The sequence below is a fragment of the Rhizobium sp. BK512 genome, assembly GCF_014194915.1.
Lineage (GTDB): Bacteria > Pseudomonadota > Alphaproteobacteria > Rhizobiales > Rhizobiaceae > Rhizobium.
Genome location: NZ_JACIAS010000013.1, coordinates 57672 through 115045 on the forward strand (window position 1 = coordinate 57672; position 57374 = coordinate 115045).

Annotated in this window: 56 protein-coding genes (2 of these 56 cut by a window edge); 34 read left to right on the forward strand and 22 right to left on the reverse strand. The window is 58.8% G+C overall.

The genetic code is table 11. The features are described from left to right. Both FHX06_RS32955 and FHX06_RS32960 read left to right on the forward strand, forming a co-directional pair. A protein-coding gene (locus FHX06_RS32955) for an ABC transporter substrate-binding protein (RefSeq protein ID WP_112545497.1) crosses the window boundary here: on the forward strand, window positions 1–74 show its 3' end. The gene continues 1132 nt to the left of window position 1, outside the view; only the last 74 of its 1206 coding nucleotides appear in the window; the start codon falls outside the window, past its left edge; it ends in the stop codon at window positions 72–74. A gap of 86 nt (window positions 75–160) precedes the next feature. Then, window positions 161–1294: an ABC transporter ATP-binding protein gene (locus tag FHX06_RS32960; protein ID WP_112970370.1), complete on the forward strand. Its 1134-nt coding sequence runs from the start codon at window positions 161–163 to the stop codon at window positions 1292–1294. Between the two features lie 16 nt (window positions 1295–1310). On the opposite strand, the gene FHX06_RS32965 is transcribed toward FHX06_RS32960, so the two are convergent. From FHX06_RS32965 to FHX06_RS32975, 3 genes are read right to left on the reverse strand one after another with little or no spacing between them, the layout of a single operon-like run. Then, window positions 1311–2411, reverse strand: a complete 1101-nt coding sequence (locus FHX06_RS32965; RefSeq protein WP_183882419.1) for a D-TA family PLP-dependent enzyme — start codon at window positions 2409–2411, stop codon at window positions 1311–1313. Between the two features lies 1 nt (window position 2412). Beyond that, on the reverse strand, window positions 2413–3888 hold the full coding sequence (locus FHX06_RS32970; protein ID WP_183882421.1) for a M81 family metallopeptidase: 1476 nt from the start codon (window positions 3886–3888) through the stop codon (window positions 2413–2415). A gap of 29 nt (window positions 3889–3917) precedes the next feature. After that, window positions 3918–4403, reverse strand: a complete 486-nt coding sequence (locus FHX06_RS32975) for a hypothetical protein (RefSeq protein WP_112545405.1) — start codon at window positions 4401–4403, stop codon at window positions 3918–3920. Between the two features lie 111 nt (window positions 4404–4514). Between FHX06_RS32975 and FHX06_RS32980 the strand changes: the two genes are divergently transcribed. The 5 genes from FHX06_RS32980 (at window position 4515) to FHX06_RS33000 (ending at window position 9972) form a co-directional block, all read left to right on the forward strand. Continuing rightward, a complete protein-coding gene (locus FHX06_RS32980) occupies window positions 4515–4901 on the forward strand; it encodes a RidA family protein (RefSeq protein WP_037108793.1) in 387 nt (128 codons plus the stop codon). 25 nt (window positions 4902–4926) lie between these two features. Next, window positions 4927–5790: a MurR/RpiR family transcriptional regulator gene (locus tag FHX06_RS32985; RefSeq protein WP_183882423.1), complete on the forward strand. Its 864-nt coding sequence runs from the start codon at window positions 4927–4929 to the stop codon at window positions 5788–5790. 19 nt (window positions 5791–5809) lie between these two features. After that, window positions 5810–6586 carry an SDR family oxidoreductase gene (locus tag FHX06_RS32990; RefSeq protein WP_183882424.1) on the forward strand — a complete coding sequence of 259 codons (777 nt, stop codon included), beginning with the start codon at window positions 5810–5812 and terminating at the stop codon, window positions 6584–6586. A gap of 30 nt (window positions 6587–6616) precedes the next feature. Then, window positions 6617–8533, forward strand: coding sequence for a beta-N-acetylhexosaminidase (locus FHX06_RS32995; RefSeq protein WP_183882426.1), 1917 nt, complete (start codon window positions 6617–6619; stop codon window positions 8531–8533). A gap of 236 nt (window positions 8534–8769) precedes the next feature. Continuing rightward, the gene (locus FHX06_RS33000; RefSeq protein ID WP_183882427.1) at window positions 8770–9972 is read left to right on the forward strand and encodes an MFS transporter; all 1203 of its coding nucleotides are present in this window, start codon (window positions 8770–8772) and stop codon (window positions 9970–9972) included. A 113-nt stretch (window positions 9973–10085) separates the two neighbouring features. On the opposite strand, the gene FHX06_RS33005 is transcribed toward FHX06_RS33000, so the two are convergent. Together FHX06_RS33005 and FHX06_RS33010 are read right to left on the reverse strand one after the other, a co-directional pair. Next, window positions 10086–10793, reverse strand: coding sequence for a helix-turn-helix transcriptional regulator (locus FHX06_RS33005; protein WP_183882467.1), 708 nt, complete (start codon window positions 10791–10793; stop codon window positions 10086–10088). Between the two features lie 891 nt (window positions 10794–11684). After that, complete coding sequence (locus FHX06_RS33010; RefSeq protein ID WP_113201787.1) at window positions 11685–12770, reverse strand: hypothetical protein; 1086 nt, start codon at window positions 12768–12770, stop codon at window positions 11685–11687. Between the two features lie 625 nt (window positions 12771–13395). Here FHX06_RS33010 and FHX06_RS33015 point away from each other — a divergent pair. The 10 genes from FHX06_RS33015 (at window position 13396) to FHX06_RS33060 (ending at window position 24591) form a co-directional block, all read left to right on the forward strand. Beyond that, window positions 13396–13968, forward strand: a complete 573-nt coding sequence (locus FHX06_RS33015) for a PE-PGRS family protein (protein WP_112970376.1) — start codon at window positions 13396–13398, stop codon at window positions 13966–13968. Between the two features lie 104 nt (window positions 13969–14072). After that, window positions 14073–15788 carry a type I secretion system permease/ATPase gene (locus FHX06_RS33020; protein WP_113209133.1) on the forward strand — a complete coding sequence of 572 codons (1716 nt, stop codon included), beginning with the start codon at window positions 14073–14075 and terminating at the stop codon, window positions 15786–15788. A 14-nt stretch (window positions 15789–15802) separates the two neighbouring features. Then, window positions 15803–17248 carry an HlyD family type I secretion periplasmic adaptor subunit gene (locus FHX06_RS33025; protein ID WP_113146465.1) on the forward strand — a complete coding sequence of 482 codons (1446 nt, stop codon included), beginning with the start codon at window positions 15803–15805 and terminating at the stop codon, window positions 17246–17248. Between the two features lie 6 nt (window positions 17249–17254). Next, complete coding sequence (locus FHX06_RS33030; protein ID WP_112545414.1) at window positions 17255–17527, forward strand: transposase; 273 nt, start codon at window positions 17255–17257, stop codon at window positions 17525–17527. A gap of 403 nt (window positions 17528–17930) precedes the next feature. Beyond that, window positions 17931–19583, forward strand: a complete 1653-nt coding sequence (locus FHX06_RS33035) for a putative bifunctional diguanylate cyclase/phosphodiesterase (protein WP_113210374.1) — start codon at window positions 17931–17933, stop codon at window positions 19581–19583. A 62-nt stretch (window positions 19584–19645) separates the two neighbouring features. Then, window positions 19646–20158, forward strand: coding sequence for a hypothetical protein (locus FHX06_RS33040; protein ID WP_113146466.1), 513 nt, complete (start codon window positions 19646–19648; stop codon window positions 20156–20158). Continuing rightward, complete coding sequence (locus FHX06_RS33045) at window positions 20155–21324, forward strand: class I SAM-dependent methyltransferase (protein WP_113210286.1); 1170 nt, start codon at window positions 20155–20157, stop codon at window positions 21322–21324. The genes FHX06_RS33040 and FHX06_RS33045 overlap by 4 nt, the downstream gene beginning before the upstream one ends. Further along, entirely contained in the window at window positions 21321–23681 is a 2361-nt protein-coding gene (locus tag FHX06_RS33050; RefSeq protein ID WP_183882428.1) for a SpoIIE family protein phosphatase, read from the forward strand. Before FHX06_RS33045 ends, FHX06_RS33050 begins: the two co-directional genes overlap by 4 nt. 3 nt (window positions 23682–23684) lie before the next feature. Continuing rightward, a complete protein-coding gene (locus FHX06_RS33055; RefSeq protein ID WP_112545417.1) occupies window positions 23685–24245 on the forward strand; it encodes a slr1658 superfamily regulator in 561 nt (186 codons plus the stop codon). A gap of 7 nt (window positions 24246–24252) precedes the next feature. Next, window positions 24253–24591, forward strand: a complete 339-nt coding sequence (locus tag FHX06_RS33060; RefSeq protein ID WP_112545418.1) for a slr1659 superfamily regulator — start codon at window positions 24253–24255, stop codon at window positions 24589–24591. Between the two features lie 334 nt (window positions 24592–24925). Here FHX06_RS33060 and FHX06_RS33065 read toward each other — a convergent pair whose 3' ends face one another. Further along, entirely contained in the window at window positions 24926–26320 is a 1395-nt protein-coding gene (locus FHX06_RS33065) for a mercuric reductase (protein ID WP_113210284.1), read from the reverse strand. Between the two features lie 151 nt (window positions 26321–26471). Here FHX06_RS33065 and FHX06_RS33070 point away from each other — a divergent pair, with 151 nt between their 5' ends. Further along, entirely contained in the window at window positions 26472–27509 is a 1038-nt protein-coding gene (locus FHX06_RS33070) for an AraC family transcriptional regulator (RefSeq protein WP_113210283.1), read from the forward strand. Window positions 27510–27628: 119 nt separating this feature from the next. On the opposite strand, the gene FHX06_RS33075 is transcribed toward FHX06_RS33070, so the two are convergent. From FHX06_RS33075 to FHX06_RS33115, 9 genes are read right to left on the reverse strand one after another with little or no spacing between them, the layout of a single operon-like run. Then, window positions 27629–28513, reverse strand: a complete 885-nt coding sequence (locus FHX06_RS33075) for an intradiol ring-cleavage dioxygenase (RefSeq protein WP_113210282.1) — start codon at window positions 28511–28513, stop codon at window positions 27629–27631. A gap of 7 nt (window positions 28514–28520) precedes the next feature. Continuing rightward, complete coding sequence (locus tag FHX06_RS33080) at window positions 28521–30275, reverse strand: FAD-dependent oxidoreductase (RefSeq protein WP_113210281.1); 1755 nt, start codon at window positions 30273–30275, stop codon at window positions 28521–28523. Further along, a complete protein-coding gene (locus tag FHX06_RS33085; protein ID WP_113210280.1) occupies window positions 30268–31383 on the reverse strand; it encodes a branched-chain amino acid ABC transporter permease in 1116 nt (371 codons plus the stop codon). Before FHX06_RS33085 ends, FHX06_RS33080 begins: the two co-directional genes overlap by 8 nt. A gap of 9 nt (window positions 31384–31392) precedes the next feature. Then, window positions 31393–32256 carry a branched-chain amino acid ABC transporter permease gene (locus FHX06_RS33090; RefSeq protein WP_183882429.1) on the reverse strand — a complete coding sequence of 288 codons (864 nt, stop codon included), beginning with the start codon at window positions 32254–32256 and terminating at the stop codon, window positions 31393–31395. After that, a complete protein-coding gene (locus FHX06_RS33095) occupies window positions 32243–32965 on the reverse strand; it encodes an ABC transporter ATP-binding protein (RefSeq protein WP_113210278.1) in 723 nt (240 codons plus the stop codon). The genes FHX06_RS33090 and FHX06_RS33095 overlap by 14 nt, the downstream gene beginning before the upstream one ends. Beyond that, a complete protein-coding gene (locus FHX06_RS33100) occupies window positions 32965–33684 on the reverse strand; it encodes an ABC transporter ATP-binding protein (protein ID WP_113210277.1) in 720 nt (239 codons plus the stop codon). The genes FHX06_RS33095 and FHX06_RS33100 overlap by 1 nt, the downstream gene beginning before the upstream one ends. A gap of 53 nt (window positions 33685–33737) precedes the next feature. After that, window positions 33738–35018 carry an ABC transporter substrate-binding protein gene (locus FHX06_RS33105; RefSeq protein ID WP_113210276.1) on the reverse strand — a complete coding sequence of 427 codons (1281 nt, stop codon included), beginning with the start codon at window positions 35016–35018 and terminating at the stop codon, window positions 33738–33740. 51 nt (window positions 35019–35069) lie between these two features. After that, a complete protein-coding gene (locus FHX06_RS33110; protein WP_113210275.1) occupies window positions 35070–36131 on the reverse strand; it encodes a maleylacetate reductase in 1062 nt (353 codons plus the stop codon). After that, the gene (locus tag FHX06_RS33115) at window positions 36128–37003 is read right to left on the reverse strand and encodes a dioxygenase (RefSeq protein WP_113210274.1); all 876 of its coding nucleotides are present in this window, start codon (window positions 37001–37003) and stop codon (window positions 36128–36130) included. The genes FHX06_RS33110 and FHX06_RS33115 overlap by 4 nt, the downstream gene beginning before the upstream one ends. 98 nt (window positions 37004–37101) lie before the next feature. Between FHX06_RS33115 and FHX06_RS33120 the strand changes: the two genes are divergently transcribed. Then, the gene (locus tag FHX06_RS33120; RefSeq protein ID WP_112545429.1) at window positions 37102–38052 is read left to right on the forward strand and encodes a LysR family transcriptional regulator; all 951 of its coding nucleotides are present in this window, start codon (window positions 37102–37104) and stop codon (window positions 38050–38052) included. 74 nt (window positions 38053–38126) lie between these two features. Here FHX06_RS33120 and FHX06_RS33125 read toward each other — a convergent pair whose 3' ends face one another. Beyond that, window positions 38127–38987, reverse strand: a complete 861-nt coding sequence (locus FHX06_RS33125; protein WP_246715748.1) for a helix-turn-helix transcriptional regulator — start codon at window positions 38985–38987, stop codon at window positions 38127–38129. A gap of 135 nt (window positions 38988–39122) precedes the next feature. Here FHX06_RS33125 and FHX06_RS33130 point away from each other — a divergent pair, with 135 nt between their 5' ends. Both FHX06_RS33130 and FHX06_RS33135 read left to right on the forward strand, forming a co-directional pair. Further along, entirely contained in the window at window positions 39123–39971 is an 849-nt protein-coding gene (locus FHX06_RS33130) for an N-acyl homoserine lactonase family protein (protein ID WP_112545430.1), read from the forward strand. Window positions 39972–40413: 442 nt separating this feature from the next. Beyond that, on the forward strand, window positions 40414–40725 hold the full coding sequence (locus FHX06_RS33135; protein ID WP_113210273.1) for a hypothetical protein: 312 nt from the start codon (window positions 40414–40416) through the stop codon (window positions 40723–40725). Window positions 40726–40866: 141 nt separating this feature from the next. Here FHX06_RS33135 and FHX06_RS33140 read toward each other — a convergent pair whose 3' ends face one another. After that, window positions 40867–41247 carry a response regulator gene (locus FHX06_RS33140; protein WP_112545432.1) on the reverse strand — a complete coding sequence of 127 codons (381 nt, stop codon included), beginning with the start codon at window positions 41245–41247 and terminating at the stop codon, window positions 40867–40869. A 344-nt stretch (window positions 41248–41591) separates the two neighbouring features. On the opposite strand from FHX06_RS33140, the gene FHX06_RS33145 reads away from it, so the two are divergent. The 9 genes from FHX06_RS33145 (at window position 41592) to FHX06_RS33185 (ending at window position 49304) form a co-directional block, all read left to right on the forward strand. After that, entirely contained in the window at window positions 41592–41921 is a 330-nt protein-coding gene (locus FHX06_RS33145; protein ID WP_112970396.1) for an ArsR/SmtB family transcription factor, read from the forward strand. Beyond that, the gene (locus tag FHX06_RS33150; protein ID WP_113210272.1) at window positions 41918–42415 is read left to right on the forward strand and encodes an SRPBCC family protein; all 498 of its coding nucleotides are present in this window, start codon (window positions 41918–41920) and stop codon (window positions 42413–42415) included. Before FHX06_RS33145 ends, FHX06_RS33150 begins: the two co-directional genes overlap by 4 nt. Window positions 42416–42432: 17 nt before the next feature. Beyond that, complete coding sequence (locus tag FHX06_RS33155) at window positions 42433–42846, forward strand: GFA family protein (RefSeq protein WP_113210271.1); 414 nt, start codon at window positions 42433–42435, stop codon at window positions 42844–42846. Between the two features lie 375 nt (window positions 42847–43221). Continuing rightward, window positions 43222–43527 carry a hypothetical protein gene (locus FHX06_RS33160; protein WP_112545436.1) on the forward strand — a complete coding sequence of 102 codons (306 nt, stop codon included), beginning with the start codon at window positions 43222–43224 and terminating at the stop codon, window positions 43525–43527. 367 nt (window positions 43528–43894) lie between these two features. Beyond that, on the forward strand, window positions 43895–44488 hold the full coding sequence (locus FHX06_RS33165) for a flavin reductase family protein (RefSeq protein WP_112545437.1): 594 nt from the start codon (window positions 43895–43897) through the stop codon (window positions 44486–44488). 653 nt (window positions 44489–45141) lie between these two features. Beyond that, window positions 45142–46017, forward strand: a complete 876-nt coding sequence (locus FHX06_RS33170) for a carbohydrate ABC transporter permease (RefSeq protein WP_112545438.1) — start codon at window positions 45142–45144, stop codon at window positions 46015–46017. Next, window positions 46014–46922, forward strand: coding sequence for a carbohydrate ABC transporter permease (locus FHX06_RS33175; RefSeq protein ID WP_112545439.1), 909 nt, complete (start codon window positions 46014–46016; stop codon window positions 46920–46922). The genes FHX06_RS33170 and FHX06_RS33175 overlap by 4 nt, the downstream gene beginning before the upstream one ends. A 4-nt stretch (window positions 46923–46926) precedes the next feature. Next, a complete protein-coding gene (locus FHX06_RS33180) occupies window positions 46927–48030 on the forward strand; it encodes an ABC transporter ATP-binding protein (protein ID WP_112970401.1) in 1104 nt (367 codons plus the stop codon). Between the two features lie 26 nt (window positions 48031–48056). Further along, complete coding sequence (locus tag FHX06_RS33185) at window positions 48057–49304, forward strand: ABC transporter substrate-binding protein (protein WP_082930608.1); 1248 nt, start codon at window positions 48057–48059, stop codon at window positions 49302–49304. A 76-nt stretch (window positions 49305–49380) separates the two neighbouring features. Here the strand turns inward: FHX06_RS33185 and FHX06_RS33190 are convergent, their stop codons facing one another. Further along, window positions 49381–49824 carry a VOC family protein gene (locus tag FHX06_RS33190; RefSeq protein ID WP_113201806.1) on the reverse strand — a complete coding sequence of 148 codons (444 nt, stop codon included), beginning with the start codon at window positions 49822–49824 and terminating at the stop codon, window positions 49381–49383. Window positions 49825–49827: 3 nt separating this feature from the next. Beyond that, window positions 49828–50262: a VOC family protein gene (locus FHX06_RS33195; RefSeq protein ID WP_113210269.1), complete on the reverse strand. Its 435-nt coding sequence runs from the start codon at window positions 50260–50262 to the stop codon at window positions 49828–49830. A gap of 257 nt (window positions 50263–50519) precedes the next feature. Between FHX06_RS33195 and FHX06_RS33200 the strand changes: the two genes are divergently transcribed. After that, entirely contained in the window at window positions 50520–51392 is an 873-nt protein-coding gene (locus FHX06_RS33200; RefSeq protein ID WP_113014160.1) for an IclR family transcriptional regulator, read from the forward strand. 75 nt (window positions 51393–51467) lie between these two features. On the opposite strand, the gene FHX06_RS33205 is transcribed toward FHX06_RS33200, so the two are convergent. From FHX06_RS33205 to FHX06_RS33215, 3 genes are all read right to left on the reverse strand, one after another. Then, window positions 51468–52592 (reverse strand): Gfo/Idh/MocA family protein, encoded by a 1125-nt coding sequence (locus FHX06_RS33205; RefSeq protein ID WP_113210268.1) that lies wholly within the window; start codon window positions 52590–52592, stop codon window positions 51468–51470. A 9-nt stretch (window positions 52593–52601) separates the two neighbouring features. Beyond that, window positions 52602–53531, reverse strand: coding sequence for a sugar phosphate isomerase/epimerase family protein (locus FHX06_RS33210; protein WP_183882430.1), 930 nt, complete (start codon window positions 53529–53531; stop codon window positions 52602–52604). Between the two features lie 206 nt (window positions 53532–53737). Further along, a complete protein-coding gene (locus FHX06_RS33215; protein ID WP_113210266.1) occupies window positions 53738–54796 on the reverse strand; it encodes a substrate-binding domain-containing protein in 1059 nt (352 codons plus the stop codon). 224 nt (window positions 54797–55020) lie between these two features. Between FHX06_RS33215 and FHX06_RS33220 the strand changes: the two genes are divergently transcribed. The 3 genes from FHX06_RS33220 to FHX06_RS33230 form a co-directional block, all read left to right on the forward strand. Continuing rightward, window positions 55021–55950: an aldo/keto reductase family oxidoreductase gene (locus tag FHX06_RS33220; protein WP_183882431.1), complete on the forward strand. Its 930-nt coding sequence runs from the start codon at window positions 55021–55023 to the stop codon at window positions 55948–55950. A 146-nt stretch (window positions 55951–56096) separates the two neighbouring features. Then, window positions 56097–56843 (forward strand): histidine phosphatase family protein, encoded by a 747-nt coding sequence (locus tag FHX06_RS33225; protein ID WP_113210372.1) that lies wholly within the window; start codon window positions 56097–56099, stop codon window positions 56841–56843. 162 nt (window positions 56844–57005) lie between these two features. After that, window positions 57006–57374 carry the 5' portion of a GntR family transcriptional regulator gene (locus FHX06_RS33230; RefSeq protein ID WP_112545448.1) on the forward strand. It continues 330 nt past the right edge of the window, so only the first 369 of its 699 coding nucleotides appear in the window; the start codon lies at window positions 57006–57008; its stop codon lies off the right edge, out of view.

Consider the following 57374-nt stretch of genomic DNA (forward strand, 5'->3'; position numbering starts at 1 on the left):
CCGTCGTCACCGGTAAGGCCGAGCCTGAAGCCGCCCTGAAGAAGGCTGCCGGCGAGATCGAAGCCTTCAAGTAAACCGATGTCGAGGATCGCAGGTCGACGATCTGCGATCCTCACCGACCAAACTCTTGCGTATTCAGGCCGGGACCGGAGACAGATTTTTGGGACAGCTTCAGCTCAACAAGGTTCAAAAATTCTATGGCGACTACGAAGTTCTCAAGGGCGTCGAACTCGATGTCCGGGACGGCGAGTTCGTCGTCTTCGTCGGGCCTTCGGGATGCGGCAAGTCCACCCTCCTGCGCATGATCGCAGGTCTCGACGCAACGAGCAAAGGCGACATCATCATCAATGGCGTCAGGGTCAACGACCTGCCACCGGTCAAGCGCGGCATCGCCATGGTCTTCCAGTCTTACGCGCTCTATCCGCATATGACTGTTTTCGAGAACATCGCCTTCCCTCTTCGTGTCGAGCGGATGGAGGAGGAAAAGCTCAAGGCCAAGGTCGAGAATGCCGCACGCATCCTGCATCTCGAAACGCGGTTGCAGCAGAAGCCCGGCATGCTCTCCGGCGGACAGCGCCAGCGCGTCGCAATCGGCCGCGCCATCGTTCGCGAACCTAAGATCTTCCTGTTCGACGAGCCTCTTTCCAACCTTGATGCCGCCCTCCGCGCCGACATGCGCATCGAACTTGCCAAGCTGCACCGGCAGCTGAAGGCGACGATGATCTATGTGACGCACGACCAGGTGGAAGCCATGACAATGGCCGACCGCATCGTCGTGCTGGATGCCGGCAATATTTCACAGACCGGCGCGCCGCTTGAGCTCTACCACAAGCCCGCCAACCAGTTCGTTGCCGGCTTCATCGGCAATCCGAAAATGAATTTCCTGCCCGTGACCTGCACGTCCGCAAGCGAGGCAGGCGCGACCGTCGATTATCGCGGCCAGACGGCAACCCTGCCGGTAAAGCCGCGAGACGGTATGGTCGGCAAGATGATGACGCTTGGTATCCGGCCCGAGCATATCCAGCTCGGATCCGGTGAAATTTCGCTGACCGTTACACCCAGCGTTATTGAACGGCTTGGGGCCAACACCGTGGCCTATGCGGCACTCGGCAGCGAAACGGAAAACTTCTGCGCCATGCTGCCCGGCAGTGTCGGCATCCGTGCGGACACGCCGGTTGCCGTTGGCATCAATGCTGCCGATTGCCATCTCTTCGATGCGGAAGGCATAGCGTTCGAACGTCGTGTCGAACTCACAGATATCGATATGAACCTGTTGGCTCCGGCAACGGCCTGAGCGGCCGATTGGCCACTTACCAGACGAGTCCCCGCGCGGCGACGTCCTCGACGCGCGTGACGATCCCGCTGCGATGGAAGACCATCGTATCGAACAGGTTCGAAACCACGCATGTATGGTTCGGGATGATGAAGAGCTTTTCGCCGATCTGGGGCCGTTGACCGGTGCAAGCCGAAAGGTCGATGACGCCGTGTTCTTCCGACAGGCTGGTTATCCTCGCCTCGGGATATCCGACGACGAGGCCGAAATCGGTAAAACCCTGAAGATCGGAGGTGAGCGCCTTCGAGCCTGCATCAATGACGGCGCGGTCTGCATTCGGCCGCGACACGACAGTCGCCAGGACATGCATTGCACAATCGTCCTGCGTGCAATGTCCCACCCGGATCATCTGACGGTCATTATAGATATAGGTCCCGGCCCGATGCTCCGTCGCCGACTTGACCAGATGCGCCTGAAACAGGCTGGGCGTGCCGCCATTGCTGACGATCGCACAGGCGATGCCCTCTGCCGCCAATTGCTTCAACGTGGCCTGGATGAAAGCTTCGACGGCATCGGCCGACTGCGGCTTCGGATAGGTGAGAATGCCACCAAATACCAGCCCGTCGGCTGCAGCGATATATTTTGCCAGCGAGGCCGCCTGCTCCGGCGTCTGCACACCGCAGCGCGCGCCGCCGGTGTCGCATTCAACGAGGACGGCGAGCGGTTTGCGGCCGGAAAAATGTGCTGACAGCCCGTCGACCGTGACTTGGCTGTCGGCGACGACCTTGAGACCGGAAATACGATCGTTCAGGGCGGCGAGCCGTTCGAGCTTCGGGACTCCTATAATATTGAAGGTGATCAGGATGTCTTCGAAACCGGCGTCGGCAAAGACCTCGGCTTCCGTCACTTTCTGGCAGTTGATGCCCTTGGCCCCGGCCGCGACCTGGGCGGTGGCAAGTGCAGGTATCTTGTGTGTCTTGATATGCGGGCGGAAATTCAGCCCATGCTCGTCCATATAGGACTGAACCCTTGATATGTTGGCGGCCAGCCTGTCTTCGTCGATGATCGGGCGCGGCGTGGAAAGATCAGCGATCCTGTCTCCAGCCTTCGCGACGACGGCAAACCGGTTGTCATGCATCTCAGGCAGCTCCGCGTTCGGTTCCATGAGGATCGGCCACGATCGGCCAAATGGTCTTCGGTGCCCGGCGATAGTTGGTTGTCGCCGGATTGTTGGGATAAGGGGTTCCTGCAGAACAGTACAGGATTTCGGCGGCGATCTTCGAGAAGGATGCGAAGAAATGGTTGGTCGATTTGATCACCAAAATCTTCTGCTTGGTCGGATCGATGCCCATTACTGAAAACAGGCTCGGATCGAAGCTCTGCGCCCGCGTCGAGTTCAGGATGATGTCGATACCGTCAAGCACGATATGCGCCGCATCGCCAAAGGGTGCGAGGCTCTCGCCGAACTGCATCTCGGCGTTCTTCACCAGTTTGACGACCTTCACCATGCCATCGACAGGATTGCCGGTTCCGGGTGCAGATTTCGCGCCGAAGCGCAGCGGGATTTCGGCCCCCTCGCCTGCGGCAAAACAGATCTGAACGGCGACCGGATCCCAGATCGTGCCAACAGCAGCACTTGTTACACCGCGGGCCAGAAGCTCCTCGAGAATGACGGTGGCATCGCCGGCCGTCCCACCGCCCGGATTGTCCCAGACATCCGCAATGACGACCGGCCAGGCTTTGGCAGCCATCGCCCGGGAGACGGCTTCCTTTTCGTCGATCTGCGGCACCATGAAGGTGCCACGCTTGGAAAACAGCTCCATGCCGAGCTCGCGCGCCAGAGCCGCCCCCTTTTGCGGATTGTTGTCGGTGACGACAAGCAGCTTGGTCCCCATCTCCGGCACATCGCCGACCATGAAGCCGTGAACCACCGAGATCGACAGGATTTCAGGATCTTCCTTCTCGATCCGCATGATCTTGTCGACGAAGGAGCGCATCGGATCGCGCGAGGTCGGGAAGACATCGATCATGCGGCAATCGAAAACGGAATTGACCGGCTTGACCCTGCCCTCAAGCGCATCGACGGCGATACGCCAGAGATCCTCGGCGCGATCAACAAAATCTGTATGCGGGAATTCCTTGAAATAGACGGCGAAATTCAGCGCGTCGATGCGCTTCCGGGTCAGATGGCTATGCGGGTCGAGTTCGGCGCAGATCAGGACATCGGGCCCGACGATGTCGCGCATGCGGGTCAGGAGGTCGCCCTCCGTGTCCTCATATCCCGCAGCCACCATCGCCCCATGCAGGCCCATCACAACGGAATCGACGGGCATTGCGGCACGGAGCTGGTCGAGGATTTCGTCGCGCAACCCTTCATAGGCCTGGCGATTGACGAGGCCGGCCGGATCGGCCCAGGCTGCCGTGCCTTCGATCAGCTCCCAGCCCTTTTCAGCGGTGACACGGCGGCCGACGGTGATCGGCGCAGTGCAGAGCGTAGGCGTCTCCGGATGCTGGCCGGGCGGCGCATAGAGGGAGGCTTCGAAAGCGCGGCGATCCACGCAGATCGGGGAAAACGTATTGGTTTCGGTCGCCAGTGCTGCCGTGAAAATGCGCAAGTGATTTGGCCTTGTTTTGCGGCCCTGCTTCAACCCATCGGGTTCGGCAGGTAGCCGGTAAATCCGCAGATCTTCCACCGTCCCTCGTGGAGCCTGCAATAATAGAGCGTCTGCCACTGCATGATATCGCGAGTGCCATCACTCTTCGTCAGGCCCCCATCGAACTTCTTGCGGACAAGCGCCATGTCACCCTCGATCTCGATGTCTTCGAGCGTCGTGGTGGTGAAGATCGCCGTACGCGTATCCTCGGCAAAGCTCTGCGTCGCAAAATCCTTTGCCTGCCTCAGCCACTCATCGCGATAGGCATTGAGTGTGGGGAATGCCAGGCGCCATTTGTCAGGGCTGACCTCTTTGCGGCCATCGATGCCGATGAAGCCTTCCTCGACGAAATCGTCTTGGACCATCGACCAGTCGGCAGTCAGAAAGGCATCGATGTCGCGGGGCACGAGCATCTCCCAGATGGCGTGCCGTGCGGCATCGGAGGACGGGAAAGGATTCTTGAAAGGATCACGCATGTTCGCCCCTGATTTAAATTCTTTTCATAAATGGCGTTTTTCACTGGTCAAAATCTGCTTTCTATGGTCCCTTGTCAACTTATCAAGAAAATAATTTGCAGGGATCCCAGCATGTCCATCAAGCGATATGGCACTGTTCAGACCGGCGCCGGCGGCAAGCCGCTGCCTTTTGCGCGCGCGGTGGAAGCCGATGGCTGGCTCTATGTTTCCGGCCAGGTGGCGATGGAAAATGGAGAGATCATCGACGGCAATATCGTTGCCCAGACGCACAAGACGATCGCCAACGTGCTCGCCATTCTCGATGAAGCCGGATACGGCGTGGAGGATGTTGTGCGCGTCGGCGTCTGGCTGGACGATCCGCGCGACTTCTGGACCTTCAACAAGATCTATCAGGATTATTTCGGCGCACATCCGCCGGCCCGCGCGTGCGTCCAATCGTCCATGATGGTGGATTGCAAAGTCGAGATCGATTGCGTTGCCTACAAGAAGAAGAGTTGACTGACGGATCGGCGGGAGGACGGGCTTGGATATCTTTTCCACATTGCAGGAAGACAAGAGCCGGCTCTCCGCCTCCGAGGGCCGCATCGCCGACATCATCGTCAATGATTTCGAATTCGCGGTGAATGCCTCGATCATCGAGCTTGCCGAACGCGCGGAAGTCTCACCGCCGACGGTGACGCGTTTCTGCCGCCGCCTCGGCTGCGACAGCTTTTCCGATTTCAAGGTGCAGCTTGCCCGCACCGCCCATGTCGGCGTGCGTTATCTGAAGCCGGAATCAAAGAGCAGCGATCCGGCCGATGTCGCCCAGGATATCATTACCAAGGCGCAGAATGCCCTTTTCCTGTTGCATCGCTCACTGGACCTCACCGCGATCGAAGCTGCGGTCGCGCAGATCGCCAAGGCGGAGATGATCTATGCCTTCGGATCGGGCGGCAACTCCTCGATGATTGCCGACGAACTGCAGAATCGGCTCTTTCGGCTTGGCCTCAGGATCACCTCCAGTTCCGACCACAGTATGCAGCTGATGATGGCGGCGGCAGCGAAGGCTGGCGACGTGATCATTGGCTCGTCCTTTTCCGGCCGCAATGCCGAACTGGTGCGGGCTTTTGCTTTGGCACGCGAGGCCAAGGTCAGGACCATTGCGCTGACGCAATCCGACAGTCCGGTCGCTAGAGCCGCCGAGATCGTCGTGCCGATCGATCTTCCGGAAGGGACCAACATCTTCCGCCCGACATCGACGCGTATCGCCTATATCGCAACCGTCGATATCCTGGCGAGCCTTGTCGCCTATGCGATCCAACCGAGGGCGATGACGACGCTGAGACGCATCAAGCAGCAGCTGGTTGCACACCGCGATGGCGATGACAAGCAGCTGCTCGGGGACTGATCAACAAGAGGGAGCGACAATGACGCAATCGGTGGCCATCGTGACGGGAGCAGCAGGTGATATCGGCGCGGCGATTGCCGATCGACTGGCCGTCGATCATGATGTCATCCTGCTTGCGGATATCGATCCCGTCGCTGCGGCAGCCGTTGCCGGCAAACTCGGACCATCCGACCGTTTCGTCCCCATCGAATGCGACGTGACCAGCGAGACAAGCGTTGCGGCTCTCGCCGGACGCGCGGCGGAGATCGGCAGTCTTCGTACCCTCGTCAACAATGCGGGTGCGGCCCGGGCCGTCAGCCTGCATGATACGACGCCGGAGATCTGGCGTGCCGACAATGCGCTCAACCTCGAAGCGGCATTTCTTTGCTTTCGGGCTGTCGAAGACCAGTTGAAGGCGTCGCGAGGCTCGATGGTCAACATTGCCTCGGTCAACGGCATGAATGTGTTTGGCCATCCGGCTTACAGCGCGGCCAAAGCCGGACTTCTGCATTTCACCCGGCTGGTCGCCGTCGAATACGGAAAATTCGGCATCCGCGCGAACGCCGTTGCTCCCGGAACGGTAAAGACGCAGGCCTGGGAAGTCCGTGCCGCTGCCAATCCTAATGTCTTCGAGGATGCCCGCCGCTGGTATCCGCTGCAGCGCGTGGTCGATCCGAAGGACGTCGCCAATGCCGTCGCCTTCCTGGCTGGGCCGCAGGCTGCAGCGATCACTGGCGTCTGCCTGCCGGTCGACTGCGGCCTGACAGCCGGCCAGGCCGAGCTTGCCCGCACGTTTTCCCAGTCCGAGCACTATTGAAATCGAAATAGACAACAAGAGGAACGAGATATGAAGCCGGCCGACTATCGCCTGGAAAGCAGCTGGAACCCTGGTGGCGGGCCGCATGGTGCGTTCACCTTCACGCTTTTCAATCTCTCCGGCGCGGCACTTTCCGGTTTCAAGCTTGTCTACACCTCCCTCACCCGGGTCATCGATGCTTCGGCGTGCGGCAACGCCACGTTTCTGAGACGCAACGCCAATTTTCACGAATTCGAGCCGCCGGCCGGGTTGGCCCTCGCCGCCGGTGAAAGCTGGACCTTCACCGTCGCCGGCTTGCATCGCCCAGCGCGCCATTGCACTGACGGCGCCAAGTCCGCCTATCTGACGCTGTCATCCGGAAAGCATGTGCCGGTTGCAGTTTCCGATCTACTTCTCGAAGGCCGAGTGAGCGAGCCTCCGCCTGCGCTCCTGCCTGAAGGCCGGCTCGACGTGCCCTTTGCCTTGCAGCCATGGCCGGCCGAGATCGATGCGAAGCCGGGCGATAGTTTTCCGGTCATCCTTTATCCGGAGGGCGCCAGCGCAGACGAATTGTCGGCGATATCAACATGCATTTCCCTGACGCGCCGACTTTTCGAAAGCGATCATTCGGTTTTCAATCTGGTTGCCTCGCAGCAAGGCCGCGCTCTCACCTTCAACAAGGACGCCTTGCTCGACGCCGAAGCCTATCGGCTGACGTTCGCGGCCGATCGCGTGACACTTTCCTATTCCGGTTCCGCCGGGCGCCAGTACGGATTGACCTCGCTCGCGCAGATGCTGAACGGCGCGCGCGTCACCAAGGGCAAATTCCGCTTCCCTGTTTCGGGGACGATTTCCGATCACCCCCGCTATAGCTGGCGCGGCTGCCATCTCGACGTTTCCAGGCAGTTTTATCCCGTTGATGACGTCAAGCGGCTGATCGACATTCTTGCCTGGTTCAAGCTCAACATCTTCCACTGGCATCTGACAGATGACGAGGCCTGGCGGCTGGAAATCAAGGCCTATCCGCAGCTGACGACATCAGGCGTGTTGCGAGGTCCGGACGAGCCGCTGCTGCCACAACTCGGCAATGGAGCCGAGCCGGTCGGCGGCTTCTATTCGCAGGACGATGTCAGAGACATCGTCGCGCATGCGAGCTCCCTCAACGTCGAGGTGGTTCCCGAGATCGACATTCCCGGCCACAATGCGGCGACCCTGATTGCCTTGCCCGATCTGACTGATGGACAGGAGGCACCGGAAAGCTACCATTCCGTCCAAGGCTACCCGAACAATGCGCTAAACCCGGCAGTGCCGCTGACCTACGAATTCCTGGAAAAGGTCTTCGACGAAATGGTCGAACTTTTTCCCTCGACTTACATCCATATCGGTGGCGACGAAGTGGCGAACGGCTCCTGGCTCGCCTCGCCGCTTGCCAGGAAGCTGATGGCGGAACAAGGCATTTCCGGCACGTTCGGTCTTCAGTCCTATTTCCTGAAGCAGATCAAGACGATGCTCGACAAGCGCGGTCGCAAGCTTGCGGGCTGGAACGAGGTTGCTCATGGCGGCGGAGTTGCCGCGAAGGATAGCCTGCTGATGGCCTGGGAAAATCCGCAGGTCGGTATCGAGCTTGCCGAACAGGGTTATGATGTCGTCATGACGCCGGGCCAGGCCTATTATCTCGACATGGTACAGGCAGAAGCCTTCCAGGAACCGGGTGCGAGCTGGGCAGGCACCGTGCCGCCGGCTCACACATATGCCTATGAAGCTGCGGGCGAATTCCCCGAGGAATTGAAGCACAAGCTGAAAGGCGTCCAGGCCTGCATCTGGTCGGAGCACTTCCTGTCGCGCGGCTATTTCAACCGGCTGGTGTTCCCCCGCCTGCCTGCCATTGCCGAAGCCGCCTGGACGCCGAGGGCATCGAAGGATTGGGATCGGTTTGCTGCGATCGTGCCGCTAAGCCCAACGCTTTAACATGGTAATCGAGAGTCAGTCGGCGCCACGGTCATTGATCCGGCAGTGGACGCCCCTGCCCCTGGCAAATGTCGGGCGCGACCAGCCTGACCTTTCCATTCAATAGGAAATTCGGCTAAACGGCCAATGCGCCCCTCCCCGCTGGCGCGCCTGACATTGACCCACGGCGATTCTTGCAGGGACGGGAATTTTGCTCGTCTTCGCAGATGCGCTCCAAACCATTGCTGATGATGACGATGAACCGCCTGATCCCCGATGTTTTCCGCAATCCTGCAATCCGGGTGAGCATGATTGCCATCTTCACGTTCGGTTTTGCCGGCGCGACGACAAACCCTTATCGATCCGTGGTCGGTATCGTCGAACTCGGCCTGTCGAACGGGGTTTACTCCGCGCTGATTTTTGCCGCAGCGGCCGTCAACGTGATCGTCAGCATTCTTTTCGGCAATCTTGCCGACCGGCTCGGCGAATACCGCACGATGATGCTCGTTGCCGCGACATTCGGCATTCTCGGCTATGGTGCGGTCTATTTTTTCCCGACGCGGGAAATCTTTGTTCTCAGCGCTCTCCTGCTGCTGCCGGTCTATGGATCGCTGAACTCGTTGCTCTTTGCCAATGTGCGCGCGGCGGCCAGAGGAATGGCGCCTGGCGAGATTGCGACCGTCAATTCCGGGACACGGGCGATGATTTCGCTTTCCTGGGTGCTCGTTCCGGGGTTTACGGGCGTTCTGCTCTCCTCCTCGCCGTCCATGTTGCCGGCCTATCTATTTGCCTGCATATCCTGTCTGGTCTGTGTCGGCCTCATCGGTATCCTGCTGCCGCGGCAAAGCGGCACCGACCGAGCTGCCACGCACCATCTCTCCTATCTTGCCGCTCTCGGCCAGGTGATCTCTCCGAAGATATTCAGTCGGGTAATGGCGATCGCGCTGATCAGCAGCACGCTGCATGTCAACGACGCAATATTTCCCCTCGTCGTCACCGGTGCCGCCCACGGCACGGTCGCCGATATCGGCATTCTCGTGGGGATCGTCGCACTCCTGGAAGTGGTCTTCATTATCGTATGGTCACGCATGCTGCGCGTTGTCAGCCAGCTCACAGCCCTTGCCGTTGGAGCACTGATCTACGCGATCTATCTGATGCTCCTGGCTTTTGCCGATCAACCCTGGCATGTCTACGCCCTCACCCTCATCAGCGGCATAGGCGCAGCGTCGCTGATCTCCGTCCCGATCACCTATCTTCAGGATCTGATAGCTGAGCGGCCAGGTCTTGGCAGCGCGCTGATCTCGGTCAACATCTTCCTCAGCGCCGGACTGAGCGCCGTGCTCTTTGCGGCCGGAACCGCCATCACCAGCTATTCCGGCACGGCTGTCGTCGGCGCTTTCTCTGGGCTTGCCGGGACGGCCTGGCTGCTGTTCCTCGACCGTCGCCGAAGCTCAGGTTGAAGGCTGGAACCCATTGGCACCGCGCTGTTGGTGCAAGCAGCGATGACAGAGTCCCCGCTCTTGGAACCAATGTCTGGACAGGCCGCTGAATATCCCCGCTACGGGAATATCGCCTAACTCGGGGCGACGTCATGCCCGCCGGCGGCTCTTTGAACCAGGCGAGCAACCACCTCGGTGCGGTTCTGCGCCTGCAGCTTGCGCATGATGTGCTGCAGATGCATCTTCACCGTATGCCCCGACAAATTGAGCTTTCCCGCAATGACCTTGTTCGAGCAGCCACTTTGCAACTCTGCCAGCACATCCGCCTCGCGGGGGGTGAAGTCGGCAATCGCCAGATACTGCATCCTGTCATCCAGGCTTTTCTCGGCCTCGTTCCTGGCCGGAATATACTGCTGCGGGCCGTTCGTAACGGCTCCCAGCAGCTGCGGGAAAAATGTTCCTCCTGCCAGTACAAGACGGAGACCGGCAAGAGCGATGTCAATACCGAGTGAAGTCGAGAAGAGGCCACGGATACCCATCGTGAGCGCCTGACGGGCTATGAAGACGTCATCCGTACTTGAGAGCAACGTGACAGGAGCCTCAGGAAAACGTGCAGCAATTGCCGCAAGGTCATCACGCAGGCTGATGCTCTCAATGCTTCTGCCGGCCAAATCCAATGCAATCAAACGCACCTCAGCTCCAAGAGCCCTGTCGAGACTCTCAGTCGAGATCAAATCGATAAAGTTCCACCCGGCAAGCTCATGCTCAAGCAGCTTCACGACGGTGGTGCGTGCCAGTGTAGAATGTTCGATTATGATCACAGTTGGTGCATTGCGCCCCATACGGCGCTTAGTTTTAGCACTGTCGGACACTTTCGTGCTCCCCAGAAGATTTGCAACCCAACAGCCGCTCACATTATTCCTGTTCTCGCTTCATGTCATGAGAAAAAATGAGTGTATTACGGGAATCAATAGTCTGAACTCTCATGATAATTCTTATAGTCTATAAGAATCCGATGAGAGACAACTGGGGCCGTAGAGCACTTTCGAAAGCTTATCTATAAGGAGCTATTGAAGCGACTTGCCGCTGCAGACTTACCAGTCTTCGTCGAATTCACGTATGGCAAGCGGGTCAACAAAGCTTTCAAAGGCACTGAAAAGGCAGGTGATCTGCTATAGATCCGTTCAGGAAAGAGCGGTTGGATATAGTGAGTTGCCGATCGGCTCGGCCTTGTGTCCATATCTCAGTTCAAATCAGTGGCGGATCTCGACGGCAAGACGACCGACGCGAAAGGCGACAAAAGCCTGAGATCGCCGGTAACCCTTTATGATTACTGAAAAACTAGGGTGTTAACGACGCATAGATACCGATTGGCATCCTTTTCACTCTGGCAGCACAGCGCCGGCACTGCCGGATGCCGGCCCGAGGCAGCGGCCTCTGGGGCGAAATCGAGGACAATGGGGATAGGATCATGGTGGGACGTTCGGTATCTCAGTGAGCCGGCCGTTCCGTGTCATATCGGCCCAGGAGACGAAAGCCCGGCGGAGGAAGCAATTCAACAATGGCTTGAAAAATGCCACGAGGAACAGCCTCGTGCGGCTGAGCTTCCGCGATGCAAGTGAAAATGCGCTAGAGCAATTCCAGCAAAAGTGGGAACCGGTTTTGCGTCCGGAATTGCAGAGAAAACAATAAGCTAGAGCATTGAAGGCGAATCTGTTTTCGCCGGAAATGCTCTAGCTGTGCATGAAGCCCAGAATGTCGTCTACGAGAGCCGAATGGGCGTCCGTGAGGTTACCCTCTCCGCTATGGCCCCCGATGCCGGCCATCTGGAGCGCATGCTGGTCATAGAGAACATGATCGACCTGTTGCGCGTCCGCCGTCCCGCCGGCGGGAACGGCAATGTTGATGGGATGGAAATAGCCGAAATTGACGTCGACCATGCTGCCGGTCGACGATCCGGTCCCGCCGCCTCCGCCCGCATGGTTGCCGGTGAAGATCGTGTCCGACGACAGGTTGAAGCCACCGCCATTGCCGCCGATGCCGGCGATCTGCATGGCGCCCTGATCGAAAATGACATTGTTTGTCTGATGAGCCTCAGCCGAGCCGCCTGCCGCGCCGATGGCGATGTTGATCGGTGAGAATATGGCAATACTTATGTCGACCATGCTGCCGACGAAATATCCATTGCCGCCGTGGCCCGCATAAAAGTCGCCGTTCAATGTCAGTGACGTTCCCGGGCTCAGCGAGTCATGGCCCGCAGCATTATGGTCTCCGCCCGAGCCGCCCATACCGCCGATCTGGGTTGCGCCCTGCAGGAAGAGTGCGTTGTTCGTTTGCAGGGCGTGAGCCTCCCCGCCGGGGCCCGCCGCCACGGCCGTATTGACGGGAACAAAGAGCGCGGTTTCGGTGCTGACGAGCCCGCCGTAGAAGAGCCCCATGCCGCCGCTGCCGGCATGACTGGCGCCCTCGCCGCTGCCGATGGCAACGTTGCCGCTTCCGCCATTCCCGCCTATCCCGGCCATTTCGGTGGGATGCTGATTGATGAGCGCATCATTGCCCTGGAAGGCGTCGGCACTCGAATGCGGTCCTGTAATAGCGGCATTGGACGGCATGAAGACGGCCAATGCATTGCTGCTGATCACGCCGTCGCTTATTCCATCACCGCCGCTGCCGGCTGAGCTGTAGCCTGGACCGGAGGCGACATCCAATGGAAGCCAGGTCGGCACCAATGCCAGATGCCCCGCGGCCACGTTGGGGGCGAGGTTTTGATCGGAGCCCGACTTGGGCAGGTCTTCCGATAAGGGACGAGTTTCCGTCATTACCGTCTCCATTCCGCGGACAACCGCACGGCCAACGAGCGTGCAGCGGATGCAGGCTGAATTGTTCAGGCCCTGGATTGCTCAGGTATTGTGCATCTGAACGGACGAAAAGCGGAGCCTGCAATTCGGCTACATCCCATCGGCTGGTTCTGTAGCCATTTGGCTGTGATGAAGGCGGCGCTCGTTAAGCGAGTTTGCCAGCGTCAGATCCGCCTTCCGGTTGGAGGCCCGGCATCCTGCACTCCGCTCGCGCCGCCGCTCATGAGAGTCTCTCAGCGCGGGAAAAGGGCGCATTTGCGGGGGGCAGCCTGATGAGAACCCCGCAACAGAGCTGGCTCCTTCGGATGGCCTGTGCCTCGAAAAGCGGGAGGACACAGACATGACCATAACAATACCATCTCCCGCCATGTGACCAAGTTCACACCAAATAACGTCGCGCGGAATAGAAGTATACATCCAAAAGAACGTCTCCGAATATCTAGATAGTTTAAAGTTTAAATCGCAGGCAATATTTGCACGCGGTTGTATTGGCTGGCGGTGGCTTCCTGAATACCCACACCGTAGGGAAAAGCCGTAGAAGGAACTCGGACGAAACGAAGTAAACGAAGTAGAAGGAGTGATATCAATGCCTATTCCACAATTGTCTGACACGATCTATCTCCACAACCCTGATGCGGGTGACGCAAATGCCGGCAACGGCGGCGATGGCATCAACCATGGCAATATCGACTACAACCCGGTTGCTTATGTAGATCCCGTTCAAACGGTCTACGGGGCAGATACCCATCTGCACAACGGCGATCACGTTTGGCAGGGGGCAGATTGGGACGCTGGCGGCGGTGGACCCGGCGGTTTCAGCCAGGCCCAAAACGGCTTCCTGGCATCGCTCACCAGTGGCGCCGGCGGCGCAGGAGGGGCTGCTACCTCTAACGGCAGCCAAGGAAACACGAGCGGCGGCGATACGGCTACGGTGAATGCGGCTACGACTGCAACACAGTATACCCAGCTCGTGGCCGATCAGCATGCCACCATCCTGGCAGGCGTCGGCGGCAACGGCGGCAACGGTAACAACGCTCTCGGCGGGGACATCTCGTCAGCAGTCGTTCACACAAATCCCGAAACGACGACGGTGAACAATGCTCTCGATCATTTCATAAACGCCTTCGGCCATATCGACGTCAGCCATCTCGGCTCGTGAACTCAAGGTTCTGAGGGTCGCCGGCTTCGGCTGGCGACCCTCCTGTATTGCTGAACCGGCAAGCAGCCTCTTCGTGTCAGTATCAAATGCAGCGAGATCTGATAATGGCAACGATTTCCATAAAACCATTGCGCCCGCAGACCCACCTCGTTGTGGCGCTTCGAGCTTGCGCCGGCGCCTTCGGGTTGGTCTTCCTCTATAGCTGCGGCTACAATCTCTTTCTTCTTGCGCCTTCCATCTATCTCTTGCAGATCTATGACAGGGTCCTGTCGAGCCGGAGCGCCGACACGCTGCTGATGCTGACCCTGATCATCGCCGTTGCCGTCCTGGTCGGGTCGATGCTGGATATCGTGCGCAGGGCAGCTCTTTCGCGCATCGGCAGCTGGCTGGACCACAGGCTGCGGCCCATGGTGCTCACCGCATCATTCGAATACGCCACTCTTGCCGATACGGGAGCCGCCACGGAGTGCTACCGGGACCTGGCCGCATTGCGCCAGTTTCTCGATTCACCGGCCAGTTCCCTCTTTTTCGACGTTCCCTGGGCGCCAGTATTCCTGCTCCTGCTCTTTCTCGTTCATCCGCTGCTCGGGACCATCGGTCTTCTGAGCGCAGTTGCACTTCTGCTGTTTGCGTTCCTGACGGAAGTGGCGACGAAAGAGCCGCTTACCCAGGCCAATTTTGCGCTTTCGAGCAGCTATATCCGATTTGCGACCGCGCTCAAGAACATCGAGGTGATCAGGGCGATGGGCATGCAGGATGGCGCTGCACAGATCGTCTATCGCGATGCAGAAATGGGAAGAAAGGCGCTGGACGTCGCGATGCATCGGACAGAAATCATTCTTGGTTTCTCCAAATCGATCCGCACGCTCGCGCAGATCCTAATGATGGGATCGGCGACATGGCTGGTGCTCGTAAACAGCGGCAGTCCCGGCATCATCTTCGTTGCGAGCCTGCTGCTCGGGCGCGGGCTTGCGCCAATCGAGGGCGCAATCGGGGCATGGCGCTCCTTCACGTTTGCGCGCAATGCCTTCAATCGCTTGAACAGAATGCTGATAACAGTTGCCTCGGAACACGATGGGAGAATAGTGCCGGTTCCGGAGCCTAACGGCCTTGTGCTCGATAATGTCAGCTATGTCAGGCCATTCGCCGATCGGCCGATATTGACCGGGATCACCCTGCGCCTGGCACCTGGCGATTGCGTAGCGCTGATTGGTCCGTCGGGATCGGGAAAATCAACGCTCGGTCGCGTCATAGCCGGCGTCGTGCCGGCCACGAGCGGATGTGTTCTTCTCGGCGGCGTGGATATCTCGACCCTGCGCCTTTGCGGGGGAACCCGCCATGTCGGATACCTGCCCCAGGACATCGAACTCTTCGGCGGAGCGATCAAGGATGTGATCGGTCGGCTGGACGGAGGAGATCCCGGCAAGGCGATCGACGCCGCAAAGCTGGTCGGATTGCACGAAGCGATCATGCGGCTTCCCCGGGGCTACGAGACCGATATCGGCGAAGGGGGAAACCTGCTCCTTCGGGCTCAGCGCCAACAGCTGGGACTGGCGCGCGCAGCCTATGGAAATCCATCTCTCGTCGTTCTCGACGATCCGAATTCGAGCCTGGATTATGAAGGCGAACGCATGCTGTTCACGGCGATCGAGCGCATGAAATCCCGCGGGATGACCGTCATCGTCATAACGCACCGGATGGGGATCCTGCCGGTCACCAACAAGATTGCCATCATGCGCAACGGGACGGTGGCTGCCTTCGGCGACAGCGACCGTATCTACGATACCTATCTTCAGCCACCATCTCGAACAGGAACATAGGGAAGGATGCGGCCGTGACCTTTGTTCAGTTGGACGCAGCGCTGGCGAGATTTTCAGACCTGTCGAAGACGGGTTTGCGGTTGGCTCACCGATCGACAGCGCCAGCCAGGCGACAGGCAGGCTCTTTCCCGGTCATCGATCCGAAACAGCGCGGGCCCGCGCCGCCCTCGCCCATGCCCGGGCTCAGAGGCGTTGTCTGGACGGGCAACCTTTTGATCCTGGTCTTCATCGTCGGATTGGGTATCTGGTCGGTTCTGGCGCCGCTTAAAAGCGCTGCGGTTGCATCCGGCGTTATCGAACCGGAAACCAGCCGCAAAACCATTCAGCATTTGGAAGGCGGGATTGTGCGGCGGATCCTCGTCAAAAACGGCGATGCGGTCATGGGCGGGCAGATCGTGATAGAGCTCGACGATACCAAGTTCCGCTCGGAGCGCGACAGCATTCAAGGGCAACTTTGGGACGCCGAAGGAAGCCGTGCGCGCCTTCTCGCTGAGCAGACGGGGGCCGACCATGTCACCTATCCCGGGGATCTCAGGGCAGCAATGGAGAGATATCCCTCGGTCGGCGCGATCCTGACCGGGCAGCAGAAAATTTTCGAAGCCCGCCGGCGCGTCATGCAGGCGGAAATCCAGATCGCCAATGAAAAGATCGCGCAGGTGCGGCAGGAAATCGCCGGACTTGGCGCGCAGAAGGCGGCACTGGCCGGCAGAACCGCAATCTCGAGCGAGGAGATGGATCAGGTTACGACCCTCAACGCCAAGGGACTGGAAAAAAAGAGCAGGCTTCTCAACCTCCAGCGGGAAAAGGCAGATCTCGATGGCCAGGAGGGGCAGGTCGAGGCGCAGATCTCTCGCGCATACCAGGTGATCAGCGAGTCCCAGGCCGATATCGCAAAGCTTGAGAGCGACCGGTTGAGCGAAGTCGCCCAGGGCATGCGCGATACGGAAAGCCGGATCATGCAATTGCGCGAGCGCTTGCGGGCGATCGACGACCAGCTTGCAAGGACAGATATCCGGGCTCCAGAAGATGGAACGATCATGAACCTGCGCATCCACACGGCCGGTGGCGTGGTCGGCGCGGGCGAACCGCTCGTCGATCTCCTGCCGCGCTCCGATCGCCTCATCGTGTCCGTCCACGTAAGACCGGAAGACATGAACCTCGTCCGTGCGGGGCTCGAGGCACAGGTTCACCTCCTTCCCTACAATCAGCGGCGCGTCCCGCTCCTGAAAGGTCGTGTCGAATATGTATCGGCCGACCGTCTCATCGATCAGCAGAGCGGCCAGCCCTATTTTGCCGCAACGATCCGTGTAACGGACGAGCGGCTGGCGAAAATGAGAAATGTCGAACTGGTCGCCGGCATGCCCGCGCAGACACTGATTGAAACGGGTCAAAGCAGCGTGGCGCTCTATGCCGTCAGGCCACTCCTCGATAGTTTCAACAGAGCATTTCGCGAGGACTGACCGGTGATGGGCAAGAGAAAATTCGATGACGACCAGATTACGGGCATTCTGAAGGAACACCAGGCCGGGGTTACGGTAGCGGATGTCTGCCACAGGTATGGCATCAGCGAGCCGACCTTCTATCGGTGGCAGTCCCTGCAATTCGGCAATGTCAGTCTCTACGCCAAAAAAATGCGAGCGCTGGAGGAAGAGAACCAGAAGCTCAAGAAGCTTTTGGCGGAAGCCATGCTGTCGGCAGCAACGCTGAGCGAGATGCTGGCCAAGACCTCGAGAAGTTGAAGTTAACTTCTAGACAGAGGCCTTGCTTGCCCTATTGGTGCGGCCCAAGATCCCGCTTGCCAGCCGATCTATGCTAGCGGAAATCCCGTTTCAATCTCCTCCTCGGGACGGCGGCGGACCAGAACGAGACCACTACATCCCCTTTCCTACGGCTCAGCGTCGATGACGCCACTCCATATTCTGAGACTACGCACTTAGCTCTCTCGCACAGCTACACTTTTAGATATATATTGAGGACGGCACGGCGATTGACACGCCTGCCGAAGGTTGTGTTGCTCGCGTGGAAGGAGATTTGAACATTTTTAATCATCACTACCTAAATTAGAAAATTCATAGATATATTGTGGCGGCGTTCAGTTGCGGTGATCGTTCTCAGGGAAATTCGACCATGGAGAGCTCAGACATGCGTAAAGCTCGTGCCGCAGGCACGGCTCCTGAAAATAGACAGGAACATGCCTCGAGTCCGATCGATAGGCTTTTGTTCTTTGACCGCGATTTCAATCCGATTGGAAATTTGCCGGGCGATGAACTGCCCGCCGCGCTTACACCCGCGATGTCGCTGTGGGAGCATTTTCCGGAGCTGGACAAATCGGCAACCACTCAGGCACTCCAGTCAATGGGCGAAGGCGTCCAATCCCTGCGATTATCGGTCAATCTCAGCAAACCTGGTTCGCAACGACTGACCATCTTTCAGATCGGCAATATGTACGCCGTTGTTCGATCCGGCGATCGCCTTGATGACGAACGGGCAACCCTACTGCATCTGGCAACCCACGATCCGTTGACGGGCCTGCCCAATCGACGCCAGTTTGGCGAGGATCTCGCAACGTCCTTGACGGAAATAATTGCCTCCGGCGAGACCTTGTCTCTGATGCAGCTTGACCTCGACGACTTCAAGCCCGTGAACGACACGCTGGGACATCCGGCCGGGGACAAGCTTCTTCAACTTGCTGCAAGCCGCATTCAAGGATGCCTTGCGGAAGACGACAGGGCCTATCGCCTCGCAGGTGACGAATTCATGGTCATCTCCATGGGCCCGGGACATCCGCTCAAGGGTCACCAACTGGCGGAAGCCATTGTTTCGGAATTTCAAAAACCCTTCACTATCGATGGCATCGCGGTGTTTGTCGGTAGCAGTGTTGGTGTCTCGAGCGCTCCGCCGGATGGCGCCAGTCCCGAGCAACTTATGAAGGCGTCCGACGTCGCACTCTACGCGGCGAAGAAGGAAGGTCGCGGTCGCGCAAAATCGTTTGATCCTTCAATGCTTGAATTGCTGGAGCAGCGCGAACTGCTGCGCCGCAGCCTTCGAATGGCCTTGGCAAAACACCAATTCTCGATGGAATACCAACCGATCGTGGAGGCCAGTACCATCGTCGGTTTCGAAGCGCTCCTGAGGTGGCACCACCCCTTGCTCGGAAGTATTCCTCCAAGCACCTTCATTCCGATGGCCGAAGCAGATGGCTTGATGCCGGAAATAGGTGCATGGGTTTTGGAACAGGCCTGCCGGGAAGCGATGAACTGGCCTCAGAACTACATCGTCGCCGTCAATGTATCGGCGGCTGAATTCCTGACAAATGGCCTTACCGATCGGATTTCTCAAACGCTGGATCTTGTCGGATTTCCATCGGATCGCCTTGAGCTCGAAATAACCGAAAGCGTTCTGCTCGAGCGAACCGTCAACAACATCGACACCCTCAATACTCTCAATGTGCTCGGCATCAGAATCGCCCTCGACGACTTCGGGACAGAGTATTCATCCCTCAGTTATCTAAAGACATTCCCTTTCGACACGATAAAGATCGATCGGTATTTCATTACGGATCTCGAGAGCGATTTCAAAAGCCAGGCAATCGTCCGCTGTGTCGTTGAGCTCGCTCACGGCCTCCACATGCGCGTAACCGCCGAGGGGGTTGAGACGGAACAGCAGGCGGAATGGCTGCGCAAAGCAGGATGCGACAGGCTGCAAGGCTATTTGGTCAGCAGACCGCTGCCGATCGCGGCGATCAGCGAATTTATCCATCGGACGACAGCATCTCAAAGCCGCGCAACATCGTGAGTGCGAGCGTTGCGACACGTTTCAAGGACGGCAAGCGCCATCCAAGTACAACGGAGGATGTATTGGAAGAGATAGCATCAAGCATCGATCACCATCCATTCGCCCTCATGCTGTCGCTGGAAATGGACGTCGCGCTGGTGAAATCCGAATGGAGATTTTGCGACAGAATTACCGAATATCTCTCTGATATCCTTGGCCAGGGCCAGAGCGATCCCGCCCGATATTCGAATTTTCTTTCGGTCGCGGCGAACGAACTTGTTGAGCTTGCTTTCCGCTGGTCGGGTCAATCAGGTTTGATGAGTTTCAGCCTCCATCGAAACGCAACGACAAATCGCCTGACAATTGAACTCCCGTATCATGACATGTCCGGTGGCCGTCACACAGAGACTAGATTGATCGAGGCCCGCCCTGATCTCGTCGTTGAAGCAGGAGATGGCAAGGTGTCCACGGCCGGCACGACGGCGCTGCTAGAAGATTTGGCGACAATATTTCGCACAGCGATCCGGATCGAAACGGACGGTGTGCGGAGCACGAGGATCGTCGCGGATTTTCCCTTGGCCGAGGATTTTCGATGAACCACGCAGCACCCTTCTCGGTTCTTTTTGATCCGACAAACCAGGAGGTGGTCCTGTCCGGCAAGATACGGCCAGAACGTGCTGCAGAAATTGCCGATGCCCTGTCGCTGGTGCAGCAAAGTCTGGAGAGGTACAGCGGGGTCGTTTACCTCAATGTCAAACGTCTGACTCATATCAACATGACCGCCTTTTCGGCCCTCGCAGATATCCTTGCGGAAAGCTGCCGGACGAGGCCGGAGCGGAAGATCGTCATTGTAACCTCAAGCGTGATGGAATGGTCGACCCCGGTTTTTGAAAAGCTGGCAAAACACCACCCCAACTTGACGGTGGCGGTTTATGACTCGGCATTTTATCCGGGTCAGAGCTTCGTGGAGGACGAGGCGTTCATTCCCATTCTCCGTACTCAGACCAAAATGACCTGGAGGCATGAGAAGGAACTATTGCCTCGTCACGGTCTGCGTAGCGGTCTCGCTGTTGCGGACATCTGCTGCGGGATTGGTGATTTCGCAGCCTTGGTTCAACGGGAATTCAAGCCGTCCCGCCTTGTTGCGCTCGATCACTCGGTGCGCAGCCTGGAATACGCCCGGAGAGTGGCTGCGGACTTCGATTTGAAAGAAATCGAATACACTTATGGCGACGCGTCCCAGATGCTGCTTCGGGACAATCAATTCGACTTTGTGACGTGCCGGCATTCTCTCCAGATTTTCGATCGTCCGGAGATACTGCTGCGCGAGCTCTATCGCATCTGCAAGCCCGGCGGTCGCGTCTATATTACCAACGAGAAAAACTCTCATTGCCTGGGGGAGCCGCATGCGGAAACGATCAGGTGGACATATGAAGAAGTCGCCAGATTGTTCAGCTACTTCGACATGGATGTCGAGATGGGGCCGAAAAGCCGCCATCTGCTTGCCGACGCCGGCTTTGACGCGATCAAGGTCGATGCTTTCATGGTAACGAACCTCGACGGCGATCCCCAGGACTTCGCCGACATCATCGAAGCCTGGGAAAACGTCTATGCAGGCCAGATGGCTGTCCGCCGGGGGGATACGCCGGAGTTCATTCGCAGGTTCAGGCAGGGGTTTAAAGACCACGTTTTCGCGGCCCTTCATCCGAAGGGCTATGCGGGCTGGCCGATCTGGGCGGCGTCCGGCCGAAAGCCAGCATGATGGGCGGAAGATTTTCGAAAAGACCGATAAAGCTGGGCTCGTTCCGTGCAAAGTTCATATTGGTCGTCGGCGGAGCAGTCCTGTTCGATCTGCTGGTGAGCGGAGGATTGGCACTCTGGAATGTGCAACGGCTGTCACGCGACGCAACGCTGGAGGTCGGGCAAGGCCTCGAGGCGGCAAGCCAGGAATATATCGTGACATATGCCGACTCCACCGCTGCCCAGGTCAGTTTGTTGTTTCGGCAGGTCCACAGCGATGTTGGCGAGCTGGCTGGCGTGCTTCAGGCACAAATCGACAATCCACAGCGCAATTCCGACGTCGGCGCAGCAATCGCCCGAACCTCTCCCGGCGCCGTGAACCTCGCTTATGACCAGAAGGGCAACTGGTCTCAAAACGCTCCGGGCTCGGTCTCCGTTGTGAGTGTCTGGGGCTACCTGCTGAGGCCCGACCACAGTCCCAGACCTGATGTCGAAGCCGACATCCAGACGAGTGCGGTTCTCGACATCGTAGCCCCGAGTTTGCTGCAGCACGGTTCTTCCAAACTCCAGATGTATTACATTGGCCCGAAGGAAAGGCCGATTTTCAGAACCGCACCATATACGGACCAAGCCCAGACTTTCGATCGTCTCTATCCCGGTCACAACAATGAAAATTTCTGGCACTTCTTTTTTCCCGGGCTCTACGAATCTTGGCAGGGCTGGGCCGCCAATATGAATTCGCGGCCGGTCGCAGAGGATATCACGCAGACAGCGCCATATACCGATGCGATTACCGGGAAGCTCATCGTGAGTTTCTTTCATCCCCTATGGACAGCCGACAGGAAGGACGTCGCCGGCGCCGCTGGCGCGGACATTACGCTCGACCAACTCGCGCAGACCGTTGAAAACGTTAAAGTGGCCCAATCCGGGTTTGGTCTTCTCGCAATGTCCGACGGGAACGTCGTCGCGATCAACCATACAGGCGAGGAAACTCTGGGCCTGCGATCCGCGAGCGATGCGAGCGGAACAGGCGTGACTGGGCTAGAGCGGTCGTTGAAGGGAAGTTCACAGCCAGAAATTGCGAAAATGGCCCTGGACCGCGAACAGGGCATTCAGCATCTATTGTTGGAACGAAACGGGCAAAAAGTTCCCTACATCGTGATCGTGAAGAAACTCCCTGCGACCAATCTCTGGTCCAGCGGCCCGATCCGCCAAGAAGCGATGTCCCTCGTCCTGGTCGTACCCGAGCGGGAAATCGACGCTTCCCTGTATGCGGCGCAAGCCAAGATTTCCGAGGCCACGAACCGCATCGTGCTCTATCAGATCCTGGCAATCGCGATGTCGCTGGCGATCGTCACCATCGCGGTGCTTGCAGCATCAAAGCGAATAACGAGCGGTATCAGTGCTCTCGCCGATGCCGCAAGAAGGATCCAGACGAAGGATTACTCGGTACGGGTTGCCATCGCCAGCAGAGACGAGGTTGGCGAGGCCGGAGAAGCATTCAACAGGATGGCCGAAGAGATCAGCTTCCACACCGAAAATCTCGAGCAACTCGTCGAGGAGCGAACGGCGCAGATCGAGGATGCAAAGGAAGAGATTTCCACGTTGAACGCTCAGCTTCAGCGAGAAAATCGACGGCTTGGGACGGAACTGGCCGTCGCCGAGAGAATCCAGCTGATGGTGCTGCCGTTGCATCAGGAGCTCGACGAAGTGCAGGCGCTGGAAATAGCGGCATATATGAGACCCGCAGAGGAGGTCGGTGGCGACTATTACGATGTTTTGAAAAGCGGCCATCGCCTGAAAATCGGCATTGGCGACGTCGCCGGGCACGGGCTCGAAAGCGGAGTCTTGATGTTGATGGTTCAGTCGGTCGCTCGCGCGCTGCAGGAGGCAGGCAATGCCGATGCAGTCAAATTTCTCACCGACCTTAATAGTGCGCTTTTCAAGAATATCGTGAGAACCAAGATCGACAAGCACCTCACTTTGGCGTTCCTTGATTACGATGGAAAAGAAATGATCCTGTCCGGCCAGCACGAAGAGGTGATCGTTATACGGACGAACGGTGAGATCGAGCGTATTGATACGATGGATCTCGGAATACCGATCGGGCTGCAGGCCGACATTTCCGAGTTCATCAAGACGCGCAGGATAGCGTTCGAGAAGGGCGACCTCATTCTTCTCCACACAGACGGCGTGACGGAAGCCGAAAACGACGCTGGAGAACTGTTTGGCATTGAACGTCTGTGCCACGAGGCACTTCGCGTCAAGAACGAAAGTGCCGACAAAGTCGTCTCCGGAATCGTGGCGGCATTAATGCACTTTATCGGGTCACATAAGATCCATGACGACATCACACTTCTCGCAGTACGACACAGGTGATGCATGACACCGACGTTATATGGAATCGAAACTCTTGCAGGTGAGAACCTGGATGCAAGCACGCGTCTGACCTTGCACGACGGACCGCTTCAACTCGGGTGGAAACATTCGGGCATGACTTCGGACTTTATCGCAGAAGTTATGGCGCTGCCCTATTCCCACTCGAAGAGAGACTACACGCAAGCCCATCACGACATCGGCTATCTCAGCAACGAGCTGATCGAAAATGCCGTAAAATTTCGACGGCCAGGAGAAATCCTCATCGAAGCCGGAATATCCGACGGATGCTTTTTCATGAGGATAACGAACAACATCGATGGCGCATCGTCATCTCGTCTGCAGCAACTGCTGCACCGACTTCGCTCGACGGAACCTGGGGAACTCCTTCTGGAACGAATCGAAAGCAATGCCATATCCGAAGGGAGTGGCTCCGGTTTGGGTTTGCTCACCCTCTTAAGCGATTATGATGCAAAAATGGCGTGGGCATTCGAAGAGGCCGACGAGGACGAATTCAAACTGACGACGACAGCCTTGGTGGCTTTACCGCCCTCCTCCAATCTGTGAGCGAAAAATGGAAATCAGGGACGAAAACTTCCGTGTATGGGCTGAAAACAACGAAGTATATCTAGATGGTGTATTTCGGCTGGCAGGACCCGACGCCTACGCGCCTATTCATTCGATGATACTGGGGCTGCTCCATGGAGGTCACAAACAGGTAATATTCAACTTGACTGGCCTCGAGTTCCTCAACTCTTCCGGCATAAACCTGCTTGCCAAACTGACAATCGAGGCCAGGAAAATGGACGAGCTTCAGCTCGTTGTGAAAGGCACCAACCAATATCCCTGGCAAGCAAAATCGCTTCCGAATTTGAAAAAGCTGCATCCACTGGTTGATTTGCGCCTGGCGTAAAGTTTGCTGCTATCGGCGGAAAGGCATGACGACAGAAAACGAGCGATAGGTGCGCAGCGCATCGACGGAAGGCTATTTAGTGAAGACCTGGAAATGAGTTTCGGGGTTTTGCTATCAGATCGTGAAATGAACCTCTCCTAAGGCTGGGCATATATCTCAGATCCATCAAGCCAATCCTGTTTTCCTGCATACCCGCGGCTCGACGCGTGACCTCGTGATAAGCGCAAATGCATCGGCCCGAGGCTCACCCGACCGGTCGGACTGGCCGACCGGTGAGAGCGCAAGACCGATGTTGGTGTGATGCATTCTCCTGCGCCAAGAACGCCCTGATCAACTATTTCAGCGAGCGAATTCCAGCAAAAAGCGGGCCGAGGCCTTCCGCTATCGTCAGGTGCACGATTACCGCTTCGCGAAGCTGAGTATAGGGCAGTCCGCCCATCATTGCCGTTTGAACCACGGCCATGACCTCTCCGGCTTCGGAGCCGATCATCGTAAAACCCAGGATGCGATCATCATTCGCGCCTACAATAGCTTTCATGAAGCCTTGCGTCTCCTCGGTTGCTTCGGTGCGCAGCACATTTCCCATGGGCAGTGTCGCGACCCGATAGGCGATGCCCAGGCGCTGGGCTTCGCTTTCGCTCATGCCGACACGGGCAAGCGGAGGATCCGTAAACATCACATAGGGGATCTGGCGAGCGTCGGTGCGACGGTTGCCTCCCGCCATGTTGTCGCGAACGATCCGGAAATCATCGACAGACACATGCGTAAACTGCGGACTGCCGGCGCACTCGCCGATCGCCCAGACGCCGTCTTTCGTAGCTTCCAGACGTTCATTGACGCGAATGAATCCGCGAGTATCCAGTTCGACACCGGTCTTCTCAAGTCCGATGTCGGCCGTGTTTGGTACCCGACCGGCAGCCACCAGCAAGTCGCTGCCTTCGACGGTCCGGTTCCCGGCGTCGGTTTGAATTTCGACAACAACAGCATCCCCAGACAAGCCCCGCACCTGTGTCGGCCTGGCGCCTAGGATGACTTCGATACCTTCTGAGGCAAGTATGCGCTGTATCTCCTCGGCGACGTCAGCATCCTCCCGAGCCATCAACCGCTGCGATGGTTCGATAATGGTCACCCGGCTACCGAAGCGGCGGTATGCCTGCGCCATTTCAATACCCACATAGCCTCCTCCGAGCACGATCAGATGAGACGGCAGATAGTCGAGTTCGAGAGCCTCGATATGTGTCATTGCGCGCGCTGCCGGCAGGCCAGGGATATCCGGTATCGCAGCATGACTGCCGACATTCACCACCACCTGATTGCCGGAAAGCCTGCGCTGACCGCCATCGTTCAAGCTGACTTCGATGGTCTTCGGCCCGACGAACTTTCCCTCCCCCATGATGAGTTCGGCACCGCTTGCCTTATAGGCATCAAGGTGAAACGCGATCTCCCGATCGACCATCGCTTGCTTGCGCCGGCGGACGGCCGCCATATCGACGCTGACTGGTCCGGTCGCGGTACCGAATTCGGCCGCGTGCTGAACCAGATGAGCAACGCGTGCACTCCAGATCTCGTTTTTGCTGGGCAGACAGGCAACCGCCGGGCAGGAACCGCCGACCCACCTTCTTTCGACAACCGCAACTTTCTGACCGGAACGAGCCAGGTGCCAAGCGAGCAATTTACCGCCCTGGCCGCTGCCAAGGATCAGAGTGTCGAAATTCTCAATATCAGGCATGGGACTCTCCGTGAGCTGGCAGCAGCCGAGCGCTTCGAAGGCGATCTGCTTCTGCAATGACGATAGGAGCAGGTTATAATGACGGCATGATTTGATTAATGCCGATTTAGCTCATATTCATGCTCGATCAACTCATCTTGAAGGGATCGACATGTCACAAGGCATCGATTGGCTCAGTCGTCTGCTCGAAATGATGCCGGTCACCGGCAAGCTGGAGCTTCACTGCCTTTACGGTGCACCTTGGCGGGTTGCCTATGAACAAGGCCCCGTCCAGGACATCGTTTATCACGTGATATTGAGCGGCGAGGCATGGCTGAATGATAGTGACGGCAACAGAGAACAACGTCTCACGCCCGGCGACATCCTGCTGGTTCCCGCTGGAGCGCCTCACGTTCTGACCGATGGCAGCGGCGCCGAGCCGGGGAAGGCGACGCAGAGGCAAGGGCTGAATGTGGTGATCAGCGAGAATGCCGGCCAAGGCGAACGGCTGGACATGCTTTGTGGCCGCTTCGTGCTTGCCTCACCGCATGACCGACTGCTGGGGACTTACCTGCGTTCCCGGATGGTCGTACGGGGAACGTCTAACTCAGCGACGTCACCACAATCCGTGACGCGCCGACAGATGGAGGCCCTGGTGGCGCTCATGCGGGCCGAGGCGAACGTCGAGGGGATTGGCGGTCAGGCGATGCTGAATGCGTTCTCAGCAGCGCTGTTCACGCTGGCGCTCCGGCTGGCAAGTCAATCCCATGACGCACCACTCGGGCTGGTCGCCCTCGCAAGCCATGTCAGGCTCGCTCCTGCGATCAACGCGATATTCTTCGAACCCGCCCGCCCATGGACGCTTTCGAAACTTGCAAGCCTCTGCAACTTGTCTCGTGCAAGTTTGGCGCGCTACTTCCAGAGCAGTTTGGGCCGCTCCGCTACCGACCTTCTCCAGGACGTTCGCATCACGCTCGCTGCGAATGCGCTGCGGGTGCAGACGACATCGACCGCTGCGGCAGCCGATCTGGCCGGTTATCGATCTGAAGCTGCCTTCCAGCGTGCCTTCAAGCAGCATCTGGGATTGACCCCGGCCCAATGGCGCGCCTCGCGGATGGCCAAAGAGACGGCGGACACGGACGATGCATCCGCCGCCGCCCCTCAACGAGGCCGGCATCAACGGCTTCGGAATGCGTCGAAAGAAGCCTGAACTTTTCCAGCATATTCCGAGGAATATCAGTCTCTCAGCGCCAACCGGCAGCCGCATGCCATTGACGCCCTTTGCGACGACGAGACACCTTTGGTCGAAGCGGCAACCACCTGTCCCGACTAAGAATTAACTGGCGCCAGCACGAAATCGTGCTCGACCTGCCAGAATTTCCCCTCGAAGCCGAGTTCCCTGGCGTGCGCGGGATCCTCAGTCAATCTGAAGTCGGCGAGAAGGCTCTCCTTGACGCCAAACACCGCGTCCGAACGGATATAGGGATCGTCGGGATCAAAGATGTGTGTGACGAGCGTCTCGAACCCTTCCGCCTTGATGATGTAGTGCAGATGCGCCGGCCTGTAGGGGTGACGGCCGAGCGCGCCCAGCATCTGCCCAACCGGCCCGTCATCGGGAATCGGGTAATATTTGGGCTTGACCGCGCGGAACCAGTAGCGCCCGTCCTCACCCGTTCGGAAGACGCCGCGCAGATTGAAATCCGGCTGAATACCCTGCTGCTGCACGTCATAGAAACCTTCGTCATTGGCCTGCCAGACATCGAGAACGGCGCCGGCGATCGGCTTGCCGTCGGTATCCAGTATGCGGCCGCTGATGACCATGTCTTCGCCCTTATGGTCGAGGCAGATATTGGCGCCCATAGGCAATTCTGGCGCGTCGGCGACATGGAATGGGCCGAGCACGGTGCTTTCCGAGGCGCCGGTGGGTTTGCGATTGTTGATCGCGTCGACCAGCATCGAAACACCGAGCACATCTGACAGCAGAATGAATTCCTGCCGCCAGTCGGTGCAAGTATGGCCGGTGCGCGTGAGGAAGAGGATCGCATCCATCCACTCCTCCTGCGTCGGCTCGAGTTCCTTCACCGCCTCGTGGAGCTTGCGGGTGACGACCTCCATGATCTGCTTCAGCCGTTCGCTCTTTGCCCCCGCATTGCGGCTTATGACGACATCGACGGAATTTTCCTCGGTGAAATAACCGTTTTCTTCAGCACCCATAACGACCTCACCGATCCAGGATTGTTTTCAGCACGCGGCGCAGTTCTGCTTCCGGCTCGGAGGCCGCTACATGTGAACGCCAAGCGACATGATGGTCGGGACGAACGAGCAGGGCGCCGGAATCGCTGATCTCGCGGGCGCGTGCCCAGTCTCCCGTCAGGTCCTGCCAAATCTGGCGGGGACCGATCTTGTGCACAGTGATCGGCACTCCGAATTCCTTTGAAAGCGCCTTTGCTGCGGAAATCCAGCCGTCGCCACCGATCCCGGTCAGGATCGTGAAGAACCCGTGACCGGTGAGATCGAGACTGGAAACCTTTTCTCCCTGCGCCCCGAACAACCAGACATGCGGAAGCCGTGCACCTGGCCAGGTGGTCGGCTGGCAATGAAGTTCGGCATCCTTTTCGAAGGCGGGCTCCGCCTGCCCGTCCTTGACGACCGCGTTCGATGCATAGCGATGATTCATTTCGACGCCATGAGCATCAAATTCATAGACCTTATAGGCAATGGCATCGCGGATTGCCGCGCGCTGGCGTTCGGCAGCCTCACCGTCATCACAACGTGCGTCCATGTTCTGCTGCATCTTGACGGGATCGACGGAATCCAGGAGGCCAAGCGCCTTGAATATCGGACCGAATTCCTCGATCGACTTGTTGGCGCGAGTGACGATCTGTTTGGCGATCGGCGCGCGCTCGGCCTGATAGCTGTCGAGGAGGCCCATTCCGGCCTGTCCTCGGATCACCATGGCAAGCTTCCAGGCGAGGTTGAACCCATCCTGGATCGAGGTGTTGGAGCCCAAGCCATTCGATGGCGGATGACGGTGCACTGCGTCGCCCATGCAGAAGACCCGGCCGCTCGACAGGGTCGTCGCATACATGTTGTTGACCGTCCAGGTGGAGACCGACTTGATCTTTGGTTCAAGGTCGGGAACGCCGACCAGTTCACGCACAACCTTGGTTGCAAAGGCGTTGTCGACGGCAGGTGCCGGCTGGTTAATGTCATAGCCCCAGACGATCAACCACTCATTCCAGGGCCGCACCATGCGCACGAGGCCCATGCCGATACCGCCTACATCCGCGCCCGGCTGCAGTACCCAGTAGAGCACGGAAGGACGATGGGCGACATAACGCGACAGATCAGCCTCGAAGAGGATGTTCATGGAACCGGCAACGCCCATGCGGCCCTCGAAGGACAGGCCGGCATGTTCGGCGACCTTCGAATTGCCGCCGTCTGCGCCGACGAGGAATGTCGAACGGATCGTCACTTCCTTGCCCGTCAAGCGGTCGAGGCAGGTCGTCGTGACCCCATCCGCGTCCTGGACGTGGCTCAAATATTCGGTCGACATGCGCGACTGGGCGCCGCGCGAGCAGGCCGTCTTGAAGAGCAGCGGCTCCATATAGGTCTGCGGCAGGTCGTTCATCCGCCCTGGCGAGGACAGGAGATGCTCGGCACGTGACAGTGGATGATTGCCCCAGCTCTGCATGCGGCCGATTTCCTCGCCGGCCACCGCCGTACAGAAGACGTTCTGGCCCATCAGGTCCTGTTCGGTCGCAAAGAGATATGCCTCATCTTCAACGTCCCGGCCGAGATCGCGCAGGACCTCCATCGTGCGCTGGTTGGTGATATGCGCGCGTGGCGTATTGGCGAGCCAGCGGTAGCGATTGATGATAAGCGGCTCCAGACCGTAGCTCGCAAGCAATGCGGCGGTCGCCGAACCCGCAGGTCCCGTGCCTATGATCAAGACGTCGGTGGTGATGTCAGCCATTCGGCCCTCCCTTTTCATTTGGTACAACAGGTCCGCCCCTGAGCAGGCGACGAACCGGAAAGAGTTCGAAGCCGGTACGGTCGGATATCAGCCCCCAGAGACCCCGGGGTGCAAACAGCATGGTGACGACGGCGAGCGCTCCAAGTGCCAGAAGGTACCAGGAGCCGTAGGCCGAAAAGGCATTCTGCAGGAAGAAGAAGACCAGCACGCCAAGGATCGGCCCTTCGATCGTGCCGATCCCGCCGATGACGGTGATGAAGATGACATAGGCCGTCCAGTCGGTCAGCGAGAAGGCGGCGTCGGGCGATATGCGCGCCTTCTGGAGATAGATGAGCGCACCGATGATGCCGGTAATGAAGGCCGTGAGCAGATAGATCATCGTCTTCAACCGGCGTGTATCGACGCCCAGCGCACGCGCCGCCGTCTCATTGTCGCGCACTGCGGCAAGCCCGAGACCCTGCCGGCTGCGCAACAGCTTGTAGACGATTGCAATGGTGACGGCCGCAACGATCAGCGCGAGCCAGAAGGACAGGGCATCGGCTGCCGCTGCCGCGCGCATGCCGAACCAGTCGTCAAGGAGGGAAACGCCGAGCATGTCACGGGTCGCATCCCGCGGCAGCGATGTGCCGGTGCCGCCGCCGAGCGCCTTCCATTGGGCAAGCAGCAGCCGCCCGACTTCGGCGATCACCCACGTTCCGATCGCAAAATAGGGACCGTATAGGCGAAAGGCGAAGAACGCGGTCGGCACGGCGATGAGCATGGCCGAAACGCCGGCAAGCGGAATGGCGAATATCGGGTCGAGGCCGGCAAGAATGACAAGGCCGAAGAGAGCATAGGCGCCGCAACCGACGAAGAGCTGCTGGCCGACCGAAATCAGCCCCGCATAACCTGCAAGCAGGTTCCAGCTCTGCGCCAGCGTCAGCATCGTCAGAATGAAGAACAGATCCTGTACTACGCCGCGCGACAGCAAAAGCGGTGCGACCGCAAGGGCGGCGAACACAACCAGGCAGACGAATGAAAAGGCCCGCGACAGCCGTGTGCCAGTTTCGATCCGCCAGTCCTGATATGCCTGGCCATCGCTCGTCATCGTTTCCAAACCCGTGGTCATGGCGCGGCCTCAATCGACAGCGCGCGGAAAGAGGCCGCGCGAACGCAGGAGCAGGACGATCAGGAAGGCGAGATGCCCGGCAAGGATCTGCCATTCCGGATTGACGGCGGCGCCGATCGTCTGCGCCAGCCCGAGGATGATGCCGCCGGCAAGTGTGCCCCAGAGCGATCCGAGACCGCCGATGATCACCGCTTCGAAAGCATAGATCAGCCGCGCCGGCCCGGCTGTCGGATCGAAATTCGCCCGCATGCCGAGATAGAGTGCGGCGATGGTCACGATCATCATCGCCAGGCCCGTGGCGATGGCGAAGATCGAATTCGGGCGAATGCCCATCAGGCCGGCGGTGACCACATCATCCGACGTCGCGCGGAAGGCGCGCCCAAGGGCCGTGCGATAGATGAGCTGGTTCAAGGCGACGATGACCACGACTGCCGAGCCGAAGGTCAGGAGCGGCATCAGACCGGCATTGATGCTCCCCAGTTGCAGCGACGCCGTCTCCAGCGAGCCGGCGGAGATCCTTCTGCTGTCGGCCGTGAAGGCCTCCAGAAGGCCGTTCTGGATGACGATGGAGAGGCCAAAGGTCACGAGCAGTGGCGGCAGGACGTCCTTGCCGAGCGTGCGGTTGAGAAGGTGGTATTGCAGCAGCCAGCCGATCGCAAACATCAGGGGTGCGGCAATCAGCGCCGCAACGAATGGATCGAGGCCGAGCGACGAAACGAGAAGCAGGATCAAGAACGCTGCCAGCACGATGAGGTCACCGTGGGCGAGATTGACAAGCCGCATGATCCCGAAGACCAGACTGAGGCCAGCCGCAAACAGCGCATAGAGCCCGCCAAGCAATACCCCTTGAAGAACCGTATCAAGCCAGTTCATCGCTCTCCGCTCCGAAATAGGCTGCATGGATTTCGGCCCTGTCGAGATCGGCAGGGCGCCCGGTGAGTGTGATCCGTCCCTCCATCATGCAATAGACACGATCGGCGACCTTCAGGGCCTGGGCGATGTCCTGCTCAACGACGACGATCGCCATCCCGGATGCACGAATACGAGTGAAGGCAGCGTAGATGTCCTTGATGACGACAGGCGCCAGGCCGAGGCTGAGCTCATCGCAGAGAAGGATTTCCGGGTTCGACATCAGGGCCCGGCCGATTGCCACCATCTGCTGTTGGCCGCCGGAAAGCGCTGTCGCCGGACTGCCGCGTCGCTCTTTCAGGACAGGAAACAGAGCGTAGACGCTTTCCAACGACCACGGTCCGGAGCGCTTGCAGCCATAGCCGCCGATCTGCAGGTTTTCTTCCACCGTCAGCGAAGCGAAGAGCTTGCGCCCTTCCGGCACGAGAGCGATGCCGCGACGCACGACATCAAAGGCAGGCACTGCACCGATCGCCTCGCCCCGATGCAGGACCATGTCCGCCCGGTTCGCAATCACGCCAGCGATCGATCGCATCAGCGTCGACTTTCCCGCTCCGTTGGCGCCGATGACGGCAATCGTCTCACCGACATCGAGATCAATGTCGATGCCGAAAATAGCCTGGAAGTCGCCGTAAAAAGCCTTCAGGCCGCGGATCTCAAGAAGGCTTGCCATCAGACCTCCATACCGAGATAGATGGTGCGCACCTCGTCCGAAGCCATGATCGCCTCCGGCGCACCGATGCCGACGACCCGTCCGAAATTGAGGACCAGGATGCGCTCGGCAACCGCCGTCAGCGCATGCAGCACGTGCTCGATCCAGATGATGGTCATGCCGCGCTGATGAACGCGCCTGATCGTCGCGACCAGCTGCCGGCACTCCCCCTCCGTCAGGCCGCCAGCGATTTCGTCGAGGAGCAGAAGCTTCGGCTTGGTAGCAAGCGCGCGGGCGAGTTCCAGCCGTTTACGCTCCAAAAGGGTGAGCGATGCCGCCGGCCTGTTGGCTTTCGCAATCAGACCGGTCTCGACCAGAATATCGGCGCAGAAGCCTGCGACATCGGCTTCCCTCGCCCGGGTACCAAAAGCGCCTGCGACCAGAAGGTTTTCATAGACAGTCAGGCGCTCGAAAGGTTGCGGGATCTGGAAGGTGCGGCCCATGCCGGCAAGGCAGCGCTGCATCGGCGGCGCACGGGTAACGTCGCGGCCGTCGAAGCTGATGGCTCCGCCTGCAACGGACAGATTGCCGTTGATCAGATTGAAGAGCGTGGATTTGCCGGCGCCATTCGGTCCGATGACCCCGAGCGCCTCGCCAGGCTCGACCGAAAAGCTGATATCCTCTGCAACGACGAGCGCGCCGAAGGACTTCGAGACATCATTAAGTTCCAGGATGGGCATCGGCCAATCTCCGCGAGTATCCGCCCGGCCGCAGAGCCGGGCGGACGTGCGCCCTACGCAAGGGCTTCGAGCTTGCCGCCGAGCGGCACGTTGGGTGCAAGGCCATTTTCGACGACGACGAGATCGTAGCCGCCGCCCGATTTCAGCCGCCACTGACCGCCGACCAGCGGCGTCTTGGCGACGTTTTTCTGAGCGAAAGGCGGAAGCTTCTCATTGCCCCAGGCAATCGGTCCGACCAGCGTATCGAGCTTGGTTTCCCCGATCGCCTTCGCCACCGCATCACCGTCGCTGACATCGCCGGCGCGCTTCATGACGTCGACGGCGAGTTCGAACAGGGCATGGGCAAAGCCGATCGGCTGCGTCCAGGGACGACCGGTGGATTTCGTAAAGGCGTCAGCAACCGCAGCCGTAGTCTCACCGGTCAGCGAGGATTTGAACGGATGGCTCGGTGTCCACCAGACTTCCGTCGACAGATTGTGGCCGGCATTGCCAAGCGCCTCGACGGTCTGCGGGAAAAGAAGCGCCTTGCCGATCGAGGCAATCTTCGGCTTCAGACCCTGCTGCTTGGCCTGGTTCCAGAAGGTGGTGAGGTCGGGCGGGATCATCACGCCTGTCAGGATTTCGGTTTGCGCCTGCTTGAAGGCGTTGATCTGTGCGGAGAAATCATCCGTCAGGTTCTGGTAGCGGCCGGTATCGGTCAAACCATAACCGAGCTTTTCGAGCACGGGCGGAAAGCCGACGACCTTGTCGCCCCAGGCATTGCCATCTCCGTCGTTCGGAAACAGCCCGCCGATCTTCTTGTTGGTTTCGATCTGGCCCCACATGCCGGTGAAGACGGCAATGATATCCTCCAGCCCCCAGAAGAAATGGTAGGCATAGTCGAAGGGCTTCCATGAGGCAGGGTCGCCCGGATTACCCTGCTGGCCGATAAACCAGGGCTGCCAGGGCGCGACCGTCGAAATGCAGGGCATGCCCTCGCCTTCGCAGGTCGTGGAAACCGGGTTGGTCGTCTCCGGCGTCGAGGATACCAGAATGAGGTTGATCTGGTCGTCGACGATCAGTTCCTTGGCAACTTCGGCGGCTCGGTTGGGGTTGGACTGGCTGTCCTTGACCACGACTTCATAGCTGAGGCCGAGCTTCTTGGTCGTTGCCAGGAAGGAATCGATGACGAACTTGTCAGCCTCGCCGAAAGCGGCAAGCGGACCGGTCTGCGGACTGACGTAACCAAGTTTGATAGCCGCCGTCTGGCCGATTGCTGGCGCAGCCAGGCCGGACGCAGCAAGCGCGGCTCCGCCGGCGGCCGTCCTCTTCAGAAAATCGCGTCTCGTAAACATGTATCCTCCCATTTTCCTCTCCTCCCAAAGAGCGCGTGATCCGGCAGATCTTCAATCTACCGGCCGGCGGCCTTCCCAGGCCTCCTGCAAGAGCGCCCGGATCGAATCCCGATCGATGGGGCGCGGGTTCCAGTAAGGATTTTCGACGGCGATCGATGCAGCGCGGTCGAGATCGGCCTGTGACAATCCGAATTCCTTGAGCGACAAAGGTGCGCCGATCGTTTTGGCAAAATCCCAAAGCCCGCCGCCGATCGAACCGCCAAAGATGTCGGCTGCCGTAGCAAGTTCCGATGCTGCCGCCTTGGCGTTGAACGCGGCCGTATGCGGTAGCATCACCGCATGGGTTTCAGCATGCGGGGTTTCAAAAGAACCGCCCAGCGTGTGGCAAATTTTGTGATGCAACGCCATGCCGACAGTGCCGAGCACCGTGCCGCAGAGCCAGGCGCCATAGAGCGCTTCATTTCGGGCGCCCGCGTCATCGGGCCTTTCGACGATTACGGGCAGGCTGCGGGAAAAGGCGCGTAGGCCCTCAAGGGCCATCAGGGTCGAAATCGGATTGCGATCGCGCGCATAGAGACCCTCGACGGCATGCGCCATGGCATTGAGCCCGCTCGTCACGCTCATCGAAACGGGCAGTCCCAGGGTCAACGCCGGATCGTAGATGACGATTTCCGGCAGGATCCGTGCGTCGCGAACAGTCGTCTTACGACCGCCTTCCGTCTGGCCAAGAATGGGGGTGACTTCCGAGCCGGCATAGGTGGTTGGCACGACGATCTGCGGAAGGTCGGTGCGATAGGCAATCGCCTTGCCGAGCCCCGTCGTCGATCCTCCGCCGAGCGAGACCACACAATCCGCCCTGGTTTCGGCCACGACCTTCATCGCGGCCTCGGTCACGTCGACGGGCGTGTGCATGACCGCGCCGGCAAAGACGCCACAGGCAAGCGGGCCAATGTCGCGGGCCAGTGCTTCGGCATCGGCCCTCTGATGCGGCGTCGAAAGGACCAGTGCCCGCTTGCAACCGGCATTGGCAATCCATTCAGCCAGTTTGTTTTTACTGCCCGTACCGAAGACGATCTGCGCAGGACTGCCCGCATAGGAGAATGGGCCGATCATGCCGCCCTCCCCGGTTTTGCCCGGACCATGACGAAGGTAAGTTTGACCGCCTTTGCGCTGCGACCGTCGACCTCGAGGGGATCGAAAGAGGTGACGAGTTCGGGCCGCACGCCAAACAGCGCGTCTTCGTGCAGATGCGGATCACTCGCGTCGTAGACATGCGTCGTAATCGTCTCGAAGCCTTTCGCACGCACAACGAAATGCAGATGCGCCGGCCGGCGCAACGGATAACCGGCCGCAGACAGCAGCCTGCCGACAGGACCGTCGGCCGGCACGCCGTAGCCGGACGGAACAACGGAGCGATAGGAAAAACACCCCTGTGCATCGGTTCTGAACAGGCCGCGCAGATTATGTTCCGGCTGGAGATCCGGTTGCTGATTCTCGTAGAAGCCCTCTGCATTGGCCTGCCAGGTCACCACCTCAGCATCCGCGACCGGGAGGCCGTCGAGATCTTGGACACAAACCGAGACCAACAGTGGTTCGCCGATGCCATCGAGTGAAATCGACGAAGCCGAAGCACGTTCCGGCGCATCGGCCCGGAAGAACGGGCCGCGGATGGTATTGGGCGTCGCCCCCTTGGGCCGACGCGAATTGATATCTTCCACGAGTGCCGAAGCGCCGATCAGATCGGACAGGAGGACCCATTCCTGCCGGCGCTCGTCCGAGGCATGACCAACCTCCGTCAGAAAAGCGATGAACCTTCGCCACTCGTCCTGGGTCGGCCGAAATTGTTTGATGAGGTCGTGCACATGGGTCACGGCGGCGGCGAGCAGTTCGACCAGCCTATCGTCCCGACCGGAAGAAAAGCGCTCGGCGAAGGCTTCGGACGAAGTAGCCTCGCTGAATGTCAGCGGTTGAGAGCGCCCCGCCATGCCAATCCTCCCGACTTGCTCTGCGACAGTATCGAGAGAATAGCAGGTGGAGACACATCGATTGATGATTTTGTTGGAAGATAATATAACAGATTGTTATGAAGATCGACGAGCGTCACCTGATCCAACTCGCGGCCGTCGTCAAGACCGGCGGCGTTACCGAAGGCGCGGCTTTGCTGGGGCTCGCGCAACCTGCCGTCTCGCGCACCTTGTCGATGCTGGAGAAACGCCTGGGCGAGCCGCTGTTCGTCAAGGGCCGTCGCCCGCTGCAGCCGACAGCTTTTGGTCTCGCTCTCGCCGAGCACGGTTTCGTCATGCTGGCGTCCTCACGCAAGGCCTCCGATCTCGTCGAGAGTTTCAGGGTCGGCAAGAGCGGCGTCGTGCGCGTAGGCGGCACGCCCTTTTTCATGGACGGACTGATTGCCGGCATCTGTGCGGAGTTTCAGTCGAGCCACCCCGATGTACGCATCGACCAGAGCTACGGTTACTTCCCGGATCTCAGGGCGGCGTTGAAGGCCGACCAGATCGACCTTGCTATCTGTCCGATCGATATTCTCGACGAAGGGTCGGGGCTCGAGTTTCAGCAGATTCTTCCCGGCCGCAACGTTGTCGCCTGCCGGGTCACGCATCCCCTGCTCTTGAAGAGGCGGCCACAGCCGAGCCATCTTCTCGAATATCCTTGGGTCGCACCGCCACCGGGCAGCCCCTTGCTCGCGGACTTGCGCGCGCTGCTTCTCTCATTCGGCGCAACCGAGCTCAAGATCCGCTATTCGGGCGGCTCGCTGATGGCGGTGATCAACTATCTGAAAATGGCCGATGCGCTGACGATCATGCCCCATAGCGTCGTCTTTGCGCAGCGCAGAGACAAATCGATCACGGCACTGCCCATCACCATTCCGCATCCCGAACGAGCGTTGGCGATCCTCGGCCGTGTCGATGCGCCCCGTTCGCCCGCCGTCGACCAGTTTGCCACATTTGTCCGCTCTGGCTTCGAAAGTCTGAGGCACCTCATCAAACGCCACGAGGAGGCGGTCGTATGGGGTCTTTGATATGCCAGTCGCTCCGATCGTGACGCGTCAAAGCGTTTCGAACGAAAGCGAAACTGGTTCACAGACTTTCGATGTTATGACCGCCCTGTCGGACTGGTCCCAAAACTCTCGCGAAACCGGCGGGAAAAGTGTGAACGCGACACGTAACCCGCAGCCTCGGCGGCGGCTATAGCCGTCGCGCCGGACGTGATTGCATGTTGCGCTGCCCTTAGACGCTCGCGCCGCAAGATTGCACGGAAGGAGGTGCCGTCCGTGGCCAATCGACGTCGCAGCGTGGACGCTCCAATTCCAAGTTTTTCTGCAACATCAGAAACGTTCCAGGGCTCTGAAGGAGCAGTTGCGATCAGCCAGGCTATATCGTCCGACAGGCTTTGTCTGAAGAGCGGTCGGGCCTCGGCAAGCGGCCGCAATAGCGCCAGAACTTCTGTCAGCCTCAACCGCTTGATCGTTTCGCCAACGCTGACATCGGCGATCGTGGATGCTGCGTGGCAAATCGTCTCGACGAGATCGATGCTCAGCGGCACTGCGTCGAGATCGGCGGCACGACCGGCGCGCTCTGCAACGGAAAGCGGTGGAATGCCCGCCGGCAGGGACGGCACGTCGAGCCGCAACGCTGCATAGACGCTCGTCTTGTCGTCCGGAATGTTGACCACGTCCATCGCTACACCGCCGGGCAACACGAAGAGCGAGCCGGCTGGGAAGGACCGGGTGCGATCGCCAAGCCACACGTCCTTTTGGCCGTGAAGCACGATGCAGATCATGGGACAATCAAGTCGAAGAGCGGCCAGCCGTTCGCGGTCGAAGCAGCAATAGGCGAACAGTTGCTCGCCATAAGGATGCATCCCTACGTCGAGCTTCCCCGCCACCATGGGGCGGAGTCGATCGAGCAGGCGGCGGGAGAGCTCGGAACGTCGGTCGCGGATCATCATGTTCATAAGCGCAATGTATGAGAAGGCGCGGCAAGAAAAAATACCGCGGGTGAGCGTTTCGGGCTCAAGTGACCACAAATCTGGCGCATGGCCTGCGAGGAAGGGCGGCACAAGAAAGGTCTTCAACACAAGGAGACCTTTATGAAGACCTTCAAATTTGCGCTTGCAATCGGAGCAACGGTCGCATCGCTATCTTTCGCCTCCACTCCGACACGCGCGGCTCCAGACCTTGAACTTTGGCGTCTCGATTGTGGCGACGTCATCGTCAAGGATCTGTCGATGTTTTCGGACACGTTCGCCTTTGCCGGCAAGAAGGGCGTGCTGACCGACAGCTGCTACGTGATCCGCCACGGTGGCGATTACCTGCTTTGGGACACAGGGCTTCCTGCCGGCCTCATCGGCAAGGCACCCGATCAGGATGCGCCGATCGGCGTCTCGCTCAAAACCGACATCCCGACACAGTTGAAACAGATCGGCATCAAACCGGAGCAGATCGCCACCATCGGCATCAGCCACAACCATTTCGACCATCTCGGGCAGGCCGCGACCTTTTCGAAAGCAACGCTCATGATTGGGGCTGCCGATTGGCAGACTTTTCATGACAACCCCCTACCCTTCGCGGTTGTACCGGATCTCGTCAAACCCTGGCTCGATGGCAAGGCGAAACTCGATCTCGTGACCGGCGACCGTGACGTCTTCGGCGACGGTAGCGTGATGATGCTGTCGATGCCTGGCCATACCAAAGGGGAAGCCGCCCTCCTGGTAAAGCTTGCGAAGAAGGGACCGGTCCTGCTTTCCGGCGATGTCGTACACTTCGCGGACAACCTGGCCACTCATGGCGTGCCGGGTTTCAATGAAAACCGGGCAGATACACTTGCATCGATGGAACGCCTCGAGGCGGTTGCCGCCGGGCTGAATGCCACGCTCGTCATCCAGCACGATCCCACCCATATCTCGCGCCTGCCGGTCTTCCCCGAAAGCGCAAGGTAAGAGACACGGTCACCATTGGGCTGTAGTTACAATTGCCACCGGCATGAGATGCCGGTGGCAGCAACGGGTCAGGTCGCCACATCATTCCCTCGACAACCGGAGGCCGACCACCAGACGGCAATTCGGAAAAGGCTAATCACATCGAGGCATTGCCAACTTATCCACAGTTTCGCTTCCGAAATAATTGCTCGAAAAAGCCCGCACTAGCGGGATTCTATGCGGCAGACGGCAGAGCTAATCCGATCGATCGAATTGCGGCCGCCAAGGCGCGGGGTTCTAATCGGATCGTCACGGTGAAGGGCGTAGATGAGACAGGCACCGGGGCTGGGGCTCGTCTTCGTGCTGGGTGGCGAGCCCCAATATTCCCGTCGCACTCATGGCGAGGCTGCGTCAGAAAAGGCTGCGTTGGGGGCTTGAAGGACGAACATCAGAAGGTCCGCCAATGCCGACAACATTGCTCGATTTCGATGACCCGAATAGTCTTGATATTGTCTGCGATGTCATATTGGCGGACTGGTTCAACGCGGGAACAGACACGTTCGATATCAGAGACTTTCGCGGTGAATTGGAACAATACTATATAGAGGCTGGCAGACCCGTCCCTGCGGAGATCGCGGACCCTACAAAGCTTGTTCCAACCCTCCGATTGCTGCAGGCGCGCATGCACATTGTGAAGCCGACACGGATCACCGGTATCGAATGGCAGTTCTTGCGCAACGGTGCCCCCTTCAAACGCAATGGCAGAAACTTCTGAGCGGAGTGAACATCAGGTATCGAGGTTCTTGACCCTGATGAGTTCCAGCCACACCTCGCGACCATCCCCTCATGTTCTCTTGCGATGCCGGAAGCTGCGCTGCGTGCTGCAGAAGGAAGGCGGCCTAAATCGCGTCTCCTCCTATGTCGCCTGTCCTGACTGATGCTGAAGCATTTGTTCGCGAGCGTTTCTAGCCGCCAGGGACAACGCCTCCCCGATCTTTTCGGGGCTTGCTGGTTTACTGATGACGGGCCGCCCATCTGTCTGCTCGATGAGATCGGGATTGGCCGTGAAATAGGCGACGCCCAGTCCGAACCCAGCAAAAAGCGCACGAGCGATGGAAGGGCCTGTGAGGCCATCGCCAAGCCGAACATCGACGAGTGCGACATCCGCCTCCGGTCCAAGCTCCACCGCTTCGGACATGTTTGTCGCAATTCCGGCAATCTCGAAGCCGGCGGCGATTGCGACGTCCTCGATTGCGAGAGCAATTCCCGGTTCGTCTTCGACGATGAGCAAGCGCATGGTTCCTCCTGAGAATGGTTCAAATACTTGTCGGCGGCGCACGAGGACGCTGCTCGACCGGGCTACCCGGTCGCGCCTCGGGACTGCTTGATCTGGACCAAAGGCCCCTGCCCTGCTGGCGAGATTGGCGTCAACGCGCGAGATCAAGATTAGGACACTGCAGCCATCGCAGAGTTCAGTTCCTGTCTCTTGGCGTCTCCAACCGCTAAACCGCTCGGTTCTTAAGCAGTTCCACATATAGGACTTCAGTCTCAGGCCCTATCCGACCAAAGTCCCCGGTGATGAGGTCAATCAAAAAATCCAATAGCATTGACTAATTGATTAGCGGATGCTATTGGGTTTTCATGTTCGAAGCCGAAACCATAACCACTGTCATGCGTGCGCTGGCCGATCCCACGCGGCGGTCCGTGTTCGAGCGTATCGTCAATGCCGAGGAGATAACGGTGGTCGAGCTGACCCGAGGCAGCAATGTCACGCAGGGCGCGATCTCTCAGCATCTCAAATCACTGAAGCAGGCTGGCCTTGTCAGCGAGCGCCCGGAGGGCCGCAATGTCTATTACCGCGCGGAGCCTGCCGGTCTCGAGCCGCTGGCCGACTGGATGACCCATTACGGCATCTTCTGGCGTGAACGCTTCACCGATCTCAGAAAGCTCCTGAAGGAAATCGACCCATGAACCAAGCCATGAAACCCGGGAGGCATGTCTCCGACACGCAGGCCATCGTCGTGGACGAAGTCTTCCCGCACGCGCCTGATATCATCTGGAAAGCGCTGACCAGCGGCGAGTTGATCGGCCGTTGGCTGATGGCGCCCGATGGATTTGTGCCCGTCACCGGCAATCGTTTCACCTTTCAGACCAAACCGGCCGGCAAATGGGACGGAACCATTCATTGCGAGGTACTGGAGGTCGTAGCGAACGAGCGATTGTCCTATGCGTGGAAGGGCGGCCATGAGAGCAATGATGACGGATATGGTTCGAAGCTGGAGACGGTGGTGACCTTCACCCTCGCCCAGGCGGAAACCGGCACGCGCCTGCGGCTCGTCCATTCCGGCTTCGTTCTGCCGCGGAACGATATTGCCTACCGCAACATGAGCGAAGGCTGGAAGAAGGTCGTCGAACGGCTGGATACCGTCGTTGCTGAAGAGGCGACTTCGCAGGGGCTGGATTGAGGCAAGGAGAGAGCGATATGACGAAGTCCTATAACGGCGGCTGCGCCTGTGGCGCGATCCGCTACGAGATATCGGGAGAACCCGCCGTGATGGTCGATTGCCAGTGCCGACAATGCCAGCGCTCCAGCGGTACCGGACATCAATCGCATCTGACTTTCATCGCAGCCGAAGTGAAGGTCGACGGAAATGCATCCGTGTATCAGACGGTCGGCGAAGGCGGGACCGTCAAGCAGCGCGGCTTCTGCCCGACATGTGGATCGGCCGTTTTCATGACATTCCCCGAAATGCCCGAGGTATACATCGTCACGCCGGCAAGTCTTGACGATCCAAGCCGATATCAGCCGCAATTGGTATCCTGGACTGCAACCGGATACTCCTGGGACCACCTCGATCCGGCCGTCCCAAAATTCGAGAAGATGCCGCCGGCCTGAGCACTGGACATGACGCCCTTCTTTCAATGAAAGCAGCACAATCGCGGACCGATTGATCGGACTGCCGGACCTCTCAGCCGTGATGCGGGCATTCAAGCGGCAGAACGTCACTATCCGTCGGGGAAATGGCTCGGCCCTCAATTCGCGGCTTGTTCTACTGAACATGCTGACCGCCTTGCCCGGTCCGCGCCCGTTCCAAGCAGCGATGACAACAGCCGCGCAGCTTTGGATTAAATTGGACGCCAGGGCCTTGAATCAGCCAATTTAGCGGTCGAGTGGCCAGAACTCTCAGAGTGATTTCTGCAAAGGTGTGAGTTGACCGTTTCCAATGGCGAGGCGACACTCACGGTCTGCGGCAAGCCAGGAGGAAAAATTATGGATGAGCCACACGGCTGGCGCCAGATGACAACCGCGCCGAAAGACGGCAGTCGGATACTCGTTACGATCCGCCCGTCCGAACAGGGGCCGGCAGAAGTTGACCTTGCTTATTGGTCGAATGGCGATCAGTTCGGTGCAGAAGGCTGGCGTGCTTCCGATTCCTCGCCCGGCCGCCTCGTCGAATATGCCGAGCCTGAATTGAAGTGCTGGATGCCGATGCCCTCGGCCAATTCCGGCATCACCTCCATGCCCTCACCCTGGGAAGGCGACGACGCCCAGCAACTCGACGGGTCAGGGATTTGAGAGCTCCTGCGACCGGGTTGCGAGGATTCGATACACTGCTGATATAAAGGTGCGAGCGGGCAAGGATCCTCTGGTCACGCGGCGATTCCCAGGCGCTTTAGCACAGGCAATGCTGGTGAAGCTCTTCGATGGTCGTTGTCATTGCAATTGCATCTGTACCTGGACAGCCGGCCCGTTGATGCGGCAGATGTCGCTCTCGATCCGGGCGGCGACCACGCGCCATAGGGTATCCAAACACTCGTACTAGACCTTCACCTTACCAATATCCGTGGATTGGGCGCTTGCAGAATTGCGTCCTTTCGCAGCGTCTCGCTCCGTCGTAAGACTTGGAGAAATGTCAGGAACCGCAATTCACCGTGGACTTCTAATGAACGAACATATGAAGGCTGTTGAACTCAAAAAGGCTTTTCGCCTGATCAACTACGGACCAACGATCCTGGTATCGGCCCGCCACGGCGGCATTGACAACGTCATGGCTGCCGCATGGTGCTGCGCGCTCGATATCGATCCACCGAAGCTGACCGTGGTGGTCGACAAGCTTGCCCAGACGCGAACACTGATCGAGGCGAGCGGACGTTTCGTCATACAGGTGCCGACGGTTGCGCAGCTCCAGCTGACGCATGAGGTTGGAAACCGCAGCCTGTTTGAGGAGCCTGACAAGCTGCAGAAGTCAGGGGTATCGATTTTCGATGTGCCGGGCCAGGACCTGCCCTTCGTGAAAGGCTGCTCGGCCTGGCTCTCCTGCAGGTTGATCGACGAGCCTCATATCCAGGATGCTTACGACCTGTTTATCGGCGACGTAACGGCGGCATGGGCGGATGACCGTGTGTTTCGCGACGGACACTGGCACTTTGAAACAGCCGGGCCTGAATGGCGCAGTCTGCATCACGTTGCGGGTGGTCATTTCTACGCCATTGGCGAAGCGCTTTCGGTCGAAGCAGAACCTGTCGAGCGCGCGTAGTCCCTACACTGACCGGAAGGCCAATCCAGCCTTTTGTCGCACCTGACGTCAGCCCGTCGACGAAAAGGTTCTGGAAGAAGAAAAACAGGAGAGCGATTGGTAGAGCCATCACCATGGAGTCCGCCATGACTGCTCGCCGAACGGTGTTGACTCGGTCGATCTGGGCGGCATCGCCGAGCTCAAATGGATTGCCGAATATGCCAATCTGCTTTCGATCGTGATGGCGCCCATGGCACGGCGAATGGTTCGCTCGGCCTCAAGGCACTATTCAGGTCCGCGCCACCCTGCCCCATGACATCATCGCCTTCGAATATAGGACCGGCGATCCGGAGGGTTGCCGCAGACGATCGTCGAGGATGGTTTTGTCGATGTGATCGACCGGCCAGGCATAGGTATCGATCTTCTGCCCTAACGGGCGAGACGGGGTCTCGCGCAAGACGATTGTCCATTCTTCGATTGATCGACGATTCGAAGGTCGCCACTCGATCCAACTTCAGCGCGAGCAACAGCTGCGGCCGCAGCCAATTGTCATTTGACATCGCGATTATTTGATTCCTATAGTTGATCTATTATGAACTAGATGTTGTTCATATAAGAAACAGGAGAGCAGCGATCTGGAGGAGCAGAGCGCTGAAGACCTGAGGAGGAGGCTCATGGGAATCCGATGGAGCCGCGTCACCCCGCATCTGGCCGTTGCGCCTGCGGCACTGTTGACGCTTGTCTTTTTCGTTGGGGCGATAGGCTGGACCGTCTATCTCTCATTCACGGCGTCCAGACGCTTTCCAGACTATGAATTGGTCGGCTGGAAGCAGTACTGGCGGCTGTTTCACGATCCGTCCTGGATTCTGTCGCTGCAGAACCTCGTCATCTTTGCTGTGGGCAGCCTGCTGTCGATCGTCACAGGCTTCATCCTTGCAGCGCTGATCGACAAGGAGGTGCATGGCGAGGGCGTCTTCCGCACCGTCTTTCTCTATCCGCTCGCCGTCTCGCTGATCGTCACCGGACTCGTCTGGCGCTGGCTCTTCAATCCAGGCCTCGGCGTAGAGAATGTGCTGCACTCGATGGGCTGGGAGAGCGCCTCCTTCAACTGGCTTGCGAGCCAGGACACCGTCATGTTCGGCGTTATTCTGGCGGCGGTCTGGCAATCGACCGGCTTCTTCATGGCGCTCATGCTCGCAGGCCTGAAGTCGATCAATACCGAGATCTGGCAGGCTGCGCGCCTCGATGGCGTGCCCTTCTGGCGGCTCTATATCGAGGTCATCATTCCCATGATGAAACTCACCTTCCTTACCTGCATCATCCTGCTCTGCATCGGCGTGGTGAAGGCCTATGACATCATCGTCGCCATGACCAATGGTGGACCGGGCGGCGCATCGGTCATGCCCGCCTATTTTGTCATCGATGCCTATTGGCAGAAGCAGAACCTCGGTTTTGCGTCCGCGGGTGCCACCGTCATGCTCTTGACGACGCTCATTCTGTTCCTGCCGCTCGTCATCATCACCGCCATCAGGCAAAGGAGGGAGGCATGACGGCGATATCAGCTGCATCGCAATCCGGCCGCGAGACCAGGGTGCGTCGGCGTCCGCTGATCCGGCCGAGCCGGGTGGTGATCTTCCTGTTCCTTTTGATGGCGGCCGCCTTCTTTGCGGTGCCGCTCTATGTCATCGTCGTCACGTCCTTCAAGACGATGGATCAGATCCGCGAGGGACAGATATTCTCCCTGCCCTCGCCCTGGACGACCGATGCCTGGTCTTATGCCTGGATGCAGGCTTGTTCGGGCATGAACTGCAACGGCGTGCGCATCGGCTTTGTCAATTCGCTCTATATTCTGACTCCCAGCCTGGTTCTGACGATCTCGTTGTCGATCATTACCGGCTACGGTCTGGCACTCTGGAACGTCAAATGGGCGAACGGCTTCCTGTTCGTGCTTTTCATCTGCGCCTTCGTGCCGTTCCAGATCATCATGTATCCGCTGATCAAGATCACCGGCGCGCTGCATATCTACGGCACGACATTCGGCATAGCCGTCATTCACAGCGTGTTATCAATGCCTTTCCTCACATTGATTTTCCGCAATTATTTCAAGGGAATGCCACCGCAGATCATTGCCGCCGCTATGATCGATTCCGGCTCCTTCTGGCGGATATTCTTCGAGATCGTCCTGCCGATGTCGGGCAATATCATGATCGTCGTGCTGATCCTGATGATAACAGGCATCTGGAACGACTTCCTGGTCGGCCTGACATTCGGTGCGCAGGACACGCAACCGATGACGGTCGTACTCAACAACATCACCGTCACGACGACAGGCGCCAAGAACTATGCGGTCGACATGGCTTCGGCACTGCTCACCGCGCTGCCGCCGCTCGTCATCTACTTCGTTCTCGGCAGGTTCTTCGTGCAGGGCATCACTGCCGGCGCCATCAAGGGATAGACGCATGCCTTCCATCGCATTCAACAATATAGTCAAGAAGTTCGGCGCGCTGACGGTCATCGAGAACCTGAACCTCAGCATTGGTGACGGCGAGTTTCTTGTGCTGCTCGGGCCCTCCGGCTGCGGCAAGACAACGCTTCTCAATCTCCTGGCTGGCCTGCTGGAGATTGACGACGGAGAAATCCTCATCGACGAGCGGGATGTCAGTTACCTCGACCCCAAGGATCGCGGCCTCGCCATGGTCTTCCAGTCCTATGCGCTCTATCCCACCAAGACCGTGCGTGGGAACATGAATTTCGGGCTTTCTTCCCGCGGCATTTCGCGGGAGGAAGCGGATAAGCGGATCGCCTGGGCAGCCAGGCTCCTGCAGATCGAGCATCTGCTCGACCGCAAGCCCTCGCAGCTTTCCGGCGGCCAGCGCCAGCGTGTGGCGATCGGCCGGGCGCTGGTCAAACAGTACGGCGTCTGCCTGTTCGACGAGCCGCTCTCCAACCTCGATGCCAAGCTGCGCAACGAGATGCGCATGGAGATCAAGAAGCTCCACAACCAGCTCAAGAATACCGTCGTCTACGTGACCCACGATCAGGTCGAGGCCATGACCATGGCCACCAAGATCGCCGTGATGAACAAGGGCGTCATCCAGCAGTTCGGCACGCCGGATGAGATCTACAATGAGCCGGCCAACCTTTTCGTTGCGGATTTCGTCGGGTCGCCGGCCATGAACCTGCTCGACTGCACCCTCAGGCGTGATGGCGGCGATCTCGTTGCCGTGGATGAGAAGGACAGCATCCGCATCAATCTCGGCGAATATAAGTGGAAGTCGAAGGCGGCCGAAGGCAAGCCTGTGAAGGTCGGCTTCCGGGCGGAGGAGCTTCTGATCGAGGAGCGCCAGGATGCGGGAAATACCGTCCGTTTCGATTGCCCGGTCGAATATTTCGAGAAATCCGGACCAGATGCTTTCGCCTTCCTGACCATGTCGGGAAAGAGCATCGCCGTGCGCATCGATGGGCGAGACGCAAATCGCTATCGCAGCCAGCCGGCTCTGCCCGTTTATCTGCCGCTGACCAAATTGAACGTCTTCGACGCTCCGACCGGCCAGCGGCTCTGATCAGATCTAAAAGGGAGGAATGACGCATGACAAAATGGAAATCGCTGAAACGACTATCACTGTTGCTTGCCGCGACCACTCTTGCTGCAAGCGCCTGGGCAGATGAAGTCGTCGTCTATCACACCTGGTCCAAACCCTCAGAGATTGCGGCGCTCACCGTTCTCAGGGAGGCGTGGGCCAAGGACGGCCACCAGTGGAAAGATCTGTCCATTGCCCATGACTCCGGGGCCAACGTAAGCCTGATGAACATGATCACGGGCGGCAATCCGCCTGCGATCTTCATGAACTCCGATCCCGGCATCTATCGGGATCTGAACAAGCAGGGTCTCGGCGTGCCGCTCACCAAGCTGTTCGACAGCATCGGCGCAACGAAGAACTTCCCGCCCTCGGTTCTCAAGAACATCACTGTCGACGGCGAGATCATGAAGGCTCCCGCAACGGTGCATATCGACGGCATGGTTTACTACAACAAGCATGTCGCTGAAGCGGCCGGCGTCGACCCGAAATCCTGGAAGTCGCTCGACGATCTCTTTGCAGCCTTCGACAAAGTCAAGGCAGCCGGCTACATCCCGATCGCCCAGGGCGGCGACCAATTCCAGAAGGCTTACCTGCTGCAGGCATTGATCGCCTCGGAAGAAGGCCCCGATATCTACAATCGCTTCTACGGCGAGAAGCCCGACCGCACCGTGATCGATACGCCGGAGATGCGGGCGGCTCTTAAGCGTTTCCGCCAGATTGCCGACCACACGGATCCGGGCTCACCCAATCGCCAATGGAACGACACGACCAATCTGGTCATCACCGGAAAGGCCCTGCTGCAGATCCATGGCGACTGGATGAAGGGCGAGTTCATGGCCGCGCAAAAGAAGCTCGGCGAGGATTTCGACTGCATCAACATTCCGGGAACCAAGGCTGTCGTCGTCACCGTCGATTCCTGGGGCTTCCTCAACACCAACAATGCCGACACCGCAAAAGCCCAGGAAGACTTTGCCAAGCTCGATGTCGATCCGAAGCTCAATGCCGATTTCGTGCTGAAGAAGGGTGCAAGCCCGGTTCGTACCGACGCCGATACGACGAACCTCGATGCCTGCAACAAGCTCGTTCTGGAAACGCTGAAAGATCCGACGAAGCAGGTTTCCAACCCCTTCAATATGGCCGACGCCGACTGGTATCGCACCATCTGGCAGGAAGCCGATAAATACTGGAGCGATCCGAAGCGCACGGATGACGAGTTCGTTCAGGCGATGCAGGACGCCTACGACCAGATTTTCTGAGATCGACAGACGAAAGAACCCGGCAGGTGACTGCCGGGTTAGCTTAAATCCTTGCCGTTAAGGCAATACAGTCCATTTAGACTGATTCAGCATGCAGCCTCTTGATTGCCTGCAGCTGAATGCAATCAGGCGCCATTTCCATGACCTCGATCTGCGTGCCATCGGGATCCTCGATCCAGGCACCGCGATTGCCATCGATACCGATTTTGGTCGGCCTTGGCTGGCTGGGCTGAATACCGACTTTTGCAAGCTCTTCGAACGTCTTGTCGATATTTTCGACGGTGAGGCAGATATGGAAGATGCCGATAGTGTCAGGGGCGGTTTCCGGCCGCCTTACGCCCTTTGGGAAAAGCTCCAGATACTGATCGTCGTTGATGCGCAGATACACGATCCACGCTTCGCCCTGATCGTTCAGCAGACGCGTCATCTCGCGAAAGCCGAGTTTCTGGTAAAATGCGAGCGACTTATCCAGGTCGTTGACGCGCAAGGCGATATGGCCGAGATGCTTGAAAAGGTCCATGGCTCAGGCCCGTCCGTTGATGCGGCGAATAGCAGCCGTCTGCATGGCGTCTGCGCCAAGCTGCATCAGTTCGATGCGGTTGCCCTCGGGATCGGCAATCCAGGCCTGGTAGTTGTTGTCGACGCCGAGCTTCTTTTCGGCCGTCAACACAACGCCACGGCTGGTGATGTCGGCGATCGCCTCGTCGATGTTTTCGACCTCGAGGCACAGATGGTTATAGCCGACATTCGCAAATGGCGGCGCGCCGTCGCCAATACCCTCCGGAAACAATTCGATGAACTGCGTGTCGGTGATCCTGAGGTAGACGATCCACAGGCGGCCGTCACGCTCGAGCCGGAACATTTCGTCGAAGCCCAGCTTGTTGACATAGAAGTCGAGCGAGCTGTCGATGTTCTTCACACTGACGGCCACATGTCCGATCGATTTCACACTTTTCATTGCATCCTCCTCCGTATTTCCGTTTCACAGCGCACGCTGGCGCAGCCACCTGCCGAACCTCCTGATCCGGCATTTCTCGGAACGTCGTGCCGAGGATAAATCGACGTGACGTTTCTTATTTGAACTGATATGAGTTCATTTAAGAATTTATCGGCATTCACGTGTCGGAGTCAATCGAAAGGAGCCGCGATTGCGTGAACTCCACGCATTGCTTATGGAAGGCTAAGCATTGCCCCGATGGGCCTGGCAGGATTTTCATGACCGACATTAGCGAAGACGCCGCGCAGAAATATCGCATCCCCGTCATCGAGCAGATGGTGGAGGTGTTTGCGCTCCTGGAGCGCACGCCGGAAGGCGCTACGATCCGCGACGTTGTGAAGGCCGTGAAGCTGTCGCGCACCACGGTCTACCGCATGCTGAACACGCTGAGCGCCTACGATTTCGTGCACCGTTCACCGGCGGGAAGCTATACGCTCGGGCGGCGCCTGCTCACTCTTGCTGCCCATGTCGCCCCGACCGTTGCGAGCTACGATCTCTTGGCGATCGCGCAGCCGCATCTGAACAAGATCTCGGAACTCCTGGGTGAGGGCAGCAAGCTGACGGTACCATCCGGCGACAATATTCTGGTTGTCGCCTCGGCCCAGGGGCATGGCCAATATGCTCTGTCGGCGACGGCCGGCCAGCGCCTGCCGTTTCATGCGGGCGCGGCCGGCAAGATCCTGCTCGCCTTTTCACTGCAGGAGGATATTGAGCGTCGCCTGACCAAGCTCGAGCGCTTCACCAGCCAGACGATTACGGACCCCAGGCAGATGCTTGATGAGCTTGCGCTGATCCGGAAGCAGAACTGGGCGCGGGACATGGGGGAGCAAATGTCCGGCGTTCACGCAATCGCAGCCCCTGTCCGGGATCATCAGGATACGGTCATTGCAGCCGTCAGCGTTCCCTTCGTCACAGGCGTCGACGAAAAGCGCATAGCGGACATCAGACAGGCGGTGATCGCAGCAGCACAATCAATCACCAACGACATCCGCTCGGCAACGCCTCACATGGCTTCGGAAGAACTGGCCGACGAGAAGCCAGCGCCAAAGCGCGCAAATCAGAAGACGGCAACAAGGCCGAAGCAGCGATAGACATCCAGCCGTCTGAACTCTCCTCTCCTCGACGGACGATGCATTCTCGCATCGCCCGGTCGGCGGGAGAGAGTTCTAAATGAAACTGCCTTCCTTCAGATGCTTTGCAATCGGATCCGGACGACCGCAGCTGCTGCGGATGGCGACCGGCCGTTTGGACTGTGCAGATCGTTCAAAGGCGGTCATCACCTCGAGGGCATGAAAAGCGAGTTCCGACGAGACGCGGTGCGGCCTGCCGGAGCGCAGTGAATCCACCATCTCGGCTGCACCAAGTCCTCTCAGGCCGAGATGACCGGGAACGCCTTCGACGTAGGGATGATCGACTGTCACCTCCTCCCAGGCCTCATCGCCTTCGGTGAAGATCTCGACCTTGCCCGTGAAGTTGTTTGGGTCCGGCGTCACCATCGAGCCCTTGGAACCATAGATCTCGATCTGGTTGTGCTTGTGCTTGATGACGTCAAAGCTCGTGGCGATCGTCACCGTCGCACCGCTATGGAACTCCATGACACCGGTCAGATGCGTCGGCGTCAGCACCTTGATCGTCTCGCCGAAACGTGGCTGCGTCTTTACGGTCCGCTCAATGCGGGTGACCTTGGCAGCGCCGAAGACTTCGCGAACCGGTCCGAGAAGGGCGATGAGATTGGTGACATAATAGGGGCCGACATCGAGCATCGGCCCGCCGCCGCGACCGTAGAAGAATGCCGGATTGGGATGCCAATGCTCGTGACCCGGCAGAAGCAGCATGGCGGTTGCGGAAATCGCCGTGCCGATGCGGCCTTCGTCGTAGAGACGCCGCGTCAACTGATGGCCGCCGCCCAGAAACGTATCGGGTGCGCAGCCGAGCCGCAGATCGCCGGCCCGGGCAAGCGCCATCAATTCCTCGGCTTCTTCCATCGAAACCCCGAGCGGCTTTTCGGAGTATACGTGTTTGCCGGCAAGCAGCGCCTTCTTGCTGATGGAATAATGCGCGGTCGGGGTGGTGAGGTTGATAATGAGGCCGATTTCGGGGTCGGCAAGCATTGAATCGAGCGACACCGACTGCACCCCGAACTGTTCGGCAAGCTTGCGCGCCGGTTCCTGGTAGAGGTCGTAGATCGATTTCACGCGAATGAAATCGAACATATGCAGCGTCGCGACATAAGTGGCGCTAATATTCCCGGCACCGACAATGCCGACTTTCATAGGGTTGTTCCCGCTCATTTTGGTTCCTCAGGCGATGATGATGTCGAGTTCGGCAGCGCAGTCGCGCAGGTAGCGGATGCCGCGCTTCATTTCGGAATCGAATTCCGGCGTGGCTTCCCGGAAATGGGTCCAGTGCGACGCGCCGGGCGCATCTTCAAGCTCCAGGGTTATCGGTCCCGAATAGCCTATTGTGCGCAGGGCCGCGAAAATCGCCTTCCAGTCGATCTTGCCGCGACCGGGGCGCCAGTGGGCATTTGTGTGCCCCTCATTGTCGGAGAAATGTGTGTTGTAGATCCGGTCTCCAAGCTGCAGCACCACGTAATGCGGCATGTCGCCCGCTGGAAAGAGATGGCTTGGATCGAAATTGAGTCCGAGATTGGGTGCGCCCGTGCGCTCGATCAATCGCAGCATTCCCTGACCCGAGCTTACCCAGCGATAGGGGTGCGGTTCGATGGCGACACGCAGCGCGGCATCCGCGGCAAGGCCGCAAGCGGCGGCGAAGCCTTCCACGACAACCTCATATTCCTCAGCCCAATCCCATTCGGGTCTGACGACGGCGGACCATTCCTGGGCAGTGGGCCGCTGCAGGATTGGCCGGATATCCGATTGGAAAGGATAAGGCGTCATGCTTGTCATGATCGGCGTGCCGATCTTTGCCGCCAGCTCGACGCCGCGTTTATAGGCATCGAGGTCCACACGGGAGACCGGCGCGCCATCGTCGCGTGAAAATGGCAGATTGTAGAAGAAGTTGGTCAGCGTTAGCCCTTCGCCGTCGGCGATCGACCTGAGCTCGCGGATCGTCTCGTCGGTGTAATAACCGAGCATGTCGACGGACCACGCCGTCAGCTCGAAACCTTTGCAGCCGGTGGCAGCCAGCCGGCGCAGAGGTGCCGCATAAGGCGGGTTCCAGTTAAACGTCCAAATTGGCGAGCCGAAAAAAAGCGCTTGAGCACCCACGCCGTCCTCCCATCATTTCACAGCATATTTTCTTGCCCTCTGGAGCGCTCCTCCGCTTCAAAAGGCAATTCGTAACGTTACGAATGCATGGCGTGGCTTATGGTGTCAACGGCATTCCGTCTGGATTTCTATTTCCCTTGCGACAACGCCAGCCGAATTCGTAACGTTACGAACGACTTGACCTGCGAAGAATTTCCGGGGGATTTTTAGCGACGGTTGAATTCGCTGCGGCGTTCGACAAAACTGGCACGGACGATCTCAATCAGGCCGGATGCAGCCTCGCCCTGCATCGACCTGTAGAGAAGATCGCTCAGGCGCTGTCCGATGAGGAAATTCGGGAAATAATAGGTACTGAGCGACGGGTTGTAGAAGTCGTGAAGCCGACTGCCCGAATAGGTCAGTATGGAAAAATCCTCGCCGACCTTTCGCCCGAGATCGGCGAGACCGGAAACGAAGCCAAGGGCCGCCTCGTCGCTTGCCACGAAGGCGCTGGTGACATCAGGGTATTTTGCAAGCGCATCCACGGCAATCTTCTTGCCGCTGTCAGGGGTGGTTGCGGTGAAGAACATCCGCTCGTCGGGAACGGTTTGGTTCCGGCGATTGAACTCAGCCGTCCAGCCCTTGATGAATTGCAGGCTGTAGGTGAACTGGCTGGAAGGCGCGACAAGCAGCGGTGCCTTGTGTCCTGCATCGAGCAAACGCGCCGCAGCCGCCGCGCCGATCTCCTCGTGGTCTATGTCGATACTTGGATGTTTGCTCAGCAGTTCAGTACGCCCGAAGGTGACGAAGGGCATGCCGACCTCCAGCAGATATTTCACCCGATCGTCCTGGGGTCTCGTATGGGTGAGAATGACGCCATCGACCGTCCCTTCCTCGACGAGATCTCGCACCGTTGTCAGCGGATCGTCTGCCTGAAACTGTGGGACAACGGTCGTGCGGTAGCCCAGGCGTTTCATCGCGCCGCAAAAACCTTCGATCAACGAAGCGACGACGATATTCATCTCGCCCTCCCGCTGGAACGGCATGATGACACCGACAGCATGTGTCTTGCCCGTTTTCAGGTTTATGCCGCCGAGGTTCGGTCGATAACCGAGATCGGATGCGGCTTTCTTGACGAGGTCAATCGTCTCCCGGTTGACCTCGGGCCCGTCCTTCAAAGCGCGGCTGACAGTCGTGACGGAGAGGCCCACCGATTTCGCCACGGTACGCAGGGTCACCCGCTGCGCAGCCCGGCGGGACGCCGCCAATTTTGCCTGATCCGCCACGCATTTCCTCCAATTTACAGCCGATATCCTTGCGGAAGCATGGCAATCTCTAGCCTATCATGGGAGGTTCGTCCAAAGGGGGCGACCGAATCCGAGGCCGGCATCAGCGAATCTTCGATGCCATCGATCGCCTGACAACAATAGCTTCGGCTGGCCATGCGGCCGTCGTTCGCATAATAAGCAGATAACTATTTAGTTATTTCCCAACCTCCGAGGTATTCATCATGAAATTCTACAGGCTTCCGCAAACCGACCTCGACGTGTCGAGCATCATCCTTGGAATGATGCGGATCCCAAACATGAGCAACGGCGAAATTCAGCAGCTCGTTGGGGCGGCCCGGGACGCCGGCGTGACGTTTTTCGATCATGCTGACATCTATGGAGGCACGCCGCATCGCTGCGAGGCTCGCTTTGGCGAGGCAATTTCACTTGATGCGGCCGAACGGGAAAAGCTTGTCATCCAGAGCAAGGTCGGCATCCGCAAGGGATTTTTCGATTTCTCCGCCGAGCATATATTGGCCTCCGTGGATCAGTCGCTCGCGGCGCTGAAGACCGATTATCTGGATGTGCTTCTGCTGCATCGTCCCGATACGCTCGTCGAGCCCGAGGAAGTTGCCACAGCCTTCGACACGCTCAAATCTTCGGGCAAGGTCCGCCATTTCGGCGTTTCCAACCACACGCCTGGCCAGGTCGACCTTCTTAAAACTGCGGTGACGCAGCCACTCATCGTCAACCAGGTACAGCTCAGCATCACGCACGCGCCATTGATCGCATCAGGCGTCGCAGCCAACATGGCCGGCCTTGACCAGTCAGTCGATCGCGACAACGGTCTCCTCGACTATTCCCGCATCAATGGCATGATGCTGCAGGCGTGGTCGCCATTCCAGAAGGGCTTTTTCGACGGCGTATTCCTCGGCGACCGCGAAGACTTTGCCGATCTGAACGATGTCATCGACGAACTCGCCAAGGCTTGCGGCGTCACCCCGACAGGTATTGCCGTTGCCTGGATCACCCGCCATCCGGCAAAAATCCAGGTCGTCCTTGGCACCACGAAACCGGAACGTGTCGTCGAAGCCGCAGCCGGCTCTTCTGTCTCGCTCACCCGCCAGGAATGGTATCGGCTGTTTACGGCCGCAGGACACACTTTGCCCTGACCTGCCTCGAAGATGCTGCCGTCCGTCAATCGGACGGCAGCTACGAACGCAGGCTTTGTTGGGGGAGTTCGTCCACCAATTCGTAGCCATTGCGCAGCGCCGGCGCGCCCGTCATGATGCATGATCTTCGGCATGAACGGACGGCCATGCACATCTTTCTCGTTCGACACGGCGAATCTCTTGGCAACATCAGTGAGAGCGCCTACCGGCAGTTCGGCGATCATAATGTTCCGCTGACGGAATGGGGTTATCGGCAGGCGCTGGCAGCGGGGCGCAGGATCGCTGACTGTCTGGCTACGCTGCCCGTTGCTGCGCGGAAGGCAACCATCTGGCATTCGCCATATCTGCGGACGCGCCAGACGAAGGACGCAATCATTGAGGCCTCGCCTGCTAGCGCCATCGGCGGTGTGCATGAGGACTACCTGCTGCGGGAACAGGATTTCGGCTTGTTCACCGAGATTTATGACCGGGCCGAGCAGCGGCGCAAGTTTCCAGAAGAATTTGAGAAATGGGCGCGGCTGCGCAACAACAGCGGCAAATTCTACGCCCGTCCGCCGGATGGCGAGAGCCGGGCGGACGTTGCCCAGCGGGTGCGGCTGTTTCTGCAAACTGTTATGCATGACATCGGAAGCGGCAACGACACCGTGATCATCGTCGGCCACGGTGTCACCAATCGTGCCTTCGAGATGAATTTTCTGCATCACAGCGTCGAATGGTTCGAGCGCTCCGATAATCCGGGCAATGCCGATGTGACACTGATCGAAGGCAGTCATGCGGAAGGCTATCGCTCCACGCTTCTGCACAAGGCCGGCGACCGCGATCCATCCGCGGCGACGGAAATGCGCGGCGCCTATGGTTCGGAGCTGACGATTGCGCCGAAGACCCGCATTTGATCTCCGTAAGCTGCGAGATTTGACCTTCACGATGAGAATAAGCGTCCATCCGGCCCGGACTATTTCAATGCGGCATCACCGCGTTTACGCGACAAGTATCGGCTTGTTGTATCCTTGGCAGCGCGCTAACGTATACAAAATCAAACGAGCCTCTGAAATCACATGTCCTCCAATTCCGATCGGGTAGATACAGCCCATCGCACCCTTCGTCAGGCCATCATCGAGCAGGCGCTGAAAGCAGGCACCAAGCTTCCTGAAGACGAGATCGGTCGGCATTTTTCGATGAGCCGCACGCTGGTGCGCACCGTGCTGGCCAAGCTGCAAGCCCAGGGACTGGTCGACACCTACCACAAGCGCACTGCCACTGTGGCCCAGCCGAGCCTCGATGAGGCCCGCGACGCCTTCGCCGTCCGACGCGCGCTCGAGCGGGAGGTGATGAAGGCGGTTATAAAGCGCTGGAACCCTGCAATCGAAAAGCTGCTGCGAGAGCATGTGCAGGAAGAGGAAGCCGCTCACGCCAGAGGAGATGTG

Bases quoted from the DNA above. Each gene is read 5' to 3' on its own strand.
- FHX06_RS33120 (WP_112545429.1), top strand. From the start codon at position 37,102: ATGAAGATCGACGAGCGTCACCTGATCCAACTCGCGGCCGTCGTCAAG.
- FHX06_RS33110 (WP_113210275.1), bottom strand. From the start codon at position 36,131: ATGATCGGCCCATTCTCCTATGCGGGCAGTCCTGCGCAGATCGTCTTC.
- FHX06_RS33160 (WP_112545436.1), top strand. From the start codon at position 43,222: ATGGATGAGCCACACGGCTGGCGCCAGATGACAACCGCGCCGAAAGAC.
- FHX06_RS33055 (WP_112545417.1), top strand. From the start codon at position 23,685: ATGACACCGACGTTATATGGAATCGAAACTCTTGCAGGTGAGAACCTG.
- FHX06_RS33155 (WP_113210271.1), top strand. From the start codon at position 42,433: ATGACGAAGTCCTATAACGGCGGCTGCGCCTGTGGCGCGATCCGCTAC.
- FHX06_RS32975 (WP_112545405.1), bottom strand. From the start codon at position 4,403: ATGCGTGATCCTTTCAAGAATCCTTTCCCGTCCTCCGATGCCGCACGG.
- FHX06_RS33170 (WP_112545438.1), top strand. From the start codon at position 45,142: ATGGGAATCCGATGGAGCCGCGTCACCCCGCATCTGGCCGTTGCGCCT.
- FHX06_RS33010 (WP_113201787.1), bottom strand. From the start codon at position 12,770: ATGACGGAAACTCGTCCCTTATCGGAAGACCTGCCCAAGTCGGGCTCC.
- FHX06_RS33030 (WP_112545414.1), top strand. From the start codon at position 17,255: ATGGGCAAGAGAAAATTCGATGACGACCAGATTACGGGCATTCTGAAG.
- FHX06_RS33195 (WP_113210269.1), bottom strand. From the start codon at position 50,262: ATGAAAAGTGTGAAATCGATCGGACATGTGGCCGTCAGTGTGAAGAAC.
- FHX06_RS33065 (WP_113210284.1), bottom strand. From the start codon at position 26,320: ATGCCTGATATTGAGAATTTCGACACTCTGATCCTTGGCAGCGGCCAG.
- FHX06_RS33225 (WP_113210372.1), top strand. From the start codon at position 56,097: ATGCACATCTTTCTCGTTCGACACGGCGAATCTCTTGGCAACATCAGT.
- FHX06_RS33145 (WP_112970396.1), top strand. From the start codon at position 41,592: ATGTTCGAAGCCGAAACCATAACCACTGTCATGCGTGCGCTGGCCGAT.
- FHX06_RS32990 (WP_183882424.1), top strand. From the start codon at position 5,810: ATGACGCAATCGGTGGCCATCGTGACGGGAGCAGCAGGTGATATCGGC.
- FHX06_RS33200 (WP_113014160.1), top strand. From the start codon at position 50,520: ATGACCGACATTAGCGAAGACGCCGCGCAGAAATATCGCATCCCCGTC.
- FHX06_RS33100 (WP_113210277.1), bottom strand. From the start codon at position 33,684: ATGCCCATCCTGGAACTTAATGATGTCTCGAAGTCCTTCGGCGCGCTC.
- FHX06_RS33105 (WP_113210276.1), bottom strand. From the start codon at position 35,018: ATGTTTACGAGACGCGATTTTCTGAAGAGGACGGCCGCCGGCGGAGCC.
- FHX06_RS33050 (WP_183882428.1), top strand. From the start codon at position 21,321: ATGATGGGCGGAAGATTTTCGAAAAGACCGATAAAGCTGGGCTCGTTC.
- FHX06_RS32980 (WP_037108793.1), top strand. From the start codon at position 4,515: ATGTCCATCAAGCGATATGGCACTGTTCAGACCGGCGCCGGCGGCAAG.
- FHX06_RS33190 (WP_113201806.1), bottom strand. From the start codon at position 49,824: ATGGACCTTTTCAAGCATCTCGGCCATATCGCCTTGCGCGTCAACGAC.
- FHX06_RS33175 (WP_112545439.1), top strand. From the start codon at position 46,014: ATGACGGCGATATCAGCTGCATCGCAATCCGGCCGCGAGACCAGGGTG.
- FHX06_RS33150 (WP_113210272.1), top strand. From the start codon at position 41,918: ATGAACCAAGCCATGAAACCCGGGAGGCATGTCTCCGACACGCAGGCC.
- FHX06_RS33220 (WP_183882431.1), top strand. From the start codon at position 55,021: ATGAAATTCTACAGGCTTCCGCAAACCGACCTCGACGTGTCGAGCATC.
- FHX06_RS33015 (WP_112970376.1), top strand. From the start codon at position 13,396: ATGCCTATTCCACAATTGTCTGACACGATCTATCTCCACAACCCTGAT.
- FHX06_RS33045 (WP_113210286.1), top strand. From the start codon at position 20,155: ATGAACCACGCAGCACCCTTCTCGGTTCTTTTTGATCCGACAAACCAG.
- FHX06_RS33075 (WP_113210282.1), bottom strand. From the start codon at position 28,513: ATGGGTGCTGAAGAAAACGGTTATTTCACCGAGGAAAATTCCGTCGAT.
- FHX06_RS33070 (WP_113210283.1), top strand. From the start codon at position 26,472: ATGTCACAAGGCATCGATTGGCTCAGTCGTCTGCTCGAAATGATGCCG.
- FHX06_RS33035 (WP_113210374.1), top strand. From the start codon at position 17,931: ATGCGTAAAGCTCGTGCCGCAGGCACGGCTCCTGAAAATAGACAGGAA.
- FHX06_RS33020 (WP_113209133.1), top strand. From the start codon at position 14,073: ATGGCAACGATTTCCATAAAACCATTGCGCCCGCAGACCCACCTCGTT.
- FHX06_RS33060 (WP_112545418.1), top strand. From the start codon at position 24,253: ATGGAAATCAGGGACGAAAACTTCCGTGTATGGGCTGAAAACAACGAA.
- FHX06_RS33205 (WP_113210268.1), bottom strand. From the start codon at position 52,592: ATGAGCGGGAACAACCCTATGAAAGTCGGCATTGTCGGTGCCGGGAAT.
- FHX06_RS33115 (WP_113210274.1), bottom strand. From the start codon at position 37,003: ATGGCGGGGCGCTCTCAACCGCTGACATTCAGCGAGGCTACTTCGTCC.
- FHX06_RS33185 (WP_082930608.1), top strand. From the start codon at position 48,057: ATGACAAAATGGAAATCGCTGAAACGACTATCACTGTTGCTTGCCGCG.
- FHX06_RS33135 (WP_113210273.1), top strand. From the start codon at position 40,414: ATGCCGACAACATTGCTCGATTTCGATGACCCGAATAGTCTTGATATT.
- FHX06_RS33005 (WP_183882467.1), bottom strand. From the start codon at position 10,793: ATGGGGCGCAATGCACCAACTGTGATCATAATCGAACATTCTACACTG.
- FHX06_RS33125 (WP_246715748.1), bottom strand. From the start codon at position 38,987: ATGAACATGATGATCCGCGACCGACGTTCCGAGCTCTCCCGCCGCCTG.
- FHX06_RS33095 (WP_113210278.1), bottom strand. From the start codon at position 32,965: ATGGCAAGCCTTCTTGAGATCCGCGGCCTGAAGGCTTTTTACGGCGAC.
- FHX06_RS33085 (WP_113210280.1), bottom strand. From the start codon at position 31,383: ATGACCACGGGTTTGGAAACGATGACGAGCGATGGCCAGGCATATCAG.
- FHX06_RS33000 (WP_183882427.1), top strand. From the start codon at position 8,770: ATGAACCGCCTGATCCCCGATGTTTTCCGCAATCCTGCAATCCGGGTG.
- FHX06_RS32965 (WP_183882419.1), bottom strand. From the start codon at position 2,411: ATGCATGACAACCGGTTTGCCGTCGTCGCGAAGGCTGGAGACAGGATC.
- FHX06_RS33180 (WP_112970401.1), top strand. From the start codon at position 46,927: ATGCCTTCCATCGCATTCAACAATATAGTCAAGAAGTTCGGCGCGCTG.
- FHX06_RS33140 (WP_112545432.1), bottom strand. From the start codon at position 41,247: ATGCGCTTGCTCATCGTCGAAGACGAACCGGGAATTGCTCTCGCAATC.
- FHX06_RS33130 (WP_112545430.1), top strand. From the start codon at position 39,123: ATGAAGACCTTCAAATTTGCGCTTGCAATCGGAGCAACGGTCGCATCG.
- FHX06_RS33165 (WP_112545437.1), top strand. From the start codon at position 43,895: ATGAACGAACATATGAAGGCTGTTGAACTCAAAAAGGCTTTTCGCCTG.
- FHX06_RS32995 (WP_183882426.1), top strand. From the start codon at position 6,617: ATGAAGCCGGCCGACTATCGCCTGGAAAGCAGCTGGAACCCTGGTGGC.
- FHX06_RS33080 (WP_113210281.1), bottom strand. From the start codon at position 30,275: ATGGCTGACATCACCACCGACGTCTTGATCATAGGCACGGGACCTGCG.
- FHX06_RS33090 (WP_183882429.1), bottom strand. From the start codon at position 32,256: ATGAACTGGCTTGATACGGTTCTTCAAGGGGTATTGCTTGGCGGGCTC.